The organism is Deinococcus planocerae, assembly GCF_002869765.1.
Lineage (GTDB): Bacteria > Deinococcota > Deinococci > Deinococcales > Deinococcaceae > Deinococcus > Deinococcus planocerae.
In genome coordinates, this window is sequence record NZ_PNOR01000027.1 from 1 (window position 1) to 57,671 (window position 57,671).

At 71.2% G+C, this 57,671-nt stretch carries 42 protein-coding genes and 2 riboswitches (1 of these 44 running past the window's edge); of the genes, 23 read left to right on the plus strand and 19 right to left on the minus strand.

Annotation, left to right across the window (positions count from 1 at the left end):
* The 6 genes from A7B18_RS15020 to A7B18_RS21510 form a co-directional block, all read left to right on the plus strand.
* A partial coding sequence (locus tag A7B18_RS15020; RefSeq protein WP_245872904.1) for a hypothetical protein occupies positions 1–530 on the plus strand: 530 nt, incomplete at its 5' end.
* A gap of 222 nt (positions 531–752) precedes the next feature.
* On the plus strand, positions 753–2,912 hold the full coding sequence (gene glgX, locus A7B18_RS15025; protein ID WP_180970184.1) for a glycogen debranching protein GlgX: 2,160 nt from the start codon (positions 753–755) through the stop codon (positions 2,910–2,912).
* A 186-nt stretch (positions 2,913–3,098) separates the two neighbouring features.
* Positions 3,099–4,898 (plus strand): malto-oligosyltrehalose trehalohydrolase, encoded by a 1,800-nt coding sequence (gene treZ / locus A7B18_RS15030; RefSeq protein WP_102127515.1) that lies wholly within the window; start codon positions 3,099–3,101, stop codon positions 4,896–4,898.
* On the plus strand, positions 4,895–7,756 hold the full coding sequence (gene treY, locus A7B18_RS15035) for a malto-oligosyltrehalose synthase (RefSeq protein WP_102127516.1): 2,862 nt from the start codon (positions 4,895–4,897) through the stop codon (positions 7,754–7,756). Before treZ ends, treY begins: the two co-directional genes overlap by 4 nt.
* Positions 7,757–7,849: 93 nt before the next feature.
* Positions 7,850–8,545, plus strand: a complete 696-nt coding sequence (locus tag A7B18_RS15040) for a Bax inhibitor-1/YccA family protein (protein ID WP_180970185.1) — start codon at positions 7,850–7,852, stop codon at positions 8,543–8,545.
* A gap of 155 nt (positions 8,546–8,700) precedes the next feature.
* Entirely contained in the window at positions 8,701–9,510 is an 810-nt protein-coding gene (locus tag A7B18_RS21510; RefSeq protein ID WP_146009554.1) for a hypothetical protein, read from the plus strand.
* Positions 9,511–9,658: 148 nt separating this feature from the next.
* On the opposite strand, the gene treS is transcribed toward A7B18_RS21510, so the two are convergent.
* Entirely contained in the window at positions 9,659–11,338 is a 1,680-nt protein-coding gene (gene treS / locus A7B18_RS15045; RefSeq protein ID WP_102127517.1) for a maltose alpha-D-glucosyltransferase, read from the minus strand.
* Positions 11,339–11,431: 93 nt separating this feature from the next.
* Here treS and mntC point away from each other — a divergent pair, with 93 nt between their 5' ends.
* From mntC to mntB, 3 genes are all read left to right on the plus strand, one after another.
* The gene (gene mntC / locus A7B18_RS15050; RefSeq protein ID WP_425430334.1) at positions 11,432–12,403 is read left to right on the plus strand and encodes a manganese ABC transporter substrate-binding protein MntC; all 972 of its coding nucleotides are present in this window, start codon (positions 11,432–11,434) and stop codon (positions 12,401–12,403) included.
* A 114-nt stretch (positions 12,404–12,517) separates the two neighbouring features.
* Positions 12,518–13,240, plus strand: coding sequence for a manganese ABC transporter ATP-binding protein MntA (gene mntA / locus A7B18_RS15055; protein WP_102127518.1), 723 nt, complete (start codon positions 12,518–12,520; stop codon positions 13,238–13,240).
* A gap of 85 nt (positions 13,241–13,325) precedes the next feature.
* A complete protein-coding gene (mntB, locus tag A7B18_RS15060; protein ID WP_102127547.1) occupies positions 13,326–14,138 on the plus strand; it encodes a manganese ABC transporter permease MntB in 813 nt (270 codons plus the stop codon).
* A 40-nt stretch (positions 14,139–14,178) separates the two neighbouring features.
* Here the strand turns inward: mntB and A7B18_RS15065 are convergent, their stop codons facing one another.
* Positions 14,179–14,916 carry a MerR family transcriptional regulator gene (locus tag A7B18_RS15065; RefSeq protein WP_102127519.1) on the minus strand — a complete coding sequence of 246 codons (738 nt, stop codon included), beginning with the start codon at positions 14,914–14,916 and terminating at the stop codon, positions 14,179–14,181.
* A gap of 278 nt (positions 14,917–15,194) precedes the next feature.
* Here A7B18_RS15065 and A7B18_RS15070 point away from each other — a divergent pair, with 278 nt between their 5' ends.
* Complete coding sequence (locus A7B18_RS15070) at positions 15,195–16,775, plus strand: ABC-F family ATP-binding cassette domain-containing protein (RefSeq protein WP_245872905.1); 1,581 nt, start codon at positions 15,195–15,197, stop codon at positions 16,773–16,775.
* A gap of 3 nt (positions 16,776–16,778) precedes the next feature.
* Here A7B18_RS15070 and A7B18_RS15075 read toward each other — a convergent pair whose 3' ends face one another.
* Positions 16,779–17,459: an HNH endonuclease gene (locus tag A7B18_RS15075; protein ID WP_219722143.1), complete on the minus strand. Its 681-nt coding sequence runs from the start codon at positions 17,457–17,459 to the stop codon at positions 16,779–16,781.
* Positions 17,460–17,581: 122 nt separating this feature from the next.
* Positions 17,582–18,202, minus strand: a complete 621-nt coding sequence (locus A7B18_RS15080; RefSeq protein ID WP_102127549.1) for a nitroreductase family protein — start codon at positions 18,200–18,202, stop codon at positions 17,582–17,584.
* An 89-nt stretch (positions 18,203–18,291) separates the two neighbouring features.
* Between A7B18_RS15080 and A7B18_RS15085 the strand changes: the two genes are divergently transcribed.
* Positions 18,292–18,666: a winged helix-turn-helix transcriptional regulator gene (locus A7B18_RS15085; protein ID WP_102127521.1), complete on the plus strand. Its 375-nt coding sequence runs from the start codon at positions 18,292–18,294 to the stop codon at positions 18,664–18,666.
* An 85-nt stretch (positions 18,667–18,751) separates the two neighbouring features.
* Here the strand turns inward: A7B18_RS15085 and A7B18_RS15090 are convergent, their stop codons facing one another.
* Positions 18,752–19,306 (minus strand): DEAD/DEAH box helicase family protein, encoded by a 555-nt coding sequence (locus tag A7B18_RS15090; RefSeq protein WP_102127522.1) that lies wholly within the window; start codon positions 19,304–19,306, stop codon positions 18,752–18,754.
* Positions 19,307–19,399: 93 nt separating this feature from the next.
* The gene (locus A7B18_RS15095) at positions 19,400–19,852 is read right to left on the minus strand and encodes an OsmC family protein (RefSeq protein ID WP_102127523.1); all 453 of its coding nucleotides are present in this window, start codon (positions 19,850–19,852) and stop codon (positions 19,400–19,402) included.
* An 88-nt stretch (positions 19,853–19,940) separates the two neighbouring features.
* On the opposite strand from A7B18_RS15095, the gene A7B18_RS15100 reads away from it, so the two are divergent.
* On the plus strand, positions 19,941–20,801 hold the full coding sequence (locus A7B18_RS15100) for an alpha/beta hydrolase (protein WP_102127524.1): 861 nt from the start codon (positions 19,941–19,943) through the stop codon (positions 20,799–20,801).
* A gap of 12 nt (positions 20,802–20,813) precedes the next feature.
* Here A7B18_RS15100 and crtI read toward each other — a convergent pair whose 3' ends face one another.
* The 3 genes from crtI to A7B18_RS15115 form a co-directional block, all read right to left on the minus strand.
* Positions 20,814–22,484: a phytoene desaturase family protein gene (gene crtI, locus A7B18_RS15105; protein WP_102127525.1), complete on the minus strand. Its 1,671-nt coding sequence runs from the start codon at positions 22,482–22,484 to the stop codon at positions 20,814–20,816.
* Positions 22,485–22,643: 159 nt separating this feature from the next.
* Positions 22,644–23,576: a phytoene/squalene synthase family protein gene (locus A7B18_RS15110; protein ID WP_425430335.1), complete on the minus strand. Its 933-nt coding sequence runs from the start codon at positions 23,574–23,576 to the stop codon at positions 22,644–22,646.
* 87 nt (positions 23,577–23,663) lie between these two features.
* The gene (locus A7B18_RS15115) at positions 23,664–24,362 is read right to left on the minus strand and encodes a class I SAM-dependent methyltransferase (protein WP_102127526.1); all 699 of its coding nucleotides are present in this window, start codon (positions 24,360–24,362) and stop codon (positions 23,664–23,666) included.
* 59 nt (positions 24,363–24,421) lie between these two features.
* Between A7B18_RS15115 and A7B18_RS22675 the strand changes: the two genes are divergently transcribed.
* The 3 genes from A7B18_RS22675 to A7B18_RS15130 all read left to right on the plus strand — a co-directional run bounded on the left by A7B18_RS22675 (position 24,422) and on the right by A7B18_RS15130 (position 26,940).
* The gene (locus tag A7B18_RS22675; protein WP_245872907.1) at positions 24,422–25,570 is read left to right on the plus strand and encodes a phage holin family protein; all 1,149 of its coding nucleotides are present in this window, start codon (positions 24,422–24,424) and stop codon (positions 25,568–25,570) included.
* Positions 25,570–26,472, plus strand: a complete 903-nt coding sequence (locus A7B18_RS15125) for a hypothetical protein (protein WP_245872908.1) — start codon at positions 25,570–25,572, stop codon at positions 26,470–26,472. The genes A7B18_RS22675 and A7B18_RS15125 overlap by 1 nt, the downstream gene beginning before the upstream one ends.
* Positions 26,473–26,553: 81 nt before the next feature.
* A complete protein-coding gene (locus tag A7B18_RS15130) occupies positions 26,554–26,940 on the plus strand; it encodes a Fur family transcriptional regulator (protein ID WP_102127527.1) in 387 nt (128 codons plus the stop codon).
* Positions 26,941–26,943: 3 nt separating this feature from the next.
* Here A7B18_RS15130 and A7B18_RS15135 read toward each other — a convergent pair whose 3' ends face one another.
* Positions 26,944–27,501, minus strand: a complete 558-nt coding sequence (locus A7B18_RS15135; RefSeq protein ID WP_102127528.1) for a hypothetical protein — start codon at positions 27,499–27,501, stop codon at positions 26,944–26,946.
* A gap of 96 nt (positions 27,502–27,597) precedes the next feature.
* The gene (locus A7B18_RS15140; RefSeq protein ID WP_102127529.1) at positions 27,598–29,670 is read right to left on the minus strand and encodes a zinc metalloprotease; all 2,073 of its coding nucleotides are present in this window, start codon (positions 29,668–29,670) and stop codon (positions 27,598–27,600) included.
* Positions 29,671–29,853: 183 nt separating this feature from the next.
* Positions 29,854–29,960: riboswitch (SAM riboswitch) on the plus strand.
* A gap of 193 nt (positions 29,961–30,153) precedes the next feature.
* Here A7B18_RS15140 and A7B18_RS15145 point away from each other — a divergent pair.
* The 3 genes from A7B18_RS15145 (at position 30,154) to A7B18_RS15155 (ending at position 34,050) form a co-directional block, all read left to right on the plus strand.
* The gene (locus A7B18_RS15145; RefSeq protein ID WP_102127530.1) at positions 30,154–31,158 is read left to right on the plus strand and encodes an alpha/beta fold hydrolase; all 1,005 of its coding nucleotides are present in this window, start codon (positions 30,154–30,156) and stop codon (positions 31,156–31,158) included.
* 179 nt (positions 31,159–31,337) lie between these two features.
* Positions 31,338–32,609, plus strand: a complete 1,272-nt coding sequence (locus A7B18_RS15150; protein ID WP_102127531.1) for a glycosyltransferase family 2 protein — start codon at positions 31,338–31,340, stop codon at positions 32,607–32,609.
* 112 nt (positions 32,610–32,721) lie between these two features.
* Positions 32,722–34,050: a glycosyltransferase family 2 protein gene (locus A7B18_RS15155; protein ID WP_102127532.1), complete on the plus strand. Its 1,329-nt coding sequence runs from the start codon at positions 32,722–32,724 to the stop codon at positions 34,048–34,050.
* Positions 34,051–34,109: 59 nt separating this feature from the next.
* Here A7B18_RS15155 and A7B18_RS15160 read toward each other — a convergent pair whose 3' ends face one another.
* The 3 genes from A7B18_RS15160 to A7B18_RS15170 form a co-directional block, all read right to left on the minus strand.
* Positions 34,110–34,964 carry a bifunctional 5,10-methylenetetrahydrofolate dehydrogenase/5,10-methenyltetrahydrofolate cyclohydrolase gene (locus A7B18_RS15160; RefSeq protein ID WP_102127533.1) on the minus strand — a complete coding sequence of 285 codons (855 nt, stop codon included), beginning with the start codon at positions 34,962–34,964 and terminating at the stop codon, positions 34,110–34,112.
* 11 nt (positions 34,965–34,975) lie between these two features.
* Positions 34,976–36,535 carry a bifunctional phosphoribosylaminoimidazolecarboxamide formyltransferase/IMP cyclohydrolase gene (gene purH, locus A7B18_RS15165; RefSeq protein WP_102127534.1) on the minus strand — a complete coding sequence of 520 codons (1,560 nt, stop codon included), beginning with the start codon at positions 36,533–36,535 and terminating at the stop codon, positions 34,976–34,978.
* Between the two features lie 56 nt (positions 36,536–36,591).
* Positions 36,592–36,679: riboswitch (ZMP/ZTP riboswitch) on the minus strand.
* Positions 36,680–36,737: 58 nt separating this feature from the next.
* Positions 36,738–37,286 carry a hypothetical protein gene (locus A7B18_RS15170; RefSeq protein ID WP_102127535.1) on the minus strand — a complete coding sequence of 183 codons (549 nt, stop codon included), beginning with the start codon at positions 37,284–37,286 and terminating at the stop codon, positions 36,738–36,740.
* 103 nt (positions 37,287–37,389) lie between these two features.
* Between A7B18_RS15170 and A7B18_RS15175 the strand changes: the two genes are divergently transcribed.
* Positions 37,390–38,286 carry an FRG domain-containing protein gene (locus tag A7B18_RS15175; RefSeq protein WP_102127536.1) on the plus strand — a complete coding sequence of 299 codons (897 nt, stop codon included), beginning with the start codon at positions 37,390–37,392 and terminating at the stop codon, positions 38,284–38,286.
* A gap of 23 nt (positions 38,287–38,309) precedes the next feature.
* Positions 38,310–39,023, plus strand: coding sequence for a hypothetical protein (locus A7B18_RS15180; RefSeq protein ID WP_102127537.1), 714 nt, complete (start codon positions 38,310–38,312; stop codon positions 39,021–39,023).
* Between the two features lie 10 nt (positions 39,024–39,033).
* Here the strand turns inward: A7B18_RS15180 and A7B18_RS15185 are convergent, their stop codons facing one another.
* On the minus strand, positions 39,034–39,297 hold the full coding sequence (locus A7B18_RS15185; RefSeq protein ID WP_102127538.1) for an acylphosphatase: 264 nt from the start codon (positions 39,295–39,297) through the stop codon (positions 39,034–39,036).
* Between the two features lie 185 nt (positions 39,298–39,482).
* Between A7B18_RS15185 and A7B18_RS15190 the strand changes: the two genes are divergently transcribed.
* Positions 39,483–49,271: a translocation/assembly module TamB domain-containing protein gene (locus A7B18_RS15190; protein ID WP_245872909.1), complete on the plus strand. Its 9,789-nt coding sequence runs from the start codon at positions 39,483–39,485 to the stop codon at positions 49,269–49,271.
* A gap of 141 nt (positions 49,272–49,412) precedes the next feature.
* Here the strand turns inward: A7B18_RS15190 and A7B18_RS21515 are convergent, their stop codons facing one another.
* From A7B18_RS21515 to A7B18_RS15205, 4 genes are all read right to left on the minus strand, one after another.
* The gene (locus tag A7B18_RS21515; RefSeq protein ID WP_146009555.1) at positions 49,413–49,730 is read right to left on the minus strand and encodes a hypothetical protein; all 318 of its coding nucleotides are present in this window, start codon (positions 49,728–49,730) and stop codon (positions 49,413–49,415) included.
* 200 nt (positions 49,731–49,930) lie between these two features.
* Positions 49,931–52,816 (minus strand): GAF domain-containing sensor histidine kinase, encoded by a 2,886-nt coding sequence (locus A7B18_RS15195; protein ID WP_102127539.1) that lies wholly within the window; start codon positions 52,814–52,816, stop codon positions 49,931–49,933.
* A gap of 524 nt (positions 52,817–53,340) precedes the next feature.
* Complete coding sequence (locus A7B18_RS15200) at positions 53,341–54,024, minus strand: response regulator (protein ID WP_102127540.1); 684 nt, start codon at positions 54,022–54,024, stop codon at positions 53,341–53,343.
* Between the two features lie 77 nt (positions 54,025–54,101).
* Positions 54,102–55,892, minus strand: a complete 1,791-nt coding sequence (locus tag A7B18_RS15205; protein WP_102127541.1) for an ABC transporter substrate-binding protein — start codon at positions 55,890–55,892, stop codon at positions 54,102–54,104.
* A gap of 302 nt (positions 55,893–56,194) precedes the next feature.
* Here A7B18_RS15205 and hslO point away from each other — a divergent pair, with 302 nt between their 5' ends.
* Positions 56,195–57,106: an Hsp33 family molecular chaperone HslO gene (hslO, locus tag A7B18_RS15210; RefSeq protein ID WP_102127542.1), complete on the plus strand. Its 912-nt coding sequence runs from the start codon at positions 56,195–56,197 to the stop codon at positions 57,104–57,106.
* A 399-nt stretch (positions 57,107–57,505) separates the two neighbouring features.
* Positions 57,506–57,671, plus strand: partial view of a tRNA nucleotidyltransferase/poly(A) polymerase family protein gene (locus A7B18_RS15215; RefSeq protein ID WP_102127543.1) — the beginning only. It continues 821 nt past the right edge of the window; 166 of the gene's 987 nt are visible here — the first part of the coding sequence; its start codon is at positions 57,506–57,508; the stop codon falls past the right edge of the window.

A 57,671-nucleotide genomic window follows, 5' to 3' on the forward strand; every position in this document is an offset into this window, starting at 1 on the left:
CGGGGCGCGGCAACGCGGCCTCGCGCGGCGGCACCAACCCGGCGCGGCGCAAACCCGGCGAGCGGGCGGCGGGCGGCGAGGGGGCCTTTAACCCCGCCACCGGGCGCAAGGCCCCGCCCCGGGTGGCGAAAAAGCCCCTGCCCGAACTCAAGCGCGTGCAGCTCGACGCGCCGCCGCCGGGGACGGTCTTCCGCGACCGCGACGGCGGGGAGTTGACCTTCCCCGATTCCAGCCTCAAGCGGGTGGCCGCGCGCCTCCTGAGCGCGAGGAACAAGGCGTGGCGCTACCGACCCTTCTCCTTTCCCCTGTTCACCGAGCGGGGCAACGAGCAGACCTTCCACTTCGACTTCTACATCTACGACGCCGAGGACTCGGTGATCCGGCTGATCCTCGTCGTGCCCTTCGAGTCGCGCGAGGTGTGGGACCGCATCGGGCGCTTCAAGCGGCAGTACCCCATGTACACCTACGAGCTGTGGACACCCGAGCGGATGGCGCAGCTCGAGCGGCCCAGGGCGCAGCTCGGGTTCTGACGCGCGCCTCCCGCCCGACCCCCGCCTTCGAGCCCGTCTTCAAGGACAGCGGGGGGGGTGGGGGTGGCCTGTCAGGTTTGTGTAATTCACCTCGCCCGTGATCTGAACCGCTTTTGGTAGCGTTCCCAAAGATGGTGGGCGTCTTCCCGGAAGGCTGGGAGGTCGCCTCCCGCTTGTCTGTCTCCCCGTCAGCAACCGGGCCGCGTGCCCGTGGAGGATTCCTTGACTGCCCCCGAACCGACCGCCCCCTCACCCCTTGACACGACCACGCCCGCGGCGCGCGTGCGGCCCGGGAGCCCCTACCCCCTGGGCGCGACCTGGGACGGCAAGGGCACCAACTTCGCGCTGTATTCGGAAAACGCCACGGGCGTCGAGCTGTGCCTCTTCGACGACGGGGGCCGCGAGACGCGCTTCGACATCAAGGAGCAGACCGCCTTCGTGTGGCACGGCTACCTGCCGGGCGTGGGTCCGGGACAGCGCTACGGCTACCGGGTCCACGGCGAGTACGCCCCGGAGCGGGGACTCCGCTTCAACCCGAACGTGGTGCTCCTCGACCCTTACGCCAAGGCGCTGAGCGGGGTGGAGCGGCTGGAGGACGGCCTCTTCGGCTACGTGCCCGGCGGCGAGGACACCGTGATGCAGCCCGCCGAGCAGCGCGGCGTGCCCCTGGGCGTCGTGATCGACCCGGTGTTCAACTGGGTGGGCGACAAGAAGCCGAAGGTCCCCTTCCACCAGTCGGTGATCTACGAGACCCACGTCAAGGGCCTGACCATGACCCACCCCGACGTGCCCGAGGCGCTGCGGGGAACGTACGCGGGCGTGGCAACCGAGCCCATCTTGCGCTACCTCCAGGACCTCGGGGTGACGGCGGTGGAGTTCCTGCCGGTGCACCAGCACGTGGACGACCCCTTCCTCGTCGCCAAGGGGCTGACGAACTACTGGGGCTACTCAACCCTGAACTTCTTCGCGCCGGACGTGCGCTACTCCGCCGCCGCGCGCCGCGGGGACCCCGCCGGGGCCGTGCCCGAGTTCAAGAACATGGTGCGGGCGCTCCACGACGCGGGCATCGAGGTCATCCTCGACGTGGTGTACAACCACACCGCCGAGGGCAACCACCTGGGGCCCACGATGAGCTTCAAGGGCATCGACAATCCGACGTACTACCGCCTCGTGGCCGACAAGCCGCGTTTTTACTTCGACTACACGGGCACCGGGAACAGCCTGAACGTCCGGCACCCGCAGACCCTCCAGCTCATCATGGACTCGCTGCGGTACTGGATCACCGAGATGCGGGTGGACGGCTTCCGCTTCGACCTCGCCTCGACGCTGGCGCGCGGGCTGCACGAGGTGGATCAGCTCTCGGGCTTTTTCACGATCATCCACCAGGACCCGGTGATCAGCCAGGTCAAGCTGATCGCCGAGCCGTGGGACGTGGGGGAAGGCGGCTACCAGGTCGGCAACTTCCCGGTGAACTGGGCCGAGTGGAACGGCATCTACCGCGACGACATGCGCGCTTTCTGGAAGGGGGAGGGCGGGCTGGCCAGCGAGATCGGCTACCGCCTGACCGGATCGAGCGACCTCTACCAGCGAGACGGGCGCAAGCCCTCCGCCTCGATCAACTTCGTGACCGCCCACGACGGCTTCACCCTGCGCGACTCGGTGACGTACGAGGAAAAGCACAACGAGGCGAACGGCGAGGGGAACAAGGACGGCCACAACCACAACCTCACCTGGAACTGCGGCGTCGAGGGCGAGACGGACGATCCCGAGATCAACCGCCTACGCGCCCAGCAGCAGCGCAACTTCCTGGCGACGTTGTTGCTCGGCCAGGGCACGCCGATGCTGCTCGGCGGCGACGAGATCGGGCGCACCCAGCGGGGCAACAACAACGCCTACTGCCAGGACAACCCCATCAGTTGGTACGACTGGGACCACATCGACGCGGACCTGCTGGCCTTTACCCGGCGGCTGATCCGGCTGCGCAAGGCCCACCCGGCGCTGCACCGCCGCAAGTTCTTCTCGGGGCGGACCATTCGCGGCGCGGACGTGCGCGACATCGTGTGGCTCAGATACGACGGCAAGGAGCTGAGCGACGCCGACTGGAACAACCCCCAGACCCAATCCCTGGGGATGTTCCTCGACGGCGACGGCCTCGACGACGTGGACCCCGAGGGCCGGCCCGTGAAGGACGACGACCTGCTGCTGCTGCTGAGCTCGTCCTATATCGACCTCCCCTTCCGGCTGCCCAACCTCGACGACTGCGAGACCTGGGAGCTGCTCCTCGACACCGCCGACGACGGGGCGCGCGAGCGGGTGCCCGCCGGGGAGGAGACGACCCTGAGGGCCCGCAGCGTCAAGCTCTACCGCTGCAAGCGCGACTGAAGGCGGGAAAAGGGGGCCGTGGACGGGCCAAGCGTGCCCGCCTCGGCCCTCTGTGCGGTCTGTTCCCGGCGGCCCTTTCCCGTGACCCGGCTTGACCCTCCTCTCACGGCCTGAGCGGCCCCGCCTCACTACGCTGAATCGTTTGCCTCCACCCCCGACGGGTGTGGGGTCCTCAAGGAGTTGCCCATGACGACGCCGACCTCTGAACCGACGGCCCCGGTCTCCGCCGACGCCCCCGCCCCCCAACTGGGCGCCCACCTTCTTCCGGACGGGAACGGCACGCGCTTCCGGGTCTGGACGACCACCGCCCGCGAGGTCGCCGCCCGCGTGAACGGCGCGGACCACCCGCTGCGGCCCCTCGGGGGCGGGATCTTCGAGACGAGGCTCCCCGTCGGCGCGGGGACCCGCTACAAGTTCGTGCTGGACGGTCAGGCGTGGCCCGACCCCTACGCGCGCTTCCTGCCGGGCGGCGTCCACGGCGAGGCGGAGGTCGTGGACCTGGACGCCTACAGGTGGAAGAACACCGATTGGCGCGGCCTCCCGCTCGGCGAGTGCGTCTTCTACGAGCTGCACGTGGGCACCTTCACGCCGGAGGGGACCTACCGGGCGGCGATGGCGCGGCTGCCCGACCTCGCGGACCTCGGAGTGACCGCCGTCCAGCTCATGCCGCTGGCGACCTTTCCGGGCACGCGCGGCTGGGGGTACGACGGGGTGGCGCTGTCTGCCCCCTATGCCCCCTATGGCCGACCCGAGGACCTGATGGCCTTCGTGGACGCCGCGCATGGGCTGGGGCTCGCCGTCTTCCTCGACGCCGTGTACAACCACTTCGGGCCGGACGGGAACTATCTGGGCGTCTACAGCCCGGGATACTTCACCAAGCGGTTCCACACCCCCTGGGGCAAGGGCCTGGACTACGCCGAGCCCCACATGCGGCGGCTGATCGTCGAGAGCGCCCGGATGTGGCTGCGCGACTACCGCTTCGACGGGCTGCGGCTCGACGCCACCCAGGAGATGCAGGACGACTCGCCCACCCACATCCTGCGCGAACTCGCGGACGAGGTGCACGCGCTCGGCGGCACCCACCTCCTCCTCGCCGAGGACTACCGCAACCTGCCCGAACTCGTGACCGACCATCACCTCGACGGCATGTGGGTGGACGACTTCCACCACGTCCTGCGGGTGACGGTGGCGGGCGACCGCGACGGCTACTACCGGTATTACGAGGGGGGCGCGGCGGCGGTGGCGAACGTCATTGGCCGCGGCTGGGTCTACGAGGGCCAGGCGTGGGAGCAGGAGGGCGCCCCGCGTGGCAAGCCCGCCGACGCGCTGAACTCGCCCTCCTTCGTGTACTTCCTCCAGAACCACGACCAGGTGGGCAACCGGGCGGTGGGGGACCGGATTCACCACCTGGAGCACGTCACGCCCGCCCTCTTCCGGGGCGCCTCCACCCTGCTGCTGAGCCTGCCGACCACGCCGCTGCTGTTCCAGGGGCAGGAGTGGCTGGCCTCGGCGCCTTTCCCCTTCTTCAGCGACCACCACGGGGAACTGGGCGTGCTCGTCTCCGAGGGCCGCAAGCGCGAGTTCGCCGCCTTCGAGGGCTTCGGGGGGGACACGGTACTCGACCCCCAGGCGGAGGCGACCTTCAGGCGGGCGAAACTGGACTGGAGCGAGCGCGGGGAGGGTGAACACGCGCGCACTCTGGCTCTGTACCGCGACGTGTTGAGGCTGCGACGGGAGGACCCGGTGCTGAGGGACCGCGAGCGCCGCAACCTCACTGCCGGGAACGTGGGCGACGTGCTGTGGGTCCGGCACGAGACCGAGGAAGGCGAACGCGCGCTGCTGTGGAACCTCGGACAAGCGACGCTCGATCCCCGGGTCCTCCTCCTCTCGCTCGACCTGCCCTCCGCCGTCCTCTTCCACTCGGAGGGCCGCGAGGACGTCACCCTGGCCCCCGGTGAGGCCGTGCTCCTGAGGTCCCAGCCATGACCCAGGTGCTCGAAGCCCCCTCACAAACTTCGTCGTTTACCCCACACCTTCCCTCCTCCACCTACCGCCTCCAGCTCCACGAGGGTTTCGACTTCGCGGCGGCGCGGCGGGTGCTGCCCTACCTGCGGCGGCTGGGCGTCACCGACGTGTACCTCTCCCCGGTCTGGACGAGCACGCCGGGCTCGACCCACGGCTACGACGTGACCGACCACGCGGAGGTCAACCCGAGACTCGGCGGCGAGGCGGGATTGCGGAAGTTGGCCGACCGGGCGCACGAACTTGGGCTGCGCTTGATCGTGGACTTCGTGCCGAACCACATGGGCATCCAGGGCGGGCACAACCGGTACTGGGAGGACGTGCTCATGCACGGGCGGGCGAGCCGCTACGCGCACTTCTTCGACATCTCGTGGCAGCCCCTCAAGCGGGCGCTGGAGAACAAGGTGCTGCTGCCGACCTTGGGCGACCAGTACGGGCGGGTGCTCGAACGGGGCGAACTCAAGCTGGAGCGAGGCGGGGGCCGCTTCTTCCTGCGCTACTGGGAACGGCGATTGCCGATCTCGCCCCGCAGCCTCGCCGCGCTGCTCGCCCAGGTGGCGGGGCGCCTCTCTCCGGGAGACGACCACGCCGAACTCGCCTCTATCGCCCGGGCGGCGGCGAGCCTGCCGCGCTCGACCTCCTCGGAACTCACCGACGCCGACCGCCTCGCCCGCGCGGAGGAGGTGGACGTGATCGCCCGCCGCCTCGCCACCCTCACGGAAGCGTCCAAGACGGTGCGGGAGGCGCTGGACGGCGTGCTGGAGACGGCCAATGCCGACCCGGCCCTCCTCGATTCCCTCATTCAGGAGCAGAACTACCGCCTGGCCTCCTGGCGGGTGGCCGCCGAGCAGATCAACTACCGCCGCTTTTTCGACATCAACGACCTCGCGGCGCTGCGCATGGAGGACCCGCGCGTCTTCACCTGGGCGCACGCCAAACTCTTCGAGCTGGTGCGGGACGGCGTGGTCTCCGGCGTGCGGCTCGACCACACCGACGGGCTGTACGACCCCGCCGGGTATTTCCGGGCGCTGCAACAGGGGGCCGCGGGGGCGCTGGGCCTGCCCGCCCCGGGGGAGGACGCCCCGCGGGAGGCGCTGCCCTTCTACGTCGTGGCGGAGAAGATTCTGGAGCCCGGCGAGCGGCTGCCCGAAAGCTGGATGGTCCACGGCTCGACCGGGTACGACTTTCTGGCGCAGTTGAACGGCGTCTTCGTGGACGGCGCGAACGAGGAGGAGATCACGGCGATCTACCGCCGCTTCAGCGGGGACCGCGAGACCTACCCCGAGCACCTGTACCGGGGCAAGTCCCACATCCAGCGCGTGTCGCTGCCCGGGGAGGTCAACGTTCTCGCCGAGCACCTGGAGCGGCTGGCGGAAGCCGACCTGCGTTTCCGGGACTTCACCCTGAGCGCCCTGCGCGAGGTCATCCGCGAGGTGATCGCCGCCTTCCCGGTATACCGCACCTACGTGCGGGCAGACGGCTCACGCGAGCCCGGCGACAACGCCAAGATCGAGCAGGCGATCCGGGACGCCAAAGCCCACAGCCGCCGCCAGAGCCGCGACCTCGACCCCTCCCTCTTCGACTTTCTGGAGGCGGTCCTCAAATTGGGCGCGCCGGACGAGGCCACCCGTGAGCGCTACGCCGACTTCGCCCTCAAGTTCCAGCAGCTCACGGGCCCGGTGACGGCGAAGGGAGCGGAGGACACGGCCTTTTACCGCTACGGACGGCTGCTCTCCCTGAACGAGGTGGGAGGCGACCCGGCGCACTTCGGCACGCCGCCGAAAGCTTTCCACCTGGCGGCGCGTGAGCGGGCGGAACGCTGGCCGGGCGCCCTGCTCGCCGGGAGCACCCACGACACCAAACGCGGGGAGGACACGCGGGCCCGCATCAGCGTCCTGTCCGAGCTGCCGCAGACGTGGGCGGCGTACCTCAGCGGGTGGCTGCCCCTGGTCCGCACGCTGGAAACGCGGACGGACCTGGGACCTGCGCCCTCCGCGCTCGACGTGTACGCCCTGCTGCAAACGGCGCTGGGCGCGTATCCGCTGGACGGCAGGCTCGACGGGTACGCCGACCGCCTGAGCGCCTACCTGCTCAAGGCCGCCCGCGAGGCCAAGCTGCGCACGAGCTGGGCCGCCCCCGACGGAGAGTACGAGGCGGCGCTGGACCGCATGGTGCGTGGGGTGCTGGAAAGCGAGCGGTATCTGGAGGACCTGCGCGAGCTGCACGCCCGCATCAGCCCCTACGGCGCGCAAAACGGCCTCTCGGCGACGCTCGTGCGCCTGACCGCCCCCGGCGTGCCCGACACGTACCAGGGCTCGGAAGGCTGGAACCAGAGCCTCGTGGACCCCGACAACCGCCGCCCGGTGGACTACCCCTGGCGCACGCGGACGCTCGCCCGCATCGAGCGGCGGCACGCGGAGAACGGGCTCAAGCTCGCCACCGACCTCCTTTCCGGGTACGAGGACGGCGGGGTCAAGCTCCTGGTGAGCTGGGCCGCCCTCCAGGCCCGGGCCGCGCACCCAAACCTTTTCGGGCGCGGCAGCTACCGTCCTCTCGGTGCGGGTCGTCACCTCCTCGCTTTCTCCCGCGAGCACGGGGACGAGGTGGCCGTCACCGTCGCGCCCCGGCTGGTGTGTAGCCTGACGCGGGAGAAGACGGCGTGGGCGCTCGGCGAGGTGTGGGGCAACCGCCAGCTCACCCTCCCCCGCCCTGGCACCTACGAGAACGTGCTGACGGGCGAGCGCGTGCGGGTGCGCGGCGAGAAGATCGCGCTGGCGAAGGTGCTGGAGGACTTCCCGCTGGCGCTGCTCGTGCGGCGCTGACTTGAGAGGGCGTTCAGGTTTCCTCCACGAACCCGCTCTGGCCGGGACGAACGCCGGGAACCTTTGACCGCCCCTCCCCGTATCCTGAGGTGTATGCAAATCACTGCCACCCGGACAGAAAACCTGGTCCGTACCTTTATGGCGCGGACGTACTCGTGGATGGCGGCGGGGCTGGCCCTGACCGCCGGGGTCGCCTACCTGACCGCCCAGAACGAGGGGCTCGCCTCGCAGGTGATGGCCCTCCGCTTCCCGCTGATCATCGCCCAGCTCGTGCTGGTGTTCGTGCTCGCCGGGCTGGCGCAGCGGCTGCCGAGCGCCGTCGCGGGGCTGCTCTTCATCGCCTACGCCGCGCTGACGGGCCTGACGTTCAGCGCCCTGCTCTTCGTCTACAGCCCCGCCGCGGTCACTGCCGCCTTCCTGACGACCGCCGGGACCTTCGGCGCGATGAGCGTGGTGGGTTTCGTGATCAAGCGCGACCTCAGCGCGCTGGGCCGCTTCTTCCTCTTCGCCCTGATCGGCCTCCTGATCGCCATGATCGTGAACATCTTCGTGGCAAGCAGCGTGCTTACGCTCGGCATCAGCGTGATCGGCGTGCTGCTCTTCGCGGGCCTGACCGCCTACGACACCCAGATGCTGCGCAACCTCGCGCTGAGCGGCATCAGCGGCGAGATGGCCGAGCGCGCGGCGATCAACGGGGCGCTGGCGCTGTACCTCGACTTCATCAACATGTTCCTCTTCATCCTGCGCCTGTTCGGGATCGGCGGCGGGCTGAGCAGCAGCAGCGACTGAGCGGGGCTAGAAGCTGTTTCAACCGTTCGAAGTCAACGAGTACCCGTACCGAACTGGTGCGGGTTTTTTGTTGCTTACCCGAGAAGTCAGTTGCAAATGACAATCCCACGCGGCTTGGCGACTCGATAACCACGGCCAAACGGTAGCATGGGCTCGTGCCCCTGCCTGAACTCATACCCTTAGTGCAGCCCGCTGCGGAAGCTGCCAAGAGTGCTTTTAATTGGTCCACTATCGCCCCAGTTGCGACAGGCGCTTTGATAGCTCTACTGGGTGTTTCACTTACTACTTATGTAAGCTATGTTCTGAAAAATAGAGAGCTTGATAGACAAGATAAGACTTTGTATAAGCAAAGAGTGTATGAATCCTCCGATAAACTGATAGAATCCTTGAGTCGCGTGAATAAAGAGTATGTAGATTGGCTTATACATCATAGCGATGTCGTAGTTACCTTTTCAACAGCTAATGTATTCTATAATATCTATATTACTAAAGAAGGCGCAGAGGGGCTGTTGTCGGAAACCATAAAAAGCTATGCGCTAGCAGCCGAGAGGGAAGAATTGGAACTGAGGCGAAGTTCAATTATGTCAAAGATGCTTGCCAGAAGCAGCACGGATTTGAGACATATTATTCTATGGTTTGATGATAAGGGGCTGCTAGAGGAATATCGTGATTTCTTACAAAAATCTGCCGCGCAAAACCAAACGCAATTAACACATTATTATCTTCTGGTATCATCCTTAACATCTAGAAGGGCCGGTCATCCAGAGGACACGATAATAAGGAGGGATATTAATAGAGAAAAACTTAGTGACTACAGGGACAAGTCTTTAGAGGGAATCAATGAGACTATAAGGGAGGTAGGCAGTAGAACAGAGACAATCATTCAGCAGGTAAAGAGGGAATATACACGTTCAGAGGGTATAACACGTAAAAAAGCGAAGGTTTGGGATAGGCGTAGACGTTAATCTCACTTGGAGATGGTCCCGCCCAGGGTGGAGAAATATCAGCAGCCACTTTCCTCATATCTACTAACCTGAACAGCACCGATTGAGCGGTGCAAAGGGAAAGGTGCCAGATGCAGGATGTCCGGCCCCTCCTCTTTCGTGTCGGCCCCTACCGCACGCCGCTAAGCTTGAGCCAGTAGTAGTCGTACTTGCCGAGGATCATGGGGTACGGCCCCTCGCCCACGGGCGGGAAGTGGCTGCCGCCCGCGAGGGTGACGGGCCGGCGCCCGACGTGCCCGGCGAGGTCGAGCAAGGCCGCCTGGGCGTTCCCGGCGAAGTTGCTGACGATGAGGAGGGTCTCGTCGCCGTGGGTGCGGGTGAAGGCGAGGACGGCGGGGTTGCCGGTCTCGACGAAGGTGAGGTCGCCGTGCGCGAAGGCGGCGTTGTGGCGCCGGAGTTCGAGCTGGCGGGACACCCATTTGAGCAGGCTGCTGGGGTCCTGCTCCTGGCTGTTCACGTTGACCCGCTGGTAGCCGTAGACGGGATCGCTGATGGGCGGGAAGAAGCACAGCTCGGGCGCGGCGGTGGAAAAGCCCCCGTTGACCCCTGCGTTCCACTGCATCGGGGTGCGCACGCCGTTGCGGTCGGCCAGCGAGAGGTCGTCGCCCATGCCGATCTCGTCGCCGTAGTACAGAATCGGGCTGCCGGGCAGGGCGAGGAGGACGGTGGTGAGCAGTTCGATGCGGCGGCGGTCGTTGTCGAGCAGCGGCGCGAGGCGGCGGCGGATGCCCACATTGATCTTCATGCGCGAGTCGGGCGCGTAGGCCGCGTACATGAAGGCCCGCTCGTCGTCGGTGACCATCTCCAGCGTCAGCTCGTCGTGATTGCGCAGGAAGGTCGCCCACTGCCCGAAGGACGGGATGGAGGGCAGGCGGTCCATGATCTGCCGGATGCTCGTCGTGTCCTCCCGCTTGAGGCTCATGTAGAGCCGGGGCATCACCGGAAAGTTGAAGCACATGTGGAACTCGGGCTCCCCCTCGCTCCCGAAGTACTCCACCACGTCCTCGGGCCATTGGTTCGCCTCGGCGAGGAGCAGGCGGCCCGGGTACTCGGCGTCTACCACCCGGCGCATCTCCCTGAGGATCGCGTGCGTCTCGGGCAGGTTCTCGCAGTTCGTCCCCTCGCGCTCGATCAGGTACGGCACCGCGTCCACCCGGAAGCCGTCGATGCCGAGGTCGAGCCAGAAGCGGGCGGCCTGCATGATCTCGGCGAGGACGGCGGGGTTGTCGTAGTTGAGGTCGGGCTGAGACGAGAAAAAGCGGTGCCAGTAGTACTTGCCGCACATCTCGTCGCGCGTCCAGTTGCTCGTCTCGGTGTCGGTGAAGATGATCCTGGCCCCCGCGTATTCGGTTCCCGTCTCGCTCCAGACGTAGTAGTCGTGGTACTCGTTCGGCGTGCCGTCGGGGAGCACGGGCCCGCGCCGCGCCGCCTGGAACCACGGGTGGTCGGAGGAGGTGTGGTTCGTCACGAAGTCGCCGATCACCTTCAGACCCCGGGCGTGCGCCTCGCGCAGGAAGACCTTGAAGTCGTCCAGCGTGCCGAGGTCGGGGTGGATGCCCACGTAGTCGGCCACGTCGTAGCCGTCGTCGCGCAGGGGGCTGGGGTACCACGGCAGCAGCCACAGGCAGTCCACCCCGAGGTTCTTGAGGTAGTCGAGGCGACCCGTCAGGCCCGGAAAATCGCCCTTGCCGTCGCCGTTGCCGTCGGCGAACGTGCGGACGGAGAGTTCGTAGAAGACGGCGCTCTTGTACCAGTCGGGGACGGCGGGCTGCACGGCGGCTTGCGTCATGGCGCGCAGTCTAGGGCCCCACCTGGAAATGCTGCCAGGGGGAGGACAGACGCCACACCGCCGGTCCGCAAAACGTGATAAAGATTTATCATTATGATTCGCGGCGACAACCGGACGGAACACGACCACATGACGCAGAGGGGGCCGTCCCCCCTCGGGCGCGGCGCTCTCGCCAGCCTGCTCCTGATCCTGGGGACGGGCACGGCCTCGGCGGCGCCCCTGCCCGTGAGCGCGACGACGACGATCATGGCGGACTTCGTGCGGGCCGTCGGGGGGAGCCGGGTGAGCGTGAATGTGATCGTGCCCGCGGGCGGCGACACCCACAGTTTTCAGCCCACCACCGCCGCCATTCGCGGGCTCGCGGGGAGTCGCGCCCTCTTCGCCAACGGGGCGGGGCTGGAACCCTGGCTCCCGAAGCTGAGGGCCGCCGCGCCGAGGGTACCTGTGACGGAGCTGACGGCGGGCCTGAAGTTGCACGAGGCCGAGCACGAGGAACACGGGGAGGCGGGCCACGGGGGGGAACACGGCCACGGCGACCGCGATCCCCACGCCTGGTGGGACCCGACGCTCGCCGCCGGGTACGTGCGGAGTGTCCAGACGGTCCTCACACGCCTCGACCCCGCCGGAAAGGCGACGTACGCGAAGAACGCCGCCGCCTACCAGAAACAACTTCAGGCCCTCGACGCCTACGCGAAAAAACAGTTTGCTACCGTGCCCGCCGCCCGGCGCAAGATCGTCACCAATCACGACAGCCTGCACTACCTCGCCGAGCGTTACGGCCTGACTGTCGTCGGCGCCGTCATCCCCGGCCTCGGCACCGAGCGCGAGCCGAGCGCGCGTGAACTCGCCGCCCTCGTGGGAGCGGTGAAGAAGAGCGGCGCCCGCGTCATCTTCACCGAGAACACCGTGAACGCCCGCCTCGCCCAGACCCTCGCCCGCGAGACCGGCGCGACCATCGCCCCGCCCCTCTACACCGACGCCCTGGGACCCAAGGGCAGTGCAGGCGACACCTTCTTGAAGGCGTTCCGGGCGAACGTGGACACGATGGTGCGGGCGCTGCGCTGAGGGGGTCGGGGGGTCGAGTCAAGCTCCGGCTTCTCGACTCCTGACTCCTCGACTCCTCGACCGCTCTTGATTCCAGCCTCGCAATATCAACCCTCTTCGCGCTATCCTCCCCCGATGCTTGGGGTGGAGAATCTGACGGTGCGGTACGGCTCGCACACGGCGCTGGAGGGGGCGACGGTGCGGTTCGCGCCGGGCAGCTTCACCGCCGTGATCGGGCCGAACGGGGCGGGCAAGAGCACGCTGCTCAAGACGGTGGTGGGGCTGAACGTGCCCTCCTCCGGGCGGGTGAGCTTCGGGGAAGGGGGAAGCGCGCGGGATGACGTGGCGTATGTGCCGCAGCAGCAGACGCTCGACTGGGCCTTTCCCGTCACCGTCTGGGACGTGGCGATGATGGGCCGCACCGGTCGGGTGGGCTGGCTGCGCTGGCCGACGCGCGCAGACCGCGAGCGGGTGGCGGACGCCTTGCGGCAGACCGGCGTGTACGAGCTGCGCGGACGGCACATCGGGGCGCTGAGCGGCGGGCAGCGCCAGCGGGTGCTCCTCGCGCGGATGCTCGCGCGGGACGCCCGGGTCCTCCTCCTCGACGAGCCGCTGACCGGGGTGGACGCCGCCACGCAGGAGCAACTGATGGCCTTGCTTCGCACCCAGGCCGACGCGGGACGGGCCGTCGTGATGGTCACCCACGACCTGGAGCAGGCGCGGCGCTGGTGCGACCACCTCGTCCTCGTCAACCGCCGGGTGATTGCCGACGGCACGCCGGAGGAGGTCTACACCCCGCACAACATCGAGGCGACCTTCAGCTCCAGCCACCTCGGGCACACCCACGCGGAGGCGTGATGGGGGGCGCAGTTCGCCGAGTCGAGGGGTCCAGAAGTCGAGGAGTCGAGGTCCCTCTCTGCCTCCGCTCGACCCCATGACCCTCATGACCTGGCTCACCGACCCCCTCCAGTTCGACTTCTTCCTGCGCGCGCTCGCGGCGGTCGCCCTCGTCAGCGTTCTGTGCGCGCTCGTGGGCGCGTGGGTGGTGCTGCGGGGGCTGAGCTACATCGGGGACGCGATGAGCCACGCGGTCTTGCCGGGCATCGTGGGGGCGTTCCTGACGGGGGGGAATCTGCTTCTCGGGGCACTCGTCGCCGCCGTGCTCACCGCGCTCGGCATCGGGGCGGTGAGTCAGCGGGGCGGGCTCAAGCAGGACAGCGCCATCGGCATCGTCTTCGTGGGGATGTTCGCGCTCGGCGTGGTGATGCTCTCGCGGGCGTCCACCTTCACCACCGACCTGACCAACTTTTTGATCGGAAATCCGCTGGGCGTCACGCCGGGCGACCTGTGGGGGGCGCTCATCGTCACGCTGGTCGTGGGGGGCATCCTGACCGCCGTACAGAAGGAGTTGCTGCTCGCCTCCTTCGACCCCACCGAGGCGCGGGCCATCGGCCTCCCGGTGCGGACGCTCGAAAGCCTGCTGCTCATCCTGATCGGGCTGGTCGTCGTACTGACGGTGCAGCTCGTGGGCACCACGCTGAGCGTGAGCCTGCTGATCACGTCGAGCGCCGCTGCCCGGCTCCTGGCGCGCAGCCTCCGGAAGATGATCCTGCTCGCCGCCGCGCTCGGCGCCCTGGGGGGCGTGACTGGGCTGTACCTGAGCTACTACCTCGACACAGCTCCCGGCGCGACCATCGTGCTTGTCAACACGGCGGTTTTTCTGGTGGCGCTGGCCTTCCGGCGACGGGAGAACTGAAAGGGAGCCGAAGTAGGAGGCCCCGGCCCTCCTGGCTTTCCTACTCGCCCGCCGCCGAGATGTACTCCCACATCGCCTGCATCTCGGGGGTCATGCGGCGTTCGTACCCGCGGTTCAGCCCGTCCTGAATGTCCTGCCGACCGCCCGTGAACTCACGCACGAGGGCGTGCCAACACTGCGCCAGAGCCTTCACCCTCGGGTCCGTCGGGGGCGTGCCGCGTTCCATCTCGTTCAAGACCTCGGTCATCAGTTCGGGCCACTCGCGCTGCACCTCCAGGGTGCGGGTCTGGCCGACCGTCTCCGCCCGCCCGCGCAGGTAGGCCATCTGGCCCTCGTCGAAATTCTCAGCTCCGTCCCCGCCGACCTCGCGGGCCGTCTCCAACATGTGGTCTACTTTCTCCCGGTTCCGCTCGTTCATCCGAATCACCTCCATGAGTTCCGCCCAGGTGGGCTGCCCCGCACGTTCCAGCCGCCGCAGCCGGGCGAGGTACGCCTGCTCCTCCCGCACGCGCGCCTCGACTTGTGCGATGTGCCGCCGCAGCAACCCGGCGGGGTCGTGACCCGGGTCGTCCAGCACGTGCCGGATGGCTTCCAGGCTCAGGCCAAGCGCCTTGAGGGCCTGAATCTGCCACAGCCGCTCGGCGTCCAGGCGGGAGTACAGGCGGTGTGCGCCGCTCGTGCGCTCCCCCGGCGTGAGCAGGCCCAGCGCGCCGTAATGGCGCAGGGTCCGGACGCTCAGGCCCGTCTGGCGGGAGAGTTCGCCGATCTTCACGCGCATCTCCGTCCTCCCAGCACCTACCCTAGAACCTGACGCGGCGGGAGGTTCAAGCTCGGCAAAATGGCTTACCCGGTGGGAAGCGGGGGTAGGCTGACGGCAACGGTCCGGGTTGCCCGGCGTTCGGCCCTCCCCCTCTCAACGGAGTCTTGTCCTTGCGTCCCCTCCCCCTGTAATCCGGCTTGAGCCCCGGCCCCGCGCGGCGAGGGGGCCGCTCGCCCGCAGGGAAACGGTGTTCGCAGGGGGAACGTGTGCTTTTACAACTCAGAGGGGTCGCCCGCGTGTTCGGCGACCGAGCCGTCTTCACGGATGTGGACCTGGAGGTCGGCGGGGGCGAACGCCTCGCGCTCGTCGGGGAGAACGGCGGCGGGAAAACCACGCTGCTGCGCGCGATGGCGGGCCTGGACGCGCCCGACGCCGGAACGGTGACGCGGACGGGCCGGGTGGCGTACCTCGCCCAGCACGCGGCGGGGAGTGGGGGGACGGTCCTCGGCGCCGTGACGCCGGAAGAATTGCAGGTGGCGCGACGGGACTTTGGCGCAGCCTCGGCGAGGTTGGCAGACGGCACGGACGCGGCCCTCCACGCCTTCGCCGACGCCGAGGAGGCCTTCCGCGCGGCGGGCGGGTACAGCTTCGAGGTCCGGGCCGCCGAGGTGCTGGGCGGGTTGGGGCTCACGCCGGGCGCCTCCACCGCCCAACTATCGGGAGGGCAGATGCGCCGGGTGATGCTGGCCCGGTTGCTCCTCTCTCCCGCCGACCTCTTCCTGCTCGACGAGCCGACGAACCACCTCGACGCGGAGGGCGCGGCGTGGCTGGAGGGTTGGATTCGGGACTCGGAGGCCGCCTTCGTCTTCGCCAGCCACGACCGGGCGGTTCTGGATACGGTGGCGACCCGGACGGCGGAACTGGAACGCGGGGGGCTCACCGTCTACCCCGGCGGCTACTCGGAGGCGATGGCGGTGAAGGCGACCCTGCGGGAGGCGCAGACGCGCGATTACGCGACGTACCGGCGCAAGCGCGAAGCGCTGGACGAGGAGCGGCGGCGGCAGGCCAGCATCGGTTCGGTGAAGGAAAACCGCCGCCGGGCGCGGGACAACGACAAGTTCCTGTCCAGTCACAAGGCGGGGCGAGCGCAGCAGATCCACTCGGCCCGGGCACAGGCGATGCAAAAGCAGATCGACCGCCTGGACGAACAGGCCGGAGCGAAACCCTACCAGGACCGCCGCACCCTTCGTCTCGACCTGCCGGAGGCCCCCCCCGGCCCCTCCGAGGTCCTGACAGCCCGCGACCTCACCGTCGTGCGCGGTGGGCGGGAAGTGCTCTGTAACCTGCGGCTGGACGTGCGCCGGGGCGAGCGCATCGCCCTGACCGGGCCGAACGGCGGCGGGAAAAGCACCCTCCTGGCCGTCCTCCTCGGCACCCTGCCCTCCACGGGCGAGGTGCGGCGCGGGCAGGGCCTCACCGTCTACGCGGCGGGTCAGCACGGCGAGGAACTGGCGGGGCTGGAGACGGTCGCGGACGCGCTGCTGGCCGCCAACCCGGCCCTCACGCCGCACCAGCTCCACGAGGTCGGGGCGCAGGTGGGGCTGCCGGGCGGCCCGGCCTTTCCGCTCGCGGGGCTGTCGGGGGGGCAGCGGACACGGCTCAGCCTCGCACGGCTGGGGGTGACGCGGGCGCAACTCTTCGTGCTGGACGAGCCCACCAACCACCTCGACATCCGGGCGATTGAGGCGCTGGAGGCCCTGCTCCTTGCCTTCCCGGGCACCATCCTGCTCGCCAGCCACGACCGCGCCCTCGTGGGCCGGGTGGCGACGCGGGTGTGGGACGTGCGGGGCGGGCGGGTGACGGAGGTGCCGGGTTGAACGTCAGCCGCTCCGGTCGCCCTCCCCCGGGTCGTGCCGCGCGCACAGGAGCCGCACGTTTTCGGGTGTGGCCCCTGCCGAGGGCCGGAGGAGAGCGAAGTGCAGGTCCTCGTCCGCGCCGCACTCCACACACCTCCCGCCGTCCCGGTTCCACACGGCGAGCTTGACCCAACCGGGAACCACGCGCCGACTCTCGGGGGGAGGGGGCGCGGGGCTCACGTCATCTTCCACGCCCGGCACGGCCTCCAGGCGGAAGACGAAGACGTGGCGGGTGCCGTCGTGCTCCTGGGCGGCGTCCACGAGATGAAAGACGCCGTTGTCGGTCCAGACACCGGGGCGCAACTTCTCGTACACCCGCACCCGCTCGGGCGGCGCCTCCCCGGCCCGCGCGGCGAGGGCGGCCCCGAAGAAGAGGCCGTTTTGGGTGAGCTGGCCGTTCGGGGTCTGGAGGGGCTGGTCCACCGTCTTGGGATCCTGGCCGCCCGTCCTGGGGCGCGGCGCGTCGTGGCCCTCGTAGAGCAGCACCGTGCCGTCCCCACTCAGCTCGTCGCGGTAGGGGGCGCCGGGGCGCACCGACATCAGCAAGACGCTGTGCCCGCCCCGCACCCGGAAGTTCATGCCGCGCCGCAGGGACACGCCCTCGCGCAGGCACATCTCCGAGTGGCTCAGGACGCGGCTGGACATGCGCGGAGGCTAGCAGGTCAACCCGGAGTGAGCGGGCCCACAGCCTTCCCTTGAGACAATGAGGTCCGAACAAGGAAAACCGCCCCCCGAAGGAGGCGGCTGAGGGCTGAGAACTGACCGCTTCAGTAGAACTTGGCGATGCGGTCCACGCTGTGGCGGTGGTGCGGGAAGCCTTCCTCGGCGCGCTTGCCGACCGGCAGCAGCCCGGCGAACTGCACGTGGGCGGGCAGGCCCAGAATCTCGCGCACCTTCGCGGGATCGAAGCCGAGCATGGGCACCGTGTCGTAGCCCAGGCCGCGGGCGGCGACCATCAGGAAGCCGAAGGCGATGTTCGCCTGGGCGAGGCCCCATTGGCCCCGCTGGGCCTCCTCCTGCGCGCCGAACACGCGGTCGAAGGTCTGGCGCTGGCCGGTGCGGCCCTGCTCGCCCATGCCGGGGTGGGCGGTCTCCTCGACCGTCTGGAGGGTGTCCTCCATGTCGCTGTACACCACGATCACGGCGGGGGCATTCGTGATCTGCCCCTGGCCGTAGGCGGCCTCCTGGAGCCGTTCCTTGAGCTGCGGGTCCTGCACCACGGCGAATCGCCAGGTCTGGGCGTTCCACGCGCTCGGGGCGAGGCTCGCCAGGCGCAGGATCTCGCGCAGGTCGTTCTGATCAAGGGGTTCTTGCACGAAGTTGCGGATGCTGCGCCGGGTCTCGATGGCTTCGGTGGCGCTCAGCGGGCGGGTCTGCGTAACCGTCATGGGCATATGGTATTACCAAGCGCTTTGAAAAGTCAAGCGGTGTGATTGACCTTCCACTTTGTCCACCCGTAAGGTGTACAGTAGGGGGCATGAGCACCGCACACACTGGTTTTTGCCCGGTCTACCGGGCCATCGGCGTGTTGCAGGAGAAGTGGGTGCTGCACATCGTCCGGGCGCTGCTGGACGGCGAGAAGGGGTTCAACGAACTCGCCCGCGCCGTCGGCGGCTGCAACAGCGCCACCCTCACGCAACGCCTGGAACACCTGGAGAGCCTCGGGCTGATCGGCAAGCGCACCGAGGAGACGCAGGGCAAGCTCGCCCGCAGCGTCTATACCCTGACCCCCGCCGGACGCGAGTTGCAGAGCGTGATCGACGCCATCGACACCTGGGGACGCGCCCACCTCGGGCAGGGGGCGGCCCAGGTCGGCGCCGAGAGCAACTGCGCCCCCGCCCGCTCGGCCTGAGAGGGAGCGGGCGGCCCGGAGAGCCCCCCTGTGGCGGAGGCTTCGCCAGACTTGGCGACCGCTGAAACCTGGCGCCTGAGGGTTCCTAAAACAACGCCCCGGCGTGCGACGCGATGAGCAGCGCCGCGTCCGCCGGGGCGAGTGCCGCCGTATCGATGAGGATGGCGTCCGAAGGCGGTGGGAGGATCCCGGCGTCCCGCAACAGCGTGCGCAGCCATTCGGGGTCGCGGAGCTTGAGCCGCTCGGCGCGCTCGGGGAGGAGCATACGGCGGGCGAGTTCATCGGTGTCGCAAGAAAGCCAGACGGGGACGAAGGCAGCCCCCCGAGCTGCGGCCAGCGCGCGAAAGCGTTCCAGCGACTCGGCCTCGCCGGGCTGGTCTGTCAGGTACAGCGTGAAGATGTGCGACAGCTCGCGCGGGGCCGCCCCCACCGCCTCCCGCAGCGAGGTCCGCATCTTTGAGGCGAAGACCCACGCTTCCGGCGGCACAGGCCGCACACCGTCCAACCCGAACGCCTGAAATACGGGATCGTTGGTGATGTGGTTGTCGAGCAGGGGCGCCCCGGTCAGCCCGGAAAGGTGCCGCCCCACCGTGCGTTTGCCGCTGCCCGGTGGGCCGACGAGGAGATACAGGAAGGCCATAGCCGCCAGAATAGGCAAGGGCGGGGACGAGGGCATGGGCCAAATGACGCGGCCCCCGCCGAAGCAGGGGCCGGAGTCTGGTGACTTCGCCTCTTACGAGCCCACCGGCTGCTCCAGCATCGCCTCGTGGGTGATCTCCACGTTCCCCTTCATGACCTGGCTGATGGGGCACACCTGGGCGGCCTGCGCGACCATCCCCTCGAACCCCGCCTGGTCCATGCCGCTGACCCGCCCGCTCACCTTCAGGCGGATGGTGCTGACCTTGAAGCCCGCGCCCTCGCGCACCATCTCGCAGGTCGCGTCAGTGCGCAGGTCCTCGGGGGCGTGGCCCGCCTGGGTCAGCAGCGCCGAGAGCTGCATCGTGAAGCAGCCCGCGTGCGAGGCGGCGAGCAGTTCCTCGGGGTTGGTGCCGACGCCGTTCTCGAAGCGGGTCTTGAAGGAGTACTGGGTGCCCTGCAACACGCCCGACCCGGTGCTCACCGTGCCCTGGCCCTTCATCACGTCGCCGGACCACTGGGCGTTTGCCTTCCGTGCAATGTCTGCCATGCAAAATAGTTTGCGCCCAATCTATTCCGGGGCGTGTTTAGACTGGCTTCATGTTCAGGCCGGAGGCGGCGGGACCTACACTGGGCCTATGCACGACATGAGCTGGGAGCCTTCCGCCTGGGAGTCGGGCGCACCCGTTCGCGGCTACCTCTGGCCCGCCGCCGAGCCGCGCGCCGCCGTGCTGCTGACCCACGGCTTCGGGGAGTACGCGGGGCGCTACGTGGAGAAGTACCACCGCCTGATCCCGGCGCTCGTGGGGGCGGGGCTGAGCGTGTACGCCTACGACCTGCGCGGGCACGGGAGTTCGGACGGGCGGCGGGCGGTCGTGGACGCCCATACCCTCGTCGAGGACCATCTGCTCGCGCGGGAGGCGCTGCGGACGGGGGGCCTGCCTCTCTTCGCCTTCGGGCACTCGCTGGGCGGGCTGGTCACGGCGGCGAGCGTGGCGCGGGACCCGCGCGGATTGACGGGCGTGATTCTGAGCAGCCCCGCCCTCCTGATCGGCGAGGACCAGCCCGCGTGGATGAAGGCGCTCGCCCCGGTGCTCGCCCGCGTGGCGCCGAACGCGCCCGTCACCGCGCTGGGCAGCGAGGGCCTGTCCCGCCTCGCCGACGAGGTGAGCGCCTACGGGACGGATACGGGCATCTACCAGGGCAAGGTTCCCGCGCTGACCGCCGCCTCCATGCTGCGGCTGAGCACCGGCCTGTGGTCCCTCTACCCCCGCTGGCGCCTGCCCACCCTCGCCGTCCACGGCACCGCCGACCGCATCACCGACGTGAACGGTACCCGGCGCTTCATCGAGGCCATCGCCGCCGAGGATAAGACCCTGCGCCTCGTCGAGGGCGGCTACCACGAGCTCCTCAACGACGAGCCGCGCGAGGAGGTGCTGGGGTGGATCGTGGCGTGGCTGAAGGAGAGGAGCGGCGAGGGGGCAAGCGTCAGCCGTTAGCCCCCCTCCCCCTCAGTCCGCTGCCCCCGCCCCTTCCGGCACCCCGTCCCGAATCGCCGGGTGGATGCCGAAGTCCTGCGCGATCAGGCGCGCCGTCATCTTCGCGCTCATCATCACGCTGGGGGTGCCGCCGCCGGGCTGGGCGCCTGCCCCCACGAGGTAGAGGTTTCGCACGTCCTCAGAGCGGTTGTGAGGCCGGAAGTACGCGCTCTGGGCGAGGATGGGCTCGGGTCCGAAGGCATTGCCGAGGTAGGCGCCCAGCGTCCCCTCGAAGTAGTCCGGGGTGATGAACTCCTGGTGCGTCAGGCGGGCTCGCAGGTTGGGAATATAGCCGCGCTCCTCCAGGAAGGCGAAGACGCGCTCCACGAGCCTCGGCCCCTCGACCTCCCAGTTCAGGCCGCTGCCGTTGTGCGGCACGGGGATCAGGGTGTAGGCGGCGTGGTGGCCGGGGGGCGCGAGGGAAGGGTCGGTCAGCGTCGGCACGTGGAGGTACTGGCTGAAGTCCACGCCGAGAACCCGCTCGCCGAAGATTTCCCGGAGCAACTCCTCGTAGCGCGGCCCCAGGATGATGTTGTGGTGACGGAGATCGAGGGGTGTGCCGTCGTCGCGGAAGCCGAAGTAGACGACGATCAGACTCATGCTCTGCTTGGCCGCCTTGACGCGCAGGTCAGTGTTCACGAGCCGGGCCTGCGGGGCAACCATCTTCAGGTAAGTGTTCGCCCAGTCGCCGTTGCTCACCACAAGGTCGGCTTGCAGTTCCTCGCTGTCCGTGAGCCGCACGCCCCGGGCCACGCGCTTCCCGACGGGTCGCCGGACGGGACGGCCCCGGTCGTCGGTGACCAGAATCTCCTCCACCTCCGCCCCGTAACGGATGCGACCACCGAGTTCCTCGAACTTGCGGACAAAGGCCCGCACGAGGTCGCCCGTGCCGCCCATCACGTAGTGGATGCCCCACGTCTTCTCGACGAAGTGGATCATCGCGTAGATCGCGGGCACGCTCAGGGGATTGCCGCCCACCAGCAGCGGCTCGAAGGAGAAGACCTGCCGCAGTTTCGGCGACTCGAAATAGCGGCTGGTGAAGGAAAAGAGCGTCCGCACCGCGTCGAGTTTAAGGAGGTCGGGCACCACCCGCAGCATCGTCGGCAGGTCGCCGAAGTGCGTGTAGCCGAGGTCGAGGAAACCGCGTTTGAAAATCGCCTCCGCGTCGGCGTGGAAGCGTTCGTACCCCGCGAGGTCGCCGGGCGCGAGGGCCTGAATCTGGCGCCGGGTGGACTCGGGGTCGCCGTCGTAGTCGAAGAAGGTGCCGTCGTCGAAGTAGATGCGGTAGAAGGGCAGGATCGGCACGAGCTGCACGTACTCGCGGGTGCGCGGCCCGCCGCTCTCACCCTCGCGGACCCGCTCGCCCGTCAGGACGTGCTCGGGGTAGTCGGGCTCGGCGAGCATCCCCTTATCCCGCTCCAGGGCGAACAGTTCCTCGATGAAGTGCGGCACCGTGATCACGGTCGGCCCCATGTCGAAGACGTACCCGTCCGGCGTGCGTTTCTGGTAGGCCCGCCCCCCCGGCGCGTCGAGCTTCTCCAGAATGGTCGTGTCGAACCCCAGGCTTTGCAGCCGGATGCCGAGACTCAGGCCGCCGAAGCCCGAGCCGATGACGAGTGCGGTTTTGCGTTTGGTGTGCGACATAGAGATTCCTTGCGCCTAAAAAGACGGCGAGTGTCTGTCTTTTCTCCCTCTCCCCCTGCGGGAGAGGGCCGGGGTGAGGGGGCGTGTGACCAGCCCGCGTTTAACAGGATGTCCTGCACCCACTTCTGGCCGCGTCGCATGGCGCCCGCGTTCACCCCCTCACGCCCGCGCCGCCGCCCCCCGCAACTCCCACCACGCCTGCGGCAGCATCAGGAGCTTGCGCGTGCCGCTGACGTGTGCCCGGCGGCGGAAATTGTCGTAGTCGCCGCGGGCGAGGTCGTCGAGGATGCCCTCGTAGGCGCGGGCGGCGGCCTGCACGGCGAGGCGGGCGCTGCCGTGCAGGCAGGGGATGCCCCGCCTCCCCTCCGCGTACCACTCGCGGGCGAGGCCCGAGAGGTGGGTCATCAGGGCGCGGTACTCGGGCGTGACGACCCCGGAGCGCAGCCCGCGCTCCAGGGTGGCGCGGCTGACCCCGTACTCCCCCAGCAGGCTGGCGGGGAGGTACACCCGGCCCCGCTCCAGGTCCTCGCCCACGTCGCGCAAGATGTTGGTGAGCTGCATCGCCTGCCCCAGCATCAGGGCGTGGTGCAGGGTCCGCTCGCCGCCGCTGTACCCGCTGATGGGCGCGATCATGAAGCCGACCACCCCGGCGACGCGGCGGCAGTACAGCACGAGGTCGTCCATGCTGCGGTACTCGAAGCCGCCGAGGTCCATCCGCAGGCCCTCGTGCAGCTCGGCGAAGGCCGAGAGCGGGATGGGATGCCGTTCGGCGGCCCAGGCGAGCGCCGTGTCGATGGGATGGGAGGCGGGCTCCCCCGCAAAAGCACCCTGCACCCGCTCCCACCACTCGGCGAGCCCGCGCTCGGCCTCGGCGCCCGTCCACTCGTCCACCGCGTCGTCGCCGTCGCGGCAGGCGGCGTAGACGGCCCACACCGCCTCGCGCTGGCGGGCGGGAAAGAGCCGGGAGCCGAGGTAGAAGGTCTTGCTGTGCTCGCGCGTGACCTCCCGGCAATGCGCGACCGCTTCCTCCAGCCGGGGCGGAGGGTGCGGGGCGGCGGGGGCAGAGGTCACGGTCAGAACGGGCTCCTTCACAGCGAGTGTAAGCGGGGGGCCCCGGCGGGAACGTCACGCTTTCTTACAGATTACTGACAAAGCCGCCGGACGGGCGCGGGACGGACCTCAGGTCCTGTCCCCTCCCCTCACGTACCGCTCGAACACCACCACGCCCACCCGCAGGCCGTCCGTGCGGGTCCAGCCGGGAAGCTGCCGGGCCACCCACGCGGGATCGGGGAAGGTGAGCCCCCCCAGCGCGGGGAGGCTGAGCGCCCGCTGGAGGGGGCCCCCCGTGCGGCCCACGTACATCAGCCACAGTTGCCCGCCGGGCCGGGTCAGGCGCGCGAGTTCGGCGAGGAACCGGGCGGGCTCCTGCGTCTCGTTGAGGGTCGCGCCCACCGTCACCCCGTCGAAACTCGCCTCCGGCAGCCCGCTCGCCTCCAGGTGGGTGAGCAGCCAGTCGATGCCGGGGTGAGGCTCACGGCGGGCCCCCTCGGCGAGCATGGGGGCGCTGAGATCGGCGGCGAGGACCCGGCAGCCCGAGCGCGCCAGCACCCCGGCGTAAAAGCCCGCGCTCGTGCCCGCGTCGAGCCAGCGCTCGCCGGGCCGGGGGCGGCACAGGGCGCGGAAGAGGGCGGCCTCACGGCTGAGAGGAAAGGGCCCCCCGGTGAGCAGGGTGAGGGAACGCGACCGCCAGAGCGGGTAGCCCCGCGCCGTGAGGGGCCAGAGATTGCTGCGCTGGGCGGTGGTGAGGGGGGGATTCACGGGTGCGGGCGCGAGGTTCAGGATTTCTTTGCTCTGGCGCGGGCCCGTCATGGGGTTCATTATGCTGGCAACGTTGGCTTCCCCCGTGTGGGGGGGCTCTCTGGCCCGTGGAGGAAACAATGCAAGAAGAACGCAAGAGCATGGGGGGCGCGCTCGTCGACGTGTTCGACGCGGGCGTCACGCTCGTGAAGGCGGAAGTCCGCAATCTGCTGGGGCAGGTCACGGCGGTCGTCAAGGCCAAGGGCATCGGCGTGGTGCTGCTCCTCGCGTCGGTGGGCCCGCTCGTCCTCGGACTCATCTTCCTGATCCTGGCGGTGTTCTACGCGCTGATCGCGCTGGGGCTGCCCGCGTGGGCGAGTGCGCTGATCATCGGCCTCCTGAGCCTCGGGGTGACCGCCGGATTGATCCTCTTCGGCCTCAGACGCCTGAGCGCCCAGGTCCCGCAGGAGGAGGGCCTGCGCACGCGCGGCGGTCCTCTCTCCGAGGACGAGGAGTTAGAAGCCCGCTACCAGGCCGAGCAGGCGGCCCGGTCCCGCAGCCAGACCGATCAGGGAGACAAGAAGACCGTGGTCCTCGGCGGCCCCACCGAAGTCTCCGGGCGGGCGGCGGGCGGCGCGGTGGTCGCGGGAACGACCACAACGACGGTCAACCTCAGCACCGGGCAGACCGACGCGGTCCCCGCAGGGACGGGCCTGGGCGGCTCGGGCAACGCGGGCGCGGGGTACACCGGCCCGGTTCGGCGCGACCCGGGAAGCGGCGCGCTCGCGGCGGGTTCGCCCGACACGCCCGACCAGCAGGGGAACATGCGCAGCTCCGGCCTGCCCGACACCGGCACGCGGGGCAACGCCATCCAGCGCGAGATGGAAGAGGACCGCCAGCGCGGGGTCGTGCGGCCCGGCCTGAACACCTCGGGCTTTACCTCGGGGGAGGCCGGGGTCAACGCGAGCGACCGGGGCGAGGGCATCAAGGACCCGCTGACCGAGCGCGAGGGCGTGTCGCAGGGGGTCGCGGTGCGGGGCACCGACGCGGGGGAGGTGCGGCTGCCCGTGTACGAGGCGACCGAGAGCGGTGAGCCCCAGGTGTACGGCAGCGGCCTGAACAAGAAGATCGACGGCAGCGAGGCGCACGACGCGGGCGCGGACGGCCACGGCGGACACGACCAGCCCGACCCCAACGTCCGGCACCCGGTGGTGCTCAAGGACGCCCCCGGCATCAGCGTGAGCACCGAGCCCACGTTCCAGGACGACATGAAAAAGGAGGGCTACTGATGACGGGCAGCTACCGCAACGAGCGTGAGGAAGCCCGCGCCCGCCTGAAGGCGAGCGTGGACGCCCTCGCCGAGCGCACCAGCCTCCAGGTGCAGATGCAAAAAGAGCCCCTCAAGATGCTCGGCGGGGCCTCGGCGGTCGGCGCCCTTCTCGGGGTGGTCGCCGGGCGACAACTGCGCCGCAGCAAGAAGATCTACGTGGACGCGACCAGCCCCGAAAAGCACCAGAAGGCCCTTATCAAAGCCCAGAAGAAACACCAGGGCGGAGGCGGAGTGGGCGGCGCGCTCGTGGCGACCCTGGGCACCCTGGCCTTCAAGGTGCTGCGCGACCGGGTGCTTCAGCCCAAGCTGGAGGAGATGGCCAACACCATGCTCGAACGGTCGGGGCAGCCGGCCTCGTCCGGGGGGCAGGGGCAGGGAGGGCAGACCCGCCCGGCGCAGTCCCAGCCGACCCAGGCCCGCCCCACCCCGTCGCGGTCCATCCTGGCCCGTCCGGCCCAGCCCCAGACGACCCAGGCTCAAACGACCCGGACCCAGGCAGCTCGGCCACAGGCGGCCCAGGACCGGGGCGCCGGGGATGCCTCGGTGCCCGACTGGGTCGGAACGCCCGTCAGGGGGGGCAAGGCCCACATGCAGCCCGTGATTCCGGCCCGGCCTCCCGGCGGGGACGACCCCTCGCAGGAGGCGCGCACGGGAGGCGCGGCGAGCTTCCTGAAGCGGGACAACAACGAGCCGGTGGACGCGACGCAGGCGGGCGGTCCCCCCGAGCCCGCGGGCGTGACCGGGGGGCAGACCCTGGGGGTGACGGCGCGCGACCTGCCCAAGCCGGAGGAGCCGGTGGAGGCCAAGGCCCAGGGCAGCCCCATCGCGCCGCAGGAAAAGGTCAACCCGAACATCTCCTGAGCCCGCTTCCCCACGAGAACCCACCCCGCAAAGGTGGGTTTTTTGGGCTTCGGCCCCTCCCGGCTCTGTTAGCCTGGGCGCATGACGGCCACCCGCAGCACCCGCCAGCGCGACGTGATCGCCCGCGTCCTCGACGGCGCGGAGGGACCCCTCGCGGTGGGGGACGTGCTCGCGCGGGCGCAGGCCGACCTGCCGGGGCTGGGCGTGGCGACGGTGTACCGCACCCTCAAGCTGCTCACCGAGCAGGGGCGCATCCACCCGGTCACCCTGGACGGCGAGACCCGCTACGAGCCCGCCGGGCGCGGGCACCACCACCATTTCTCCTGCACGGGCTGCGGGCGGGTCTTCACCCTCCACACCTGCCCCGTCGCCCTGCCGAGCGGTACCGTCTATCCCGGCGGCTTCGTGGTGGAGGCGCACGAGGTCACCCTCTACGGGCGCTGCCCCGCCTGCGCCTCCCCCGCCTGAGCCTCAGCTCTCCAGCAGCGCGAGCAGGCGTTCCAGGGTGGCGGCGCTCGTTCCCGGGCGCGCGTAGGGGTTGAGTTCGGGGTTCGCGGCGACCTGCCGGGCGAGGGCGAAGCCGCCGGGCAGCATGAAGCCGTAGCGCAGCAGCGCCACGTTCGCCGGGCCGTCCGCCGCGGCGAAGCGGGCGCGGCTGAGGTTGAGGTTGGCGCGGCGTTCGAGGTCGGCGCGGGCGGCGTCGAGCGTGCCCCGCTGCGTTCCCGTCAGCGCCCCACGCACCCGGGCGAGCGTCCGGTCGGCGGAGAGGGGTCCCAGGGTGGGCCGGGTCGGCAGCTCCCCGAGCGCCTCGCGCAGCTCGGCACGGGCCTCGGTCCCGGGAACGAGCGTGCCCCGCTCCACCAGCGCGTCGAGCAGCCGCACGGTCACGAGCAGGTCGAGGGTGGGCCGCGCCTGCTCCATCACGGCCACGGTCGAAAAGGAACTGCCGGAGGGCACACCCGTCCGGCCCGGGGCCGCTGCCACTGCCGGGCCGAGGGTGAGGCAGGCGAGGAAGAGGGCACGTCTCATGCCTCCAGGGTAAGGGGCGCGGGTGATGAACGGCTGACAACCCGGAGGGGGACGGGGCGCTTCTCTCCGCCGTCCCCCTCCGGTTGTTCGGGAGCCTCAGGGAGAGAGGCGCTTGAGGCGCTGCTCCTTCGTCTCCTCGGGGAAGATCACGGCGCCGGGCTGCGGCAGGAACGTCTTGCTCTTGCGCGGTTTCTTGCCCTGCGCCGAGAGGCCGTTCAGGTTCTCGTACCAGCGGTAGGGCTGCACGTCCACCCCCGCCGAGAGGGCGGCGTTGAGCACCGAGCGGTAACTTCCGTGGGCGAGCTGGGCCGCCTCGAAGTACGACATCGCGTCGTAGCGGGCCTTGGCCTGCACGAAGCCCGCGTCGGCGCTCTGGGCGGCGCCTCGCACCTCGTTCACCTTCCCGGCGCGGCGGGCGAGTTCGAGGATCGCGTTGGTATTGTTGAGGTAGGCGCTCGTGAGGTAGCGGTACTGGGCGTCGAGGTTGAACTGCCCGAAGGTGACGGCGAGGCTGTTGTAGGTCATCACCGTCTGGCTCTGGTCGCCGGTCCAGGCGTAGTAGAAGGGACCGTCCGGGCCGTAGGAGATGTCCTGTTCGCTGTCGTAGCCGTCGTGGGGGTGCGAGAGGCTGAGGTGGTGGCCGACCTCGTGGACGGTGGTGTCTGTCAGCCCGAACCCGGCGGCGATGGAGCCCGGCGAGAGGAACGAGTACACGAAGCTCTGGGTGCCCGTCTGGTTGTCGTCGATGGCGATACCGAGCAGCCCCGACTCCTCGTCCTCGGCGGCGTTGAAGGCGTAGATCGGCAGCAGGTACTTGCTGGCGGGCACCGACTGGTACTCGCTCCGCAGCTCGTTCACGCCGAACTGGAAGAGCCGCTCGAAGAAAGGGTCCTGGTACTCGGGCGCGCAGAGGTCTTCCTCCTCCAGCACGAAGACGCACTTGTAGGCCTGGGCGAGCTCCCCGCTCAGGGGCCGCTGCCGCACCGTGTTCGAGAAGCGCGTGAAGGGTTGCAGGGCGGACACGCGTTCCTGGGTGAGCGGAACATTGAAGACCTGGCCGGGATCGGCGGCCCCGGCGCCCTGCTCGAGGTGCACGTCGAGGTCGATTTCCTCGGGCTGGCGCGGCGGCGTGAGGGCCACCCGGTAGATCGGGCTGGGCGTGAAGAGCAGGTTGAGCGCGATGTACCGCGTCACGCGGGCGAGGTCGGGGCCCACCTTGCGCGCGTACCCGATGCTCGCCTTGCGGGTACCGTACTCCCAGATGGGCGGCATCCGGTAGTCCTCCACCCCGTCGTCGTTGAGATCGCGGTTGGTCACGTTGTAGGCGTCGCTCCAGGGGTCGGGGTTCGCCGAGAGGTCGTAAAACCACCCCCGCTGCGCCGGAGCGCTTTCCCGCACGCTGCCCCCCCAGCCGATCAGGCGGCGGCTGCCGCGCTTGCCGAACTGCCCCGCCTCGTCCAGCGGCCCGATGTCGGTGTCGATGGCGTCCGCCCGGGTGTACGAGTGGAACCGGAAGTCGGGGCGGTCGTACCAGTTCACCAGGAAGATGGTGTACTCGCCCGGGTTCACGCCGAGGCGACCCGCGTTGTCGGCCAGCCAGTTCTCGGTGAGGTTGCCGTCGATCTCCAGGTTGCCCGTGATCTCCCGGCTGATGTTCGCGGCGGGGGTGGGGCACACGAAGCCGTCCGTCAGGGTGTCCGGGTCCGCGGGCTCGACGCGGGTGACCTCGGTGCTCTGGCAGTTGTACTGGGCCTGCTGGCTCGTCAGGGACTGCTCGGTGCCCTCCCGCCTCAGGAAGGAAAAGAAGCTGTCCTCGAACGCCTGGTCCGCGAAGACGTAGTTATACGCGTAGTCGAAGGCGTTCCCGGTGCGCTCGGTCGTGCTGTAGGCGCTGGGGATGCGGGCGATGGTGTCGTACGTCTTCGGCAGGAGTTCGGCGAAGTCGGCGGGATTCACGTCCCGCGAGCCGGGAACGCTGCCGGGCCGGGTCTGGCGGTAGCCCACGAAGACCACGTTCACCTTGAGGGTGGTCCGCAGGGTGTCCTGCTGCCCGGGCTTGAGGGCCGAGAGGCGCCCGAAGTCGGTCTGGGTGCCGGGCGTGCCCCCTCCCCCGCAGGCGGCGAGCAGCGAAAGGCTGAGCAGGGATACGGCGGCGATGCGTAGGGGCATGGGGCCTCCCATAGGGGTACGCGCCTGGGGCGCTTTGAACGTCCGGCGACGAGACGATGGCGTGACAAGGTGGACCTTACACCTTTCGCGGGGCAAGAGCCAAGAGACGGGGCCCCCGCCGGGCCGACCTTGACCCCTCCGCGCGGCCCCTGCTACCCTGGGCGGCAGCTCCCGCGTGGAGCGACCCTATCCAGAGCGCCCGAGAGACCTGGCTCGCTGATGGCGCGGCAACCGGACCCCATCGCGTCACGGTGCCAAGGCCAGCCCGCCCCCGGCGTCAACGATGACGCGAGGGGCAGGACCGATCAGGGAAGGTCACGCGGAGACACACGCCCCGCCCCTTCTCCTCCCCGAGAGGGGGCGTCTCGCCTTGGCCCGGCGGCCCCCACCCTCACAGCCCCGGCCCCGAGGAGGCCCGCCGCGTATGTGTCACCTTGTCCAGCCCACCCTTGCGCCGTCACGCACCCCCGCCCGGAGCGGCGCGTGACGGCCCTGACACACCCCCCGCTTCCCGCCTGGCCCCCCACGCCTGCCGAGCCCACCTCCGAGGGGCGGACGGCGCTCCTCTTCCGCCGGGAGCCGCTGCTCCTGGACTGCGGGCGGCCCGTGAATGACGTCCGGGTGGCGTATCACACCTACGGGCCGCCGGGGGAACACGCGGTGCTCGTGCTGCACGCGCTGACGGGCACGAGCGCCGTACACGAGTGGTGGCCGGACTTCCTGGGTGAGGGCCGCCCGCTCGACCCAGAGCGCGACTACGTGATCTGCGCGAACGTGCTGGGGGGCTGCGCGGGGAGCAGCGGGCCCGGGGAACTGGGCGGCGGGGCGGACGTGCCCCTCAGCCTGCGGGACCTGGCGCGGGCGGGGCGGGCGCTGCTCGAGCACCTCGGGGTGCGGCGGGTGACCGTGGTGGGCGCGAGCATGGGCGGGATGCTCGCCTACGCGTGGCTGCTGGAGTGCCCCGACCTCGTGGACCGGGCGGTGATCGTCGGGGCCCCCGCACGGCACTCGCCGTGGGCGGTCGGGCTGAACTCCGCGGCGAGGAGCGCGATCCGGGCCGCCCCCGGCGGGGAGGGGCTGGGGGTCGCGCGCCAGATTGCGATGCTGAGCTACCGCAGCCCGCAGAGCCTCGCCCTCACCCAGGCGGGCGAGAGCCCGCGCCGCCCCGGCACGCCCGCGATCACGACCTACCTGGAGCACCACGGCGAGAAGCTGTGCGCCCGCTTCTGCGAGCGGACCTACGTCGCCCTGACGGAGGCGATGGACCGCTTCCAACCGGTGGATGCGGAGCTGCGGGCCATCCGCGCCCCGGTCCTCGTCGTGGGCATCTCCAGCGACGTGCTCTACCCGCCCGCCGAGGTGCGGGGGTATGTGGACCTCCTCCCGAACGGCGAGTACTGGGAGCTGGACAGCCCCCACGGCCACGACGCCTTCCTGATGGACCCGGGCGAACTGCCGGAGCGGGTTCGGAACTTCATCGCGGGCTGACTCCCCGGAGGAACGGCAGGCACGGGGCGCTCATCTCCCCCGCTCCCCGCCGTCCGCGTTCCCGAGAGGCGGACGCCCGGGCGGGAACGCGCTGCCGTGCAGCCTGAACAGACTTTCTAGCGTAGACCGGAGTGGTTTAACATGCCTCCACCCAACAAGGGGGGGTTGACACACCGACTATGGAGACTGTCTTTCGGCTGATCGAAGGGCTCGGGATGTTCCTGATGGCCCTGTACCTCATCTATTCCCTGTGCGTGCTGCTGGTCCGCCGCCGGACCTCATCACCGCCCGAGCGGCCCCTGCGCTTCACCTTCCTGATTCCGGCCCTGAACGAGGCGGCGGTGATCGGGGCGACCGTGCAGAATCTGCGCGCGGTGGCCCCGGACGCCCGGGTGGTCGTGATCGACGACGCGAGCGAGGACCACACGGCGGCGGAGGTGGAATCGCTCGCCCGGCAGGACCCGGCGGTGACCCTGCTCCGGCGCCGCCTCCCCCACGCCCGCAGCGGCAAGGGGGAGGCGCTCAACTGGGGGGTGACCCAGCTCCTGCGCCTCGGCCTGCTGCCCGGGGCACCGCTGACCGAGCAGGTGCTCGTGATCTTCGACGCCGACGGGCGGCTCGACGAGGGGCTCTTGCCCGAGGCGCGGCGGGCCTTCGCCGATGGGCACGTGATCGCCGCGCAGGCGCGCATCCGGGTGCGGCAGGGCGGCGTGACGGCCCCCGGCTGGCGCGGGGGGCTGGGCCGGTTGCTGCTGCGCCAGCAGGACCTGGAGTTCTACGTGGTGCGCCACATCCAGCTTCTGCGCGAGCGGGTGCACACCGTCGGGCTGGGGGGCAACGGGCAGTTCATGCGGGTGTCGTATCTGGCCGGGAGGCTGGAGGAGGGACAGGCCCCGTGGCCGCCCGTCTTGCTCGAGGACTTCGCCAGCGGGCTGGAGGTGCGGCTGACGAACCCGCGCCACCGCCTCGTCTTCCTGGAGTCGGGGGTGAGCCAGCAGGGGCTGACGGACGTCCGCCGGTTCCTGCGGCAGCGGGCGCGCTGGACGCACGGCAACCTCCAGTGCTCGCCCGCGCTCGCCCGCATCTGGCGCACGCCCATGCCGCTGGGCGCGCGGCTCGACCTCACCTACTTCCTGGCCCAGCCGTGGCTCAGCCTCCTGACCCTGGCGCTGCTGCTGTACTACCCGGCGCGCACCGTCGACCACCTCGTCAGCGGCACCGTGAACTGGCCGCTCACCGTGCAGCTCATGGCCCTGAACCTGAGTGTCCCTTTGCTGTGGGTGCGCCTCTACAGCCGCGAGAACCGCCTCAGCCCCCGTCAGGCCGCCTTCGCCGCGCTGGGGATGCCGGTCTACCTCCTGATCATGACGTGCAGCGTGCCGCTGGCCTTTCGCAACTTCTGGCGCGGGCAGCACGGCTGGGTGAAGACGGCCCGGCACGCGGAGGCCTGAGCGCGAGAGCAGGAACAGGGGCGAGACTGTGGCCTGCGGTGGTTGCGTTCCCCGGGCCCGTGTGCATAGTGGGGAAGTTGTGCGCGCCGCGAGGCCCGCGCCGGGGTGAATCTTGACGAACTTTCTCTCTGTTGTGGACGTGACCGGGCTGATCCTCTTCCTGCTCTACGTCGTCCATCAGGTCGCCAGCGCGCTCCAGCCGCGCCCCAAACCGCCCACCGCCAGCTCGGGCGCCCACCTGACCTTCCTGATTCCGGCCCTGAACGAGGCCCCCGTCATCGGGGCGACCCTGGAAAACCTGCGCGCGGTGGTTCCGGACGCCCGGGTGGTCGTGATCGACGACGCCTCCGACGACGGCACCGACCGGATCGTGGCCCGCTTCGCCGCGCAGGACCCGGGCGTGACCCTGCTGCGGCGCGAGTTCCCGGAGGCCCGGCAGAACAAGGGCCGCGCGATGAACTGGGCGGTCGCCCGGCTGCTCGCCGCTCCCCCCCTGGCCGGGAGCGACCTGAGCCGCGAGGTCTTCGTGGTCCTCGACGCGGACGGGCGGGTCGGGCCCGATTTCGCCCCCCAGGTGCGGGGGGCTTTTGCCGACCCCTGCGTGATGGCGGCGCAGGGCTGGATGCGTTTTCGTCAGACCGGGGCCCCCGCCGGTCGCCGCGGGCTGTGGGCGCGGATGCTGCTTTTCCAGCAGGACCTGGAGAGCTTCATCGTGGGGCACGTCCAGCGGCTGCGCGCCCTGGGGGGCACGGCGTCCCTGACGGGCAACGGGCAGTGTATGCGGGCCAGTTACGTGGCCGGGCAGCTCGCGCGCGGGGTGGACCCCTGGCCGGACGTGCTGCTCGAAGACTTCGCCAGCGCGGTCGAGGTGCGGCTGCACGACCCCTCGCACCGCATCGCCCTCCTGACCGCGCACGTGGGGCAGCAGGGGCTGGTGGCGCTGGGGCCCTTCGTGCGGCAGCGCACCCGCTGGACCCAGGGGGCGATGCAGTGCCTGACGTACCTGCCGAGGCTGTGGCGGAACCCGGCCTCCCTCCTCACCCGGCTCGACTTCTCGTACTTCATCCTCGTGCCGTGGCTCAACGTGCTGCTGCTGCTGAGCATCCTCAGCCAGCCGCTGCGGCGGGCCTTCGGGTGGCACGGCCTGAACCTTCCGGCCTGGCTCGGGGTAGTTCTGACGCTCGCGCCCCTCTCCCTGCAACTGAACTGGGCGCTGCGGTACCGGGCCGAGCGGCGGCTTTCCTGGTGGGCGGTTCCCTACACCCTGGCGAGCCTGCCGATCTACAGCGCCGCCCTCTTCCTGAGTATGCCGCTCGCGTACTACAACCACTTCACCGGGCGCCGCGTCTGGTACAAGAGCGTGCGCCACGACGACCGCGCGCCGGTCCAGCCCTCCACCGCGAAGGGTGAGGAGACGGGCAACCTGGCCTCCGGCGACTGAGGAACCTAGGGGAGGAGGGGACGCCACCCGGACAGGGTGTCCCCCCTGCCTTTTCGCCCCTACTCCACGGGTTCGCCGCGCCCGAGCCGCACCGCCCGCACGAGGTTCTGGTACATCAGCGCGCTCGTGAGGGGGCCGACGCCGCCGGGCACGGGCGTCTGGGCACGCACGGGAAGATCCGGCAGGGCGTCGCCCACCACCCCCTCCGGAGTGACGTTGATGCCCGCGTCGATGACGACGTGATGGGTTCGGACGTGTTCGGGGCGCAGCAGGCCCGCGTGCCCCACGGCGACGACCACCGCGTCCTGCGGGGCGAGCACGCCGGGGAGGTCGCGGGTGTGCTCGTTGCAGACGGTGACGGTCACGCCCCGGTTGTTCAGCATGGAGGCGAGGGGCCGCCCGACGGTCCGCCCGGGGCCGATCAGGGCGACGCGCAGGCCGCGCAGATCTTCGCCCAGCGCCTGCCGCAGCAGGAAGCGCACGCTGCGCGGGGTGGGGGGCAGCAGCGCCTCGCTTTCCCGCCCCGCCGCGACGAGGGCGAGGTTGGCGGGGGTCAGGCCCTCCACGTCCTTGCGGGGGGCGAGGTGGAGCAGGGCGGCGTCGGGGTCGAGGCCGGGGGCGAGGGGCAGTTCCAGGACGATGCCGTGGACCGCGGGGTCGGCGGAGAGATCACGCAGGGCCGCGTGCAGCTCGTCCTGCGTCGCCTCCGGCCCGAGGTCGAGCGCTGTGAAGCGCACGCCCAGCCGCTCCGCCTGCCGCGCCTTGCTCTCCACATACACGCGCGAGGCCGGGTCGTCCGAGGCGAGCACGCTGACGAGCCCCGGTTGGAAGTCCCACTGTGCCAGGGCCCCCTTCACGCCGCGCGTCACCCCGTCGGCGAGGGGCTTGCCGAGGAGGGGCCGGGGGTCGGTCATGCGCCCACCCCTCAGTGCCGGAAGTGCCGCGAGCCGGTGAAGACCATGCTCACGCCGAGGTCGTTCGCGGCGGCGATGACCTCGGGGTCGCGCTTGGCCCCGCCCGGTTGCAGCACGGCGGTCACGCCCACGCCCGCCGCCAGCCGCACCACGTCGCCGAAGGGGAAAAACGCCTCGGAGGCGAGCACCGCCCCGCGCGCCCGCTCCCCCGCGTTCGCCACCGCCCGCTCGGCGGCCCAGATGCGGCTGACCGCCCCGGCGCCGAGGCCGACGGTCACCCCGTCCCGGGCCAGCACGACCGCGTTGCTGCGCGCGTGCTTGACCACCGCCCAGGCGAAGCGCAGGTCGAGCCATTCCCCTTCGCTGGGCTCGCGGGTGGTGACCACCTCCGGGCAGAGGTCGTCCCAGGGCCGGGTGTCGCGCCGCTGCACGGCGAAGCCCCCGGCGAGGGGCCGCACGTCGAGCGTGCCGGGATTCGCGTCCGGCGCGGCGACGAGCACCCGCAGGTCGGGCTTTTTCGCGGCGAACCACTCCACGGCTTCCGGGGTGACCTCGGGGGCGATCAGCACCTCGAGGAAGGTGCCCCGCATCGCCCGGGCCGCCGCGAGGTCCACTGGGCGGCTCACGGCCACCACGCCGCCGAAGACGCTGAGGGTGTCGGCGTCGCGCGCCCGCTCCCAGGCCGCCTGCACGCTGTCCGCCAGCGCCACGCCGCAGGGGTTGGCGTGCTTGACGGCGACGCACACGGCGCGGGTTCCGGCGGGCCCCCCTCGAACTGGCCCCGTCTCCTGCGCCGCAAGTTCCCGCGCGAGGGTCCAGGCCGCATCGGCGTCCGCGTAGTTGTTGAAGCTCATCGGCTTTCCGGCCACCACGCGGGCGTCGAGGACCGGGCCGCGCTCCCCGCCGAACCGGTACACCGCCCCCGGCTGGTGGGGGTTCTCGCCGTAGCGCACCTGCGCGGCGCGGGACAGGTCGAGGGTGAGGTGCTCGGGTAACGTCTCCTCCTTCCCCTCCACCCCCTCCAGATAGGCGCTGATCGCCGCGTCGTACTCGCTGGTGTGGCGGTACGCCTTGGCGGCGAGGCGGCGGCGGTCCTCGGGTGAAACCTCGTCCTGCAACGCCAGCCCGTAGTCGGCGGGATCAACGAGGACGAGCACCCCGGCGTGGTTTTTCGCCGCCGCGCGGATCATCGCCGGGCCGCCGACGTCGATGTTCTCGACGGCCTCCTGGGGAGCGGCCCCGCGCGCCACCGTCTCGCGGAAGGGGTAGAGGTTCACGCACACGAGGTCGATGGTCGCGATGCCGTGGGCGACGAGTTCGTCGAGGTGCCCCTCCTCCCGCCGGGCGAGGATGCCGCCGTGAATAATCGGGTGCAGCGTCTTGACCCGACCGTCCAGAATCTCGGGGAAGCCCGTCACGTCGCTCACCGCCGTCGCGGGGACATTCGCCGCGCGCAGGGTGGCGAGGGTGCCGCCCGTGCTCAGCACCTCCCAGCCGCGCGCCGTGAGTGCCCGCGCAAAACTCTCCACGCCCGTCTTGTCGCTCACCGAGATCAGGGCCCGTCTCGCCATGTCCTGCCTCCGCACCTGGAAAAGGAAGGTGGACGCCCGCCGCCCGATACGGCGGTGCGTCCGACCCAGGCGCGCGATCACTCGTGATGCGGGAAGGCTTCCCCGTGGTGTGCCCCACGTTCAGCGCCAGTCGCCTCCCCGCCGCAGGGTCAAGCATACACGCCGACCACGCGCGCGGGGGGGCTCCTCGTTCAGGCGGGCGTCAGAGGGAGGAGCCCGGGCCTCCCGGACCCACGTTCGCCTGAGTCTCGGGGCCCCTGCCGTCCATCCCGAGCACGCTCCGCAGTTCGCCGAGCGCCGTCCGCTCCCCCTCGCTGACCTGCTCGCCGCCGATGCCGAGGAAGCCGCCCTCCTTGGCCGCCTCCGCCGTGCGCTGGGCCACGGTCCACAGCAGGCGGCGGTAGGCGGCGGCGTCCTCGGGACTGGCCTTGCTGCTCACGAGCCACACGACCTGGCGCACCCCCTCGATACTGCGGGCGCGGGCTTCCTCCATGTTGCGGGCGCGCTCCTCCTGGGGCTGGCCGCGGGGGTCGGGCGGGGTGCCCATCAGGTCGGCGGCCATCGCCTCCAGCAGCGGCGTGCGCCCGGCGCCGCTGACCTCCTCGCGGATCGCCCCGGCGATGGCCTGCGCCTCCGCCACCAGGCCGGTCACGCCGCTGGGGCTCGCCGCGACGACCGCCGCCCCCGCGCGGCCCGGCCCGGTCATGACCTTGAACCACTCGTCCGGGGTGAAGTTGTCCTTGACGCTCATGGGGCCACCTTAAGCCCCGAGGGGCAAGCGCGGCCTTGCGGGAGCCTTTAGCGGGGGCGATAGCCGACGGTTGCGGGGCCGGGGGCGCCCCTATGGTGGGGCCATGCACGACATCCGCGTCCGTTCGTGGCTGGAGCTGTACGACGTGCTGCACTCGGAGGCCTGGAACCCAAGCCTACGGCGCTTTCGCTCGCCCTTCGTCTTTCGGGGACAGGCGCTGGACGCCAAGCTGACGACCACCCTGCAACGGCTGGAGGGCGAGACGCGCGACATCGAGCGCCACCTCATCCGCAACTTCCGCAAGTACGCCTACCGCTCAGGGGTAGACCGCGACCTCTCGTGGTACTGGCTCGCCCTCGGGCAGCACCACGGCCTGCCCACCCGGCTGCTCGACTGGACCTCCTCGCCGATGGTGGCCCTGCACTTCGCCACCGCCGAGGAGGAGCTGTACGGCCAAGACGGGGTGATCTGGATGGTCAACTTCGTGGAGACGAACCGGGAGTTGCCCCTGCCCCTGCGGCGGCTCCTCGACCGCGAAGGCGGGCAGGTCTTCACGGTGGACATGCTCGCCTCGTACTCGCGGCGCCACCAGCAGGCCGAGCAGGGCCCCGTGACGACCTTCGACATGGGCTGGCTCGAAGACCTCGAACAGGAGGCCGAGCAGCCCTTCCTGCTCTTCTTGGAGCCCCCCTCCCTCGACGAGCGCATCGTGCAGCAGTCGGCCCTCTTCGCGCTGCTCTCCAACCCCGACACGGCGCTCGACGACTGGCTCGTGGAGCACCCTGCCACCTACCGCAAGGTCATCATCCCCGCCGAGCTGAAGTGGGAGGTCCGCGACAAGCTCGACCAGTCGAACATCAACGAGCGCACCCTCTTCCCCGACCTCGGGGGCCTGAGCCGCTCGCTGCGGCGCTACTACCGCCTGCGCAAGGACGCGCCCGCCGTGCCCTACAGCGACCTCTCGGGCCGCCCCGAGCAGGACACCCCGGTCCAGCGGTAGGCCGGCGGTAGGAGGGTGCCGGGGTGGGGCGACTCGACGATCTGGTGGCGCTGGTGTGCGGCGGGGACGATCACCCGCTCGCCCCGGCCCTGCGCGGGTGGGCTGAGACTTCGCGCCCGTGGCTCGCCTTCGCCGAGGCGCACGCGGCCAAAATCCGCAAGAGGGCGCGGCTGGCCTCCTCGGTGGGCGAGCTTCACGACCTGATCGCCGAACTCGCCGTCGCGGCCCTGTTCGCGCGCGACCGCCGCTTTTCCGTGGTGTACGAGCCCCACCGCGCGTCCGGGGGGCGGGGCCCGGACCTCGGGGTCACCTTCCGGACGCACACCCTCTTCCACGTCGAGGTGGCCCGGCTGCGGCCCTCCGGCGGGGACGACCGGACGGCCCTGCGGCTGGCGCGCGTGGTGGGGGACAAGATCGGGCAGCTTCCCCCCGGCGCGGCGAACCTGCTCGCCGTCGCCCTGCCGCCGGACACGGCGGGGGACGACCTCATCCCGGCGGCGCTGCGGATGCTGGGTCGCCCGACCGGGCTGGGGGCGGACCCGGCCTCAGCGGGCGTGCCCCCCGAGGACGCGCGGGCCTACGCGCGGGGACGTTCTCGGCTGAGCGCCGCCCTGCTCTGTTCGCTGACCCCGACCGGGCGGCCCGTGGAGGTGAGGCTGTGGCTCAACCCGCAGGTGCGGCACCCGCTTCACCCCGAGGTCGCCCGCTTCCTCGTTCAGGCACCGGCCCAGGGGTGAGTCTCGCTGATCAGTAGGTGTAGAAGTCCCTCAGGCCGGTCGCCTCGCTGTACTGGGTCTGCACCTCGCGCACGCGGGCGTGGGGCGGGCCGCGGCGCAGCCAGTGAAGCAGGCGTTCGAGGTCGGCGGGGGGCCCCTCGGCGACGACCTCGACCCTGCCGTCGAGGAGGTTCTCGGCGCTCCCGCAAAGCCCCAGGTCGCGGGCGTGGCGCTGGACGTAGCGGCGGTAGCCGACGCCCTGGACAGTTCCGGTGACGAGAGCGGTCAGACGCATGGGGGGTATGGTACGGGGCCAGCGGGGGGGAGAGGGTGCGTTTCTGACCGTCCGGTGAGGTTTTTACCGGGAGGCTCACCCGGGGGGGGGTAAACTGCGGGGATGCCCGTCCGCGCCGCCCTCTTCCCCCTTCATGTTTGCCCGCACCCATCAGCCGCCCGCACCCCCCGGGCGGCGGGGCACCCGTGACGGACACCCCGACCCCCGAGCGGAGTGCGCCCGCCCCCGCCCCACGTCGGCGGGCCAGGCGGCGCTGGCCGTGGGTGCTGCTCGCGCTCGCCGCGCTGGTGGGGCTCGCCGCGTGGCTCTCTCCCCGGCTGCTCGGTCAGTGGGCGCTGGAGCAACTGTCGGGCGACACGACCCAGGTGACTGCCGGAGGCTTGGGCGGACCCCTGTGGGCCCCCAGCCTGCGTGACGTGACCGTGCGGCTGCCGGGCCTGAACGGGGTTGCGGGTCAGGCGGACGTGGGCGTGGCGGGCGTGGACCTCAGGAACAAGACGGTGCGGCTGAACGTGGCCGTCTCGGACGCAACCGTGAACCTGCGGCTGAAAGACCTCCTCTCGGGCCAGGGGGGCGGCCAGCAGGAGGAAGGCGGAGGCGGCTGGAAGGTCGTCCTGGGCGGCCTCGACGTGCAGCGCTCGCGGGTGAACGTGGACGGCTCGGGCGTGAATATCCCCGACGGCTCCTTCCGGGTGCAGCCCGGCGCGAACGGGGCGCTCGCCGTGCGCGGGCGGACGGACGAGGGCGAGCTCAACGCCGACGTGCGGGTGCGCGAGGGAAGGGCGGGCAACCTGTTCGACCTCGAACTCGACGCGGACGCGCGGGTCATCAACCACTACTGGCCGGGGGTGACGGGCGGGCGCATCACCGGGCGCTACCTGCTCGGGGACGGCCCGGTGCGCGGCGACCTGCGGCTTTCGGACGGCAGCATCCGGGTCCCGCAGGCGCGGTTCGTCACGGTGCGGAACATCGGCGGGACGGCCACGCACCGGGGAGACAAGATCGCCCTCGAACTCGCGGGCGTGGGCTGGGACGGCCCGATCACCGCGCGCGGCGCGGTGGACACGGCGGCGAAGAACTGGACGGTGACGGCGCAGGGCTCGCCGACCGTCGAGGGGCTCGCGCAGGCCCTGGGCACCACCGGGCGCGGCAACCTGGAGCTGAGCGTCACCGCGGGCGGCTGGAGCACCGTGCGGGTGAAGGCGTACGGCAAGGGCGCGGGCGTCCTCGCGGGGGTCCCCTTCCGCGACCTGAAGGCCGAATACACCTACCTCAACCGCGACGCCTCCACGGGCCCAAACAGGATCGGGCAGACGAACGACCTCGCCCTCAGCGCGCGGACGACGCTCGCGGGCGAGCAGACCCTCACCGGGCGCTGGGCCTTCGGGCGGGAGGGGCGGGCGCGATGGGCGGGGACGTTCGCCGGAAGGCCCCTCGACGTGACGGGGAACATCGACGCGCGGAACCTCCTCACCCTGTCGGGGCGGGGGCTGGGCGGCCCCCCCGCGGGCACCTTCAGCCTGGGCACGCAGGCCATCGAGGCGACCCTCAACCCGGACTACGGGGCGGCGCGGGCGCGGGTGGCGCTGAGCGGCAGGCCCTCCGACCTGCGGGCGACCGTGACGAACGGGGTGGCCGGACCCTTCCCCCTCGCCGGGACCGCGCGCCTGAACCGCGACGGGTTGAAGGCCGACCTCGGGAGCGTCGTGCTCGACCTCGACCGCAACTTCCGGGGCGCGTGGACGGCGCGGGACCTGCGGGGCGCGGGGGTCACCCTCGGCGGGTCGGGGACCCTCGACCTGACGGGCGGAGACGTGGTGGGCACGCTCGCCGCCAACGTGCCGGGCGTGGAAGGCACCCTGCGCGGGCCGCTGAGCGTCAACTACCTGCGGCGGCAGGGCACCTACGCACCGGGCGCACAGCGGCTGACGTGGCGGGGGGGCGCCTTCACCCTGAACGCGCGTGACCTGCCCGTCCTCGGCGGCGTGCGGGTGAACGGCGCGGCGACCGTGACGACCGACCTGCGGGCAACGGGGACGCTGACGGCCAGCGGCAACGGCTTCGACCTGACCGCCACCGGGCGCGGCGACTCGGCGAGCCTGCGGGGGACGGCGGGCGGGGTGACGGTGCTCGCCGACACGGGGCTGCGGGCGGGCTTCCCGACGACCGCGCGGGTGCAGGGCGCCGACATCCAGGGCACGCTCAGCGTGCAAGGCGGCGTGCGCTTCACCCTCACGACCGCCGGGGAGACGGCGCGCGGGGTGCTGGGCGGCCAGAACTGGAACGCGACCGGGCGGGTGAACCTCGCCGCGCTGCGGCCCCTGGTGGGCGTGGACGATCTGGGGGGCACCCTCGACCTCGCGCTCGCGGGGCAGGGCGGCACGGCTCGGGTGAATGCCACGGCGGCGGGCGCGGCGGTGCGCGGGACGCTGACGCGGGCGGGTGGTCCCGTGAACGCCGACCTGCGGGTGACCTACGCGGACGCGGTGGCGAACCTCGCCGGGCGCGTCTTCCCGAACGTGCAGGCGGGCGGCACCGCCTCCTGGCAGGGGCAGACGTTGAACGCCTCGCTCTCGGGCGAGTACGGCAACCTGCGGGCGCGGCTGACGGGCCGCACGGGTCCCCTCTCCTTCTCGGGCGTGACGATTCCCGGCCAGCCCATCGATGTCGCGGGCACCCTCACCCCGAGCCTCACGGCGAGCGGCACCTGGGGCGACCTGCGGGCGCGGTACGACGCGCGGACGGGCCTGCTGAGCGTGGATGGGAGACAAGCCCTCACCGCCTTCGGGCAGGCGGGGCAGGTGCGGGGGAGCGCGACCTGGGGGCCGGGCTTCCGGGGCAGCGTGAACGCGAGCGGCGTCCTCGACCAGTACACCGTGGCCCTGCGCGGCCCCTGGAGCAACCTGAACGTCCGTCTTACCGACGCCGAAGGTCTCCAGGCCACGGGCACGGCGGCGCTCCCCGAAGGAAGATACGACCTGAACGTGCGCGGTCCGGTCGCGGGCCTTTTCGTGGACGGGCGGGTCACGGGCACGGGCACCGAGCCGCGCGGCACCGTGAACGTCTTCGACGGGGCGGGCGGCTCGGCGCGGGTGACCCTGCGGGGCTTTTCCGACTTCGACGTGCAGTCGGGCGGCCTGACGCTGGCCGGACAACGGCTCAACGGCACCCTCACCGCGCGGGACGGCGTGCTCTCCGGGGACCTCAGCGCCGGTCCGCTGCGGCTGAACGCGCGGAACGGGCGGGTGGACGCGAGCGGAGAGATCGCGGGCCACACCGTCACCGCGCGGGGACGGCTGACGCTGCCCGCCACCCTGGAGGACCTGCGGGTGCGCGTGAGCGGCCCCTACGTCACCGCCGACGCGACGGGCGGCGTGGCGAACCTGCGGGGCTCGCTGCGGCTGAACGCGCAGAGCTTCGGTTCGGGGCAGGCGCGCGTGACTGTACCCGCCCAGGTCTTCCCCCTCACCGCCTCGCTGACCGGCGCGCGGGCGAACGTGGGCGGCCTGACGTACCTCGGCGGGAACTGGGGCGGCGGCGTGAACGTCCGTTACGCGCTGGGCGGGCGGGCGGGGACGGTGCGTCTCGTCGGGAGTGGGGCGGGCCTCGCCGCCGTGCCCTCGGGTCCAGTCGCCGGACGGGTAACGCTGCTCCCGGAGTTGGGGGGCACACTGACGACGAGCCTCTCCCCCGCCCTCGCCTCCTTGCCCGCCGAGGTGCGCCGGGAGATCGTGCCGGGGCAACTGGTGGCGACACTCAGCCCGAATGGCGCGACCCTGACCACGCGCGGCACCCGCTACCTGGGCGAGCCCCTGAGCCTGAACGCGCGCGTCGGCTGGCGGAACGGCGTGACCGCCGCCGGCACGCTGACCCACCCCGGCACGCGCATCCCCGTGCGCTACGACGGGCGGAATTTGACGGTGGACGGCGCCCTCCTCGACGCGCGGGCATTGCGGCCCCTCGTGCAGGCGACGGGCACCGTGACGGCGGACCTGCGGGTGCCGAATCTCGACTTCAGCCGGGCGAACGGGCGGGCGCGGGTGAACCTCGCGGCGTCCGGGCAGCGGGCCATCGGAACCGTCACGCTCTCGGGCGGGCAACTCGGCGCCGACCTGACGAGCAATCTGGCCGGGCTGAGCGTGCGGGTGCGCGGTCCCCTCTACCCGCAGGCGAACGCGGCGCTCGCGGTGGACGGCGTGCGGGGCACCCTGAGCGGGAACGCCGCCGAGACGCTGACCCTGCGCGCCGCCGGAACGTATCGGGGCCGCGCCCTAGACCTGACCGCCAGCGGGCGGACGCTGACCGGGCCGAGCGCGGCGGCCACCCTGAATGCGATTGTCAGTGGGACGAGCGTCAACCTCAGCCTGAGCCGGGCGGGCGCCGACTGGCGGGTGCAGGGCGCCTTCACCGCCCCCGACCTGCGGGCGCTGGCGGGCACGGACGGGAACGTGAGCGGCACCGTCACGGGCAACCTCGCCAACCTGCGGGTGAACGCGGACGGGGAGGTCGCGGGCGTGGCCTTCCGAGCCCCCGCCACCTACACGGGCGGCGTGCTGCGGCTGAGGGGGGCGACGGCGACCCTGCCGGGCACCCTGGGGACCGTGCGCGCGAGCGGACCCGTCTTCCCTACCCTGAACCTCAGCGCGAGGGCGACCCTGCGGGACTCTCTGCCGGGCACCTACACCGTGCAGGCGAGCGGCGCCCTCTCCAAGCCCGACGTGCGGGCGCAGGGCACCCTGGTCAGCGGGGCGAGCGGCCTCCAGGCGGGCGGGTCGGCCCTCACCGCGCGGCTGCTGGGCCGGGACTGGAAGATGACCTTCACGGGCGAGCCGCTGGCGGGCACCCTGCGCGGGCAGCTCGGGGCGAACGCGCTGGGCGGCTTGCAGGACGGGCGGTTGAACGTCCACACCTCCTTCCTCTCCGGCGACACGCGCGTCCGGCTCGACGGGGTGACGGGCTGGAACGCCCGCCGCGGCTGGCTGGGCGACCTGCGGGCGAGCGGGAACGTCCCCGGCGGGGCGCTCGACGCGCGGCTGACGGGCGCGGGCACGCTCGCGCTCGCGGGCGGCATCGGCCCGGCGCGGGTGACGGGCACGTTCCCGGCGAGCCTCCCCTTCCGTCCGGGCGGCACGCTCGACCTCGCCGCGCTGGACGCGGGGGCACTGTGGGGCCGCGCGGGTCAGCTCCGGGTGACCGGGCGGGCGACCCTGGCCGGGCCGAGCTGGACGGCCTTCCAGGCGACCTTCGCGGGCCGCTTGCAGGACACCCTCGGCGACCTGAGCGGCGACCTGGGGGCGAGTTACGCCGCCGGGAACATCAGCCTGCGCCTCGCGGGGGCGCGGCTGGCGGGCGGCGCCACCCTGACGAACGGGCGCTACAACGCCACCCTGCGCGCCGACACCGTACGGCTCGCCCGGCTGCTGCCCCCCGCGTGGGACGTGGACTCCCTGACGCTGGCGGGCACCGTGCGCGCCTCCGGCACGCTGGCGGGCGGCCCCGAGCGGGTGGAGGCCCGCACCCTCGCGCTCAAGGGCGAGCAGGAGACGGTGGGACCTTTCAGCCTGTACGGGAGCGCCACCTACTCGCGGCAGCCGGGCCAGCCCGACGTGCTGGAGACGGCCCTCTCCGGCAGCCTGCGCGGCGGCGTGCTGCGGGCGGACGGCTCCCTCCCGGCGGGCGTGCGGGTCACGGCGCGGGACGTGAACGCCCGGGCGTTCGGGGCAGGGGTCGTCGGCGGGAACCTGACGCTGACCGGGCCGGTGCGAGACGCGCTCGTCGCGGGGAGCGTCACGGCCCTTGCCGACGACTTCGACGCCCGGGTGGCGCTCTCGGGACCGCTGCGGGAGGCGAGCGCGAACGCCCGCGTCACGTTGAAGGGGCAGGACCGGGACGGCATCGTGTACGCCGACCTCACCGACCTCGACCTCGCCGCGGGCAGCGCGCAGGGGCGCGTGTACGGCACGGCGCGGCAGGGAGGAACCACCGTCCGCCTCGACCTGGGCGGCGCGTGGCCGCGTCTGACGGGTGAGGCGACCGCTACGGTCCCCGGCCTGCCCGACCCGGTGACCCTGACGGGCGACGGGCAGGGCGGGTACACAGTCGGGGCCGGGCGTCTCGGCGCGGGCCGTCTCACCCTGACCCCCGGGCAGGGCTTCGTGCCCGCGCTCGCCGGAATCCTGCGGCTGACTCCCCTCGCCCTCGTGAACGGCACGGGCACGGCGACGGCGGACGTGACGCTGGCGGGCACGCTCGCCGCGCCGCGTCTTGGGGCGACCCTGACCACCCGGGACGCCCAGGTCTCCGGCGTGCGGCTCGCGGACACGACCGGGACGTTCGCGGGCACCCCGAGCGGGCTGCGCGGCACCCTCGCCCAGGCGGGGGTCACCGTCGCCACGCTGGAGGGGCGGACGCTGACCCTCAACGGCCTCGCGGCGGGCGCGGCGGGGGCGACCCTGCGCGCGAGCGGGACGGCGGGGCTGGACGGCACCGCGAACCTCACCGTGAGTGCCAGCGGCGCGTTGGACGGCAACGTTCAGGCCACGTACCGGGACGGGGCGCTCATGGCGGTGGGGACCGTGGGGGCTCAGGGCCTGCGCGCGGCCCTCGACCTGAACGCGAGCCAGCGGCTGGGCTGGCGCGGCACGGCCCGGGTGACGGGCGGCCCCGGGGGCGTGCTCACCGACCCGGCCACGCTGAGGGTGAGCGGCCCCTTCGGGCGGCCCCTCGTCACGGGCGAGGCGGGGCTCCTCGGGGCGGGCGCGCGGCTGGTGGCGAACGCGGCGGTCGTGCAACTCCGGCTCGTGGACGGCCCCGGCGCCACCGCGAGCGGCGTGCTGGAACTTCGCCCGGACGAGCGCGGCGAGTGGAGGTGGCTGGGCACGGCCTCCCTGACCCGTCCCGAACTCAGCCTGAACGTGACGCCGACCGGGCCGCTCGCCGATCCGCGCCTGACCCTCGACGTGCGCCGGGGCGAGTGGCGCGCGTCGGGCACGGCGGGGCTGCGCGCGGCCACCCTGGGCGTGACGGACGGGCAGAAGTCGGGCACCCTCACTTGGCAAGACGGCACCGTGCGGGCGAACCTCCCCGGCCTCGACCTCGCCCGCCTCGCCATTCCCCGGGTGAGCGGCCTGCTGACCGCCAGCGGCGCGGTGAGCACGGACACCCAGGACGGCAGTCTCACCCTGCGCGCGGCGGGCGTGAAGACCGACCTCACCGTGCCCTACCTGGGGGTGGCGCTCGACGGCGACATCGCGGCGGACGTGACGCTGACGGGCGGCAAACCGCGCGTGCGGGCGACCGCGACCCTTCCAGCGGGCGTGGTGAATCTCAGTGCCACCCAGGCGGCGGCGGGCTGGACGGGCAACCTGACGGGCACGGTCGCGCGGGACGGGGGCACCCTCACCGCGAACGTCACGGCGGGGACGGCGGGCCTGAACGGGGGCGTCACCGCTGCCCGCTACCCCCTCCAGGCCCTCGGGCAGGACGTGCGGCTGGAGGGGCGCGTCACGCTGGGCGGGCAGACCTTCGGGGCCGACCTCACCGCCGGGAACGACATGGGCGAGGCCCGGGTGAGCGCGCAGGGCGGCCTGGCGGACCTCCTGCCCACCCTGGAGGGCGTGGTCGCCGTGCGGCCCACCGGGGAGGGCTACCGGGTGCGGGCGGTCCTCGACGGGGTGGACGTGGCGGGCCTGAGGATCGCCCCCGGCCTCTCGGGCCGCGTGAACGGCGAGGCCACCCTGCAAGACGGCGGCGGCACAGTGGTGCTGAGCAGCCCGGCCCTCCAGATCGCGCAAAAAGCGCTTGGGGCGCGCGTCGAGGGCACGCTCAGCGGCGGCGACTGGCGCATCCGCGGCTTCCTGGGCGAGACCGACTTCTTCGCCTCGCTGACGAACGGGGTCCTCTCGGGCCGGGCGACCCTGCAAGCCCTCCCGCTCGGGGCGGTCGCCGGGGCCTTCGCGGGCACTCCCGTGGGCGAGGGCGTGGTGACGGGCGTGGCCCGCTTCCAGGTGCCCCTCGCCGATCCGCTGGCGGGCAACGCGACCGTCGTCGCCGAGCGCATCCGGGTGACGGCCACGAGCGGCATGGGCGAAGGCGCGGTGACAGAGACGCTGACGGGCACCGGGACGCTCGACTACGCCGCGCGCGAGCTGCGGAACGTGAACATCCAGCTCGGCGGGGCGGGCACCTGGGACGTGCGGGGCGGGTACACGCGCTCTCGGGTGGACCTGTCCGCCCAGTTCCGGGACACGACCTTCACCCCGGTCCTGCGGCTGATCCCCGGGCTGGCCGACCTCACCCCCAGCCTCAAGGGCAGCCTGACCCTCTCGGCGGCGGGGACCTACGACCGCCCGCGCGGGCTGCTGCGCGCACAGAACCTCGTGGGCTCGCTGGCGGGCTTGAGCCTCCAGATTCCCACCCTCGCGGGCGACCTCCCCGACTCCGGCGCCTTCACGGCGGGCGGACGGGTGCTCACGGGCGGCACGGTGGGCAGCGACGGCTCCCTGGACGTGCGCGGACAGCTCACGCTGGGCAGGCTCTCGGGCACGCGGGCGACCTTCACCGGCCTGCTCGCCCCGCAGGCGCTGGGGCCGCTCCCGAATACGACCGTCACCGTGACGCAGACGACCGAGACACGCTGGACGGTGGACGCCCGCAGCCGCAGCGCCGCGACTGCGACGAACCCGGCGGGGGTGCTGAACGTCACGGGGGCCCTCACGCCGAGGCTCGACCTCGCCCTCACCGCCCGCAACTACGACCTGCCGCTGGCGCTGATCTACGCGCGAGACAGCCTCCTGAACGCCGACCTGCGCCTCGTGGACGACGGCTCGCTCGTGCGGGTGAGCGGGGCGGCGAACTTCCTGCGCCTGACGCTCGGGCGCCCGGACACGGCGACGACGATCCCGGCTCCCGGGCAGAGCACGAGCGGGGGCACAGCCCCCGGCACCAACGGGCGGACGACCGACAACTTCCCCAGCCCGCTGCCCGAGCAGTACCAGACCTTCCCGCAGCCGCAGCAGGAGGAAGCCCAGACCCCCGAGCGGCGCCCGGCCCGGCCCTTCCTGGAGCGGCTGGTCTTCGAGGACATCCCGATCCGCGCGCCCAACGGCATCCGGGTGGACGAGGCGCTCGCGCGGGCGGAGTTCACGGGCAACCTCGTCGTCTCGGGCACGGGAGCAAGGCCCCGGCTGCGCGGCGACATCCTGGCCCAGCGCGGCACCCTCTTCCTGCGGGAGAACGAGTTCGCCCTGCGGACCGGGCGGGTGACCTTCCCTGGCGAAGGCGTGTACCCCAGCTTCAACGTGGTCGCGGCGGGCACGGTGCGGTCGAATACCTCGGGGCAGCAGGTGCCCGTCACGCTGAACGTGGGGGGCAGCTTCCGCACCCTGCAAAACGGCGAGAGCGTCCTCGACCTCCAGACCAACCTGAACTGCACGGCGCCCGGCAACGCCTGCGTGGACCCCGTGACGGGCAACCCCTACACGGAAGCGCAGCTCTACGCCCTCGTCGCCACCGGGGTGCCCAACCTGGAGGCGCTGCCGGGCAACCTCGCCGCCCTGGGCACCTCGGCCCTGCAAACGGCCCTGAACGTCTTCGTCCTCGGTGAGATCGAGCGCAACGTGGCCCGAGCCCTCGGCCTCGACGTGTTCCGCCTCACGCCGAACCTCTCGGTGGACGACGGCACGCTGGGCGCGACCCTCACCCTGGGCTCGTACCTCACGCGCGACCTGTACCTCCAGTATCAGGTAGACCTGAGCGGTCAGGGCCTGCTCGACGCCACCTACAGCACGCCGGACGGACGGGTGACCTTCAAGGTCAGCACGCCGCTGAGCGGCCTGAGCCTGGAGTCGGTGCGCCCCAGCTTCAGCGCCGCCTACAACCTGGGCCGCCGCGCCAGCGTGAGCCTCGGCGTGCAGAACGACGAGGACAGCACGAAGCTCCGGTTCGGGGTGACGTACCGGCTGTTTGCGAGGTAGGGGGGGGAGCGGTCAGCTCTTAGCCGTCAGCGACCAGCAGTCAGGAAAAAGAGAGGCGCCCCAGCGAAAGCCAGGGCGCCTTCATATTTTTACAGAAGAATAAATTCTCGACACAATATGGAAGGCAGGTCCCTCAGAGAATCAGGGGGCCATTTGAAACTTTTGGCTCAGCTTCGTGTACACTTCCTTAACGCTCTGATCGGTGGGGGAGTCTGCACGCACTTCCATCAGGCTACCTTTATAGGTATGCATGACCATCGTCGTGTTCCCAGATTGGAGCGCCGTAAAGGTTACTTGGATGTTAGAACCCAAACCGGGAAGAGCTGGGCTCTTCAAGACCACCTGAGTAGGCGTCCTCTCGGCAACACTGAAATAGTTGGTCGATCCTCCCACGTTCAGCGCCGGGCCGATTTCAGCGATGGCCGCAGTTACCTCCGCAGAGGTGGCGACGTAATTCATAGGCTTCTGCGCCTGTGTGGGAGCGCAGGAAGCAAGAGCGAGGACCGGGGCCAGCAGTAGCAGCTTTCTCATGCCATTTAAAAGTAACGCACAGCTCCTCCAACCGAGAGCGAATTTGCCGCATATCGGGGCCCCCAAATGGGGGTTGTTAAACAGGATGGGTGTGGCACAACTCCTCAAACAAGAGCAAACCTTCTGCCTCACCCCGGCAGCCTGAACCTCAGCGTCGTGCCGCGCCCCGGCTCGCTGTCCACCTCCAGCTCTCCCCCGGCGAGGGTCACGCGCTCGCGCAGGCCGAGAAGGCCCAGGTGGCCCTCCTGGGCGCGGGCCTGCGCCTGCGCCTGGGTGAAGCCCTGGCCGTCGTCGCTGATCGCCACGCGCACCCCGTCCTCCTCGAAGCCGACGCGGATGGCGGCACTCGCGGCGCGGGCGTGCCGGTCCACGTTCGTCAGGGCTTCTTGCGCCAGCCGGAACACCGTGAGTTCGAGGGCGGGCGCGAGCCGCCGCTCGGCCCCGCTGACCTCCAGCCGGGCGTCCGTCTGCGCCTGCGAGACGAGCCATTCGAGCGCTGGAAGCAGCCCGAGGTCGTCGAGCACGCTGGGGCGCAGGTTGCGGGCGAAGCGGCGCACGCTCTCGATGGCGGCGCCGAGGTCTCCCAGGATGTCGTCCGCCCGCGCCCGCTGCTCGCCCCCCAGCTCGCGGGCGAGGCGGGCGACCCGGCGGGTGGTGGCGACGAGCACCTGCGCCGTGTCGTCGTGGAGTTCGCGGCTGATGCGGCGGCGCTCTTCCTCCTGCGCCTGGGTAAATAAGGTGAGGTAGCTTCGCAGCTCCAGCGTGCGGCTCGTCGCGGCCTCCAGCGCCTGCCCGCGCCGTTGAATCTCGTCGGCGAGCGTCTGGAGTTCCGAGAGGTCACGGGCGACGGTCAGCACGCCGTGGAGCACACCCCCGGGCCGAACGGCACTCAGCCGCACCTCCAGGCGGTACCCGGCGACCTCGATCTCCGCGCGACCCCCGGCGGGGTGGGTGTGGGCGGCGTCCCAGGCGGCTTGCAGGGCGGGCCGGGAGGCGGGCGTGGCGAGATGCAGTAGCGAGGCGCCGACGAGCGGCCCGGTGAGCGGTGCGAGGAGGCGGGTCGCGGCGGGATTGGCGTAGGTGACGGTGCCCGAGGGGTCGGCGCTCAGGATCAGGTCGTGGGCGCCCTCCGCGAGCTGGCGGTAGCGGGCCTCCTCGCGGGCGAGGGCGGCGAGGAGACGCTCGCGGGTCAGCGTCAGCGCCATCTGGTCGGCGACGCTGCGGGCGAGTTGCAGGACGCGGTCGCTGGGGGCCTCCGCCCCCGGGTCGTCGGCGTAGAGGAAGCCGAGCACCGTGTCTGCGCCCGCCCCGCCGCGCAGGGGCACGATCAGGGCGCTTCCCGCCCCCGGCAGGGCGTAGCGGCGGCTGAGGGGCCGGGGACCGCGCCCGACCTGCGCGAGCAGCCCCGCGAGGTCGGCGGGGGTGAGCGGCGGCAGGTTGAAGCCCGCGCTCCACGAGACCTCGCCCGTCTCCCCCCCTGTCAGGGCGATCAACCCGCGCCCGGCATTCAGGGCCAGGGTGGCGAGCCGGACGGCCTCGGCCAGGGCGCGGTCGCTCTGGTCCTCGCCCAGCAGGCGACCGACGTTCAGCAGCACGGCGGCCTCGCGCTCGCGGCGCAGCTCCTCCTCGTACAGGCGGGCGTTCTCGATGGCCAGGGAAGCCTGCGCGGCGAACACCTCCGTCAGGGCGAGGTCGTCCGCGTCGAGGGGAAGGGGGGCCTTCCAGTACAGGGTCAGGGCCCCGAACACGCTCGCCCGCGTGCCCAGCGGCAGGCCGATCACGCCGCGGTACGGGTAGCGGCCCTGGGCGAGGAGCTGCCGGGTGTAGCGGCTCCCCCCGCCGAGGTGCGCGGTGTTGAGGTCGAGCGCCGTGACGATCTCGCGCCGCTCGACGGCCCGCCCGGTCACGCCCGCCCCCACCTTGGCCCGCACCCGCAGGACGTATTCGCTGGGAAGGCCCACCGCGCTGCGGATGTTGAGGGTGCGCCCGTCGGGTTGCAGCTCGTACACGCCCGCCGCGTCGGCGCCGAAGAGGGCGGTGGCCCGCTCCAGAATGCGCTCCAGCGTGTCGCTGAGGTGCAGGCTCCCGGCCAGCGCCGCGCCCGCCTCGCGCAGCGCCTCGGCGGCCTCGCGCTTGCGGGTCTCGATGCCGTAGAGCCGCGCGTTGTCGATGGCGAGGGACGCCTGCTCGGCGAGGGCGAGCACGAGGCGGGTGTCGTCCTCGGTCACGCGGGCTCCCGGCGAGCGGCTGTCCACGTAGAGCAGCCCCAGCGGGCGGCCCCGGGCGGTCAGCGGCGCGATCAGGGCCACCTCCGGGTCGAGTTCCGCCAGCCCGGCCCCCAGCGGCGTGCCCGCGTCCCGCGCCTTCTCGAAAAGGATCACCTCGCCGCGCCCGGTCAGCCGCCCGAGGGACACCGGCCCCACCCCGATCCCGCCCGTGAAGGAGGGACCCAGGCCGTGGGTGAACACCTCCCCCGTCCGCGCCCCGTCCTCGCCCAGTTCGCTGAACAGGCCCACGAAGGCCCGCCCGAAACCCAGCGCCAGCGCGGCACTCTCCGCCGTCGCCGTCAGCACCTCCGCGAGGTCGAGGCTCCCCCCCAGCCGCCGCACCAGCCGCTCCACCGTCTCGGCAATTCGCCCCTGCCCACGCCGCGCCTCCCGCGCCTGCACCCCCTCCAGCGCGAGGGTCAGGAGCGGCGCGAGTCCCGCCATGACCTCCACCCCCACCGGGTCCGCCCCCACGAGTTCGAGCACCCCGCCCCCGAAGGGCACGCAGGCGAGCATCCCCTCCTCCAGCCGCCCCCCCTGCGCCAGCGAGCGGGCGGCCAGCGTGCCGTCACTCAGCCCCAGCCCCCGCCCCTCCTCCCCCACCACGGCGAGTGAACCGCCCACCACCGCCCACACCTGGACGCCGTGCGCCCGCACCGTCCGGCAGGCGAACTCGGCCAGGGCGGCGCCGAACGCACGAACTGTGGGCGCGGCGCTGAGGTCGGGGGGGAAGGGGGGGAGGGTCATGGGGAGTGAGGGAAGGCGGGGGTTGAGCAGATGGTAGAGCGTGGGCGGGTTGGGGACAGGGTATGGGGGTTTGGGGGCGCTGGGGGAGGTTGCGGTTTACCCCCCTCCCAACCTCCCCCACAAGGGGGAGGAGCAAAAAGACAGCGTGTTGGGCGGGACAGGGCATGGGAGGTGGTCACACGCCCCCTCACCCCAACCCTCCGCTCCGCGGCTCTTCGAGTCACCCGCAAGGGGAGAGGGAGATAAGAAGCGGAAGCTGTTGCACTGTTCAAAACGTCTCTCCGGACGCCCGATGGGTGGTAGAGGGTGGACGGTCCAGGCCCACAACCACGTCGGCTCGCGCAGCGAGACGGTGGGCCCACGACTGGGACGCGACAAGATCCAACATTGCGCTGGGAAAGACCCGACCACCCGCGCCGCCCGTGTGCCCTTGCCGAGCGCAGCGCCGCTCCCCCTGCCCCCCCTGGGGGTAGGGGGCAGGGGGGTGGGGGTAAACCGTGGCACGATGCCCAGCCCCAAAACCCTTACACCGTCTTCGGATCAATCCACCCCCGCTTGATCCCGTACAGCACCGCCTCCGTCCGGCTCCCCACCCCCAGCTTCGAGAAGATGTTGGCGAGGTGAACCTGCACCGTCCGCGGGCTGATGTCGAGGTCCCGGGCGATCTCCTTGTTCGTGCGACCCGTGGCCGCCACCCGCAACACCTCCAGCTCGCGGGGGCTGAGCGCGTCCTCCGGCGGCGTCGGCGTCTGCTGCGCGCTGAACCGTTCGAGCACCTTGCGGGCGACGGAAGGATGCAGCGCACTCTCCCCCGCCGCGACCGCCCGCACCGCGCCGAGCAGGTCGTCCTCGCTGGCATTCTTGAGCAGATACCCGGCGGCCCCCGCCTCCAGCAGCGCGAAGACGTAGGCGTCGTCGTCGTAGCTCGTCAGCACGAGGACGCCCACGGTGGGCCGCTCGGCCTTGATGACGCGGGTGGCCTCGATGCCGTTCATGCCCGGCATGGACACGTCCATCAGGATCACGTCGGGGTGCAGGGCCCGGGCCTTGAGCACGGCGTCTTCGCCGCTGTCGGCCTCGCCCAGCACGCGCAGGTCGCTTTCGCCCTCCAGCAGCTCGCGGGTGCCCTTGCGGACGACGGGGTGGTCGTCCACCAGGAGCAAGGTGATGGGCCGCCCGTGGACGGAGGAGGTGTCGCGGTCGAGCATGGAGGCAGGATACCCGCGCGGGCACGGAAGAGGGGCCGCATCCACGCGCGGAATGCGGCCCCGGGGAGACAGGCGGCTTACGACTTGCTGAGGTCCTTCCAGTAGGTCCCGGTGCGGAAGGCGAGCATGGGATTGAAGGTCTCGCGGCTGATGCCCTGAAGGTTGTCGCGGTAGGCGAGGATGCCGGGGTTGCTCGGCATCAGGACGTAGTAGGCCTGATCGAGGGCGCGGCGGGCGACCTGGCCGTACAGCTCATTGCGGCGCTCGGCGTCGGTGATCGTGCGCGCCTCCCCAATCCAGCCGTCGATCTGCGCGTCTTTGAAGTTCAGCCGGGGCTGGTAGTACCCGTCGCTGGCGTAGAAGGTGTGGACGAAGTTGTCGGCGTCGGCGTAGTCGGGGGCCCAGCCCGTGATGATCATGACCTCACGCCCGGCGCCGCCGTCCTCGAGGATCTCGCTCCACTGCTTGCTCTGGATGTTCACCCGGAACTTGGGGTTCAGCGACTCGATGTTGCGCTTGAGCAGCTCCATCGCGGTCTGGGCGGGCACGCTCCCGGCGCGGTAGGTGGCGGTCAGGGTAAAGCCCTGCTGCCACACCCGGCCCCCCCACGCCCGCTGGAACGCCTGCCGGGCGGCATCGAGGTTAAACTCCGGCGCCGCGAGGCTCTGGTCGTAGCCCGGGAAGGTGTCGGGGAGCAGGAAGTTGCGCGCCTCGCCCTTGCCGCCCTGCACCTCCTCGATGTAGGTGGGCACGTCGAAGGAGGCCACGAAGCCGCGCCGCACGTCCACGTCGCTGAAGAAGTTGGCCGGGATGCCCTGCCCGTTGAGCTGACCGCTCCCGAGCAGCGAGGCGTCCTTGATGTTCTGGTTCATCGAGATGCCGAAGGCGCTGATGTCGGGCAGGTCGTCGAGGACGGCGACCCCCGGCTGGCCGCGAAGCTGCTCCTCCACGATGGGCCGCCCACCCGTCTCGATCAGGTCGGCGTCACCGCGCAAAAAGGCCTGCTGCCGCGCCGCCTGCTCGGGCACGACCTGGATGATCACGTTCTTGATCTTCGCCTTCTCACCCCAGTAGTCCGCGAAGGCCTCGGCGGTCAGGGCGCTGGAGGTCTTCTGGAGAAAGCGGTACGCGCCCGTGCCGCTGGGGTTTTGCGCGAGGGGGCTGCCTGTGAGGTCTTGGCCCACCGCCGCCTTCCAAGTCGCCTCGGTGCCGTCCCACTCACCGATTTTCTTGGCGTGCTCGCTGTCCACGATGCTCTGGCCGGTGTAGGCGAGCTTGGAGAGAAACGCCGGGTCCACCTTGGGCAGCGTGAAGACGAGGGTCCCGCCGTCGCACTTTACGGCGTTCGTGATCCGCTCCCAGGTGATGCTGGAGTCGTCGTTGGCGTTGCTGCCGGTGCCGAGCAGGCTCTCCGAGAGAAACCAGTTGCCGCTGTCGCTCGTGTTCGTCACGAGGTTGCGCCGGAAGGTGTACTCGGCGTCGGCGCACGTAAAGTCGTTGCCCGAGTGGAACTTCACGCCTTCCCGCAGGGTGAAGCGGTACTCGCGCCCGTCATTGGCCGCCCTCCACTCGGTGGCGAGCAGGGGCCGCAGGTCCGAGAGGCTGCTTCCCTGGTACGTCAAGAGCGTCTCATACAGGTTCTCGACAACCTGCCCGCTCGACGTGTCGTACGTCGTGCCCGGATCGAGCGTGGGGATGTCGGCGCTCTCCTGCACGACGAGGGTGCCGGTCGCGCCGCTCGCCGTGGACGTGCCGCCGCCCGCCGACGTGGTGCCGCTGTTATTGTTGGCGTTCCGGTTGTCGCAGGCCGCCAGAGCCAGGGCGAGCGTGGCGAGGGCGGCGGCGCGGAGGGAAAGGGAATTCTTCATGGTGGCTCCTGGGGGCGCTCGTGTAGCCAGACACACGGTTCGAGCGAAGGGTTCGTGGCAAGGGCCGCCGGGGTGGACGGGCTTGATGCGTCAGGGTAGGGGCCACTCGTGAGTGCTTTTCCCTGTTCCGTTCAAGATTTGTGAGTAAGGGAGACAGCCGGAAATCAGAGGGTGCCAAGCTCACGAAAGGTGAGTCGGACATCACTGTCAGCCGAGGCTCCTCGGGCTCTTCTCCTGCCCGGCTCCCGCCGAATGCGAGCCCTCCCACAGCCGCCTTGAGTGTGCTCGTGTAAGGTTTCCTAATGACTTTGAACGCCCATGCGGATTCTTTCGTGTTGCGCGGCACGGCGGCGGGCGGAACCCTGCGCCTCGTCGGCATCGACGCGACGGCCCTGGTCGAAGAGGCCCGGCTGCGCCACCACCTCAGCAAGACGGCGACCGCCGCGCTGGGCCGGACGCTGGCGGCCTCGGCCCTGCTCGCCGTGGTGCTGGGCAAGAAGCCCGACAGCCGGGTCACCGTGCGCATTCAGGGGGGCGGCCCCGTGGGCTGGATCGTCGCGGAGGGGAGCGCGGACGGCCTGGTGCGCGGCTACGTGCGCGAGCCCGGCGCCGACCTGCCCGTCCGTGAGCGTGACGGCAAGCTCGACGTGAGCGGCATCGTGGGCACCGAGGGCGAGCTGGCGGTCACGCGGCTGCTCGACAACGGCGAGCCCTACACCGGCAGCGTGGAACTCGTGAGCGGCGAGATCGCCGAGGACGTGAGCACCTACCTGGGCGTGTCCGAGCAGATTCCGAACGCCGTGCTGCTCGGCGTGTACGAGGAGGGGGGCCGGGTGGCCCGCGCGGGCGGCCTGCTCGTGCAGGCGATGCCCGGCGTGCAAGGCGAGACGCTCGCCCGGCTGGAGGCGAACATCCGCGCCATCGGGCAGCTCACCGATCACTTGCGGCGGGGCAGCCTGCTGGAGACCATGCAGGCCGCCGCCGAGGGCCTGGACCTGACGCTGGCGCCGGGGGCGCAGGCCGCCCGCTTCCAGTGCCGCTGCTCGCGGGGCAAGGCCCTCGACAGCCTGAAGTTCTTCGCGCCCGGCGAGCGGCGGGAGATGATCGAGGAGGGCGGGCAGGAGATCGTCTGCCACTGGTGCGGCGAGCACTACCAGATGACCCCCGCCGAGATCGCCACCCTCGACGCCGCGCCGGAGCGGGCGCAGGCTTAAGAGCGCCCCGCAGAAGAAAGCCTTAGGAACGGAACACGGGCCTTCTCTCCCGTGTTCCGCCTCTCTTTTCTCTGACAGCTTCTCCCGCCGCCGTGACGTTCAGGGCCTCCGCGGGCCAGCCCCGCGCCGCCTGCGTCGGCATGGGGGCACCCGGTCGAAGGTGCGGGTCCTTGCCGCGCCGTTCGCATCCGGCGGCGAGCGTGGACACAGCCTCAAGGTGAGCCTCACCCGGCGCACGGCTACACGCATAATGGCCGCCATGAACCGACTGGTCCTCGCGTCGCCGCCTCCCCCCGCGCACGTCCGGGCCAGCCGCTCGCCGACCACCGGGACCGACCAGCCGGGGAAGAGGGTGCCCCCGAGGGTCGGGCGGGTTCTCTCCAACGCCAGAACGTTTCGATGACGGTGGAAGACGGCGATCTCGCAGCCCGGGCGTGGGAGCGGGTGCAAGCGCAGGACCGCGCGTGGCTCACGGCCCTCGCGCGGCGGGCGGGCGGGGACGCGCGGGTCGCCCTCGTCGGCGGCGCGGTGCGGGACGCCTTGATCGGCGAGACGCCGCTCGACC

Excerpts from the sequence above, each read along its gene's own strand:
- treZ (WP_102127515.1), top strand. The coding sequence starts at position 3,099 with ATGACGACGCCGACCTCTGAACCGACGGCCCCGGTCTCCGCCGACGCC.
- treY (WP_102127516.1), top strand. The coding sequence starts at position 4,895 with ATGACCCAGGTGCTCGAAGCCCCCTCACAAACTTCGTCGTTTACCCCA.
- A7B18_RS15040 (WP_180970185.1), top strand. The coding sequence starts at position 7,850 with ATGCAAATCACTGCCACCCGGACAGAAAACCTGGTCCGTACCTTTATG.
- treS (WP_102127517.1), bottom strand. The coding sequence starts at position 11,338 with ATGACGCAAGCCGCCGTGCAGCCCGCCGTCCCCGACTGGTACAAGAGC.
- mntC (WP_425430334.1), top strand. The coding sequence starts at position 11,432 with ATGATTCGCGGCGACAACCGGACGGAACACGACCACATGACGCAGAGG.
- mntA (WP_102127518.1), top strand. The coding sequence starts at position 12,518 with ATGCTTGGGGTGGAGAATCTGACGGTGCGGTACGGCTCGCACACGGCG.
- mntB (WP_102127547.1), top strand. The coding sequence starts at position 13,326 with ATGACCTGGCTCACCGACCCCCTCCAGTTCGACTTCTTCCTGCGCGCG.
- A7B18_RS15065 (WP_102127519.1), bottom strand. The coding sequence starts at position 14,916 with ATGCGCGTGAAGATCGGCGAACTCTCCCGCCAGACGGGCCTGAGCGTC.
- A7B18_RS15075 (WP_219722143.1), bottom strand. The coding sequence starts at position 17,459 with ATGTCCAGCCGCGTCCTGAGCCACTCGGAGATGTGCCTGCGCGAGGGC.
- A7B18_RS15080 (WP_102127549.1), bottom strand. The coding sequence starts at position 18,202 with ATGACGGTTACGCAGACCCGCCCGCTGAGCGCCACCGAAGCCATCGAG.
- A7B18_RS15085 (WP_102127521.1), top strand. The coding sequence starts at position 18,292 with ATGAGCACCGCACACACTGGTTTTTGCCCGGTCTACCGGGCCATCGGC.
- A7B18_RS15090 (WP_102127522.1), bottom strand. The coding sequence starts at position 19,306 with ATGGCCTTCCTGTATCTCCTCGTCGGCCCACCGGGCAGCGGCAAACGC.
- A7B18_RS15095 (WP_102127523.1), bottom strand. The coding sequence starts at position 19,852 with ATGGCAGACATTGCACGGAAGGCAAACGCCCAGTGGTCCGGCGACGTG.
- A7B18_RS15100 (WP_102127524.1), top strand. The coding sequence starts at position 19,941 with ATGCACGACATGAGCTGGGAGCCTTCCGCCTGGGAGTCGGGCGCACCC.
- crtI (WP_102127525.1), bottom strand. The coding sequence starts at position 22,484 with ATGTCGCACACCAAACGCAAAACCGCACTCGTCATCGGCTCGGGCTTC.
- A7B18_RS15115 (WP_102127526.1), bottom strand. The coding sequence starts at position 24,362 with ATGAACCCCATGACGGGCCCGCGCCAGAGCAAAGAAATCCTGAACCTC.
- A7B18_RS22675 (WP_245872907.1), top strand. The coding sequence starts at position 24,422 with ATGCAAGAAGAACGCAAGAGCATGGGGGGCGCGCTCGTCGACGTGTTC.
- A7B18_RS15125 (WP_245872908.1), top strand. The coding sequence starts at position 25,570 with ATGACGGGCAGCTACCGCAACGAGCGTGAGGAAGCCCGCGCCCGCCTG.
- A7B18_RS15130 (WP_102127527.1), top strand. The coding sequence starts at position 26,554 with ATGACGGCCACCCGCAGCACCCGCCAGCGCGACGTGATCGCCCGCGTC.
- A7B18_RS15135 (WP_102127528.1), bottom strand. The coding sequence starts at position 27,501 with ATGAGACGTGCCCTCTTCCTCGCCTGCCTCACCCTCGGCCCGGCAGTG.
- A7B18_RS15140 (WP_102127529.1), bottom strand. The coding sequence starts at position 29,670 with ATGCCCCTACGCATCGCCGCCGTATCCCTGCTCAGCCTTTCGCTGCTC.
- A7B18_RS15150 (WP_102127531.1), top strand. The coding sequence starts at position 31,338 with ATGGAGACTGTCTTTCGGCTGATCGAAGGGCTCGGGATGTTCCTGATG.
- A7B18_RS15160 (WP_102127533.1), bottom strand. The coding sequence starts at position 34,964 with ATGACCGACCCCCGGCCCCTCCTCGGCAAGCCCCTCGCCGACGGGGTG.
- purH (WP_102127534.1), bottom strand. The coding sequence starts at position 36,535 with ATGGCGAGACGGGCCCTGATCTCGGTGAGCGACAAGACGGGCGTGGAG.
- A7B18_RS15170 (WP_102127535.1), bottom strand. The coding sequence starts at position 37,286 with ATGAGCGTCAAGGACAACTTCACCCCGGACGAGTGGTTCAAGGTCATG.
- A7B18_RS15175 (WP_102127536.1), top strand. The coding sequence starts at position 37,390 with ATGCACGACATCCGCGTCCGTTCGTGGCTGGAGCTGTACGACGTGCTG.
- A7B18_RS15185 (WP_102127538.1), bottom strand. The coding sequence starts at position 39,297 with ATGCGTCTGACCGCTCTCGTCACCGGAACTGTCCAGGGCGTCGGCTAC.
- A7B18_RS21515 (WP_146009555.1), bottom strand. The coding sequence starts at position 49,730 with ATGAATTACGTCGCCACCTCTGCGGAGGTAACTGCGGCCATCGCTGAA.
- A7B18_RS15195 (WP_102127539.1), bottom strand. The coding sequence starts at position 52,816 with ATGACCCTCCCCCCCTTCCCCCCCGACCTCAGCGCCGCGCCCACAGTT.
- A7B18_RS15200 (WP_102127540.1), bottom strand. The coding sequence starts at position 54,024 with ATGCTCGACCGCGACACCTCCTCCGTCCACGGGCGGCCCATCACCTTG.
- A7B18_RS15205 (WP_102127541.1), bottom strand. The coding sequence starts at position 55,892 with ATGAAGAATTCCCTTTCCCTCCGCGCCGCCGCCCTCGCCACGCTCGCC.
- hslO (WP_102127542.1), top strand. The coding sequence starts at position 56,195 with ATGACTTTGAACGCCCATGCGGATTCTTTCGTGTTGCGCGGCACGGCG.